This window comes from Ancylobacter amanitiformis (assembly GCF_030814815.1).
Lineage (GTDB): Bacteria > Pseudomonadota > Alphaproteobacteria > Rhizobiales > Xanthobacteraceae > Ancylobacter > Ancylobacter amanitiformis.
Map to the genome: position 1 here is coordinate 1 of NZ_JAUSVR010000012.1, position 55961 is coordinate 55961.

At 68.7% G+C, this 55961-nt stretch carries 48 protein-coding genes, 2 tRNA genes and 1 pseudogene (1 of these 51 running past the window's edge); 25 read left to right on the forward strand and 26 right to left on the reverse strand.

All coding sequences use genetic code 11. From position 1 onward, the window contains the following. Positions 1-314: 314 nt before the first annotated feature. The 9 genes from QOZ99_RS16210 to QOZ99_RS16250 all read left to right on the forward strand — a co-directional run bounded on the left by QOZ99_RS16210 (position 315) and on the right by QOZ99_RS16250 (position 9412). Complete coding sequence (locus QOZ99_RS16210) at positions 315-746, forward strand: GlcG/HbpS family heme-binding protein (RefSeq protein WP_306891041.1); 432 nt, start codon at positions 315-317, stop codon at positions 744-746. A gap of 52 nt (positions 747-798) precedes the next feature. Next, positions 799-1260 (forward strand): (2Fe-2S)-binding protein, encoded by a 462-nt coding sequence (locus tag QOZ99_RS16215; protein ID WP_306891042.1) that lies wholly within the window; start codon positions 799-801, stop codon positions 1258-1260. Between the two features lies 1 nt (position 1261). Further along, positions 1262-3517 (forward strand): xanthine dehydrogenase family protein molybdopterin-binding subunit, encoded by a 2256-nt coding sequence (locus QOZ99_RS16220; protein WP_306891043.1) that lies wholly within the window; start codon positions 1262-1264, stop codon positions 3515-3517. Positions 3518-3527: 10 nt separating this feature from the next. Further along, the gene (locus QOZ99_RS16225) at positions 3528-4160 is read left to right on the forward strand and encodes a hypothetical protein (protein WP_306891044.1); all 633 of its coding nucleotides are present in this window, start codon (positions 3528-3530) and stop codon (positions 4158-4160) included. Positions 4161-4352: 192 nt separating this feature from the next. Next, positions 4353-4766, forward strand: coding sequence for a GFA family protein (locus tag QOZ99_RS16230; RefSeq protein ID WP_306891045.1), 414 nt, complete (start codon positions 4353-4355; stop codon positions 4764-4766). Between the two features lie 80 nt (positions 4767-4846). After that, entirely contained in the window at positions 4847-5647 is an 801-nt protein-coding gene (locus QOZ99_RS16235) for a type 1 glutamine amidotransferase domain-containing protein (RefSeq protein ID WP_306891046.1), read from the forward strand. Between the two features lie 121 nt (positions 5648-5768). Next, on the forward strand, positions 5769-6065 hold the full coding sequence (locus QOZ99_RS16240) for a putative quinol monooxygenase (RefSeq protein WP_306891047.1): 297 nt from the start codon (positions 5769-5771) through the stop codon (positions 6063-6065). A gap of 349 nt (positions 6066-6414) precedes the next feature. Beyond that, positions 6415-7644 carry an MFS transporter gene (locus QOZ99_RS16245; RefSeq protein ID WP_306891048.1) on the forward strand — a complete coding sequence of 410 codons (1230 nt, stop codon included), beginning with the start codon at positions 6415-6417 and terminating at the stop codon, positions 7642-7644. A gap of 76 nt (positions 7645-7720) precedes the next feature. Further along, positions 7721-9412 (forward strand): FAD-dependent oxidoreductase, encoded by a 1692-nt coding sequence (locus QOZ99_RS16250; protein ID WP_306891049.1) that lies wholly within the window; start codon positions 7721-7723, stop codon positions 9410-9412. Here QOZ99_RS16250 and QOZ99_RS16255 read toward each other — a convergent pair. After that, complete coding sequence (locus tag QOZ99_RS16255; protein ID WP_306891051.1) at positions 9342-9605, reverse strand: amidase family protein; 264 nt, start codon at positions 9603-9605, stop codon at positions 9342-9344. The two genes, QOZ99_RS16250 and QOZ99_RS16255, sit on opposite strands and share 71 nt — an antisense overlap. A 69-nt stretch (positions 9606-9674) precedes the next feature. On the opposite strand from QOZ99_RS16255, the gene QOZ99_RS16260 reads away from it, so the two are divergent. After that, on the forward strand, positions 9675-9929 hold the full coding sequence (locus QOZ99_RS16260) for a hypothetical protein (RefSeq protein WP_306891052.1): 255 nt from the start codon (positions 9675-9677) through the stop codon (positions 9927-9929). A 610-nt stretch (positions 9930-10539) separates the two neighbouring features. Here the strand turns inward: QOZ99_RS16260 and QOZ99_RS16265 are convergent. Next, on the reverse strand, positions 10540-11661 hold the full coding sequence (locus tag QOZ99_RS16265) for a Fic family protein (RefSeq protein ID WP_306891053.1): 1122 nt from the start codon (positions 11659-11661) through the stop codon (positions 10540-10542). A gap of 207 nt (positions 11662-11868) precedes the next feature. Here QOZ99_RS16265 and QOZ99_RS16270 point away from each other — a divergent pair, with 207 nt between their 5' ends. From QOZ99_RS16270 to QOZ99_RS16325, 12 genes and pseudogenes are all read left to right on the forward strand, one after another. Next, positions 11869-12768, forward strand: coding sequence for an HNH endonuclease (locus QOZ99_RS16270; RefSeq protein ID WP_306891054.1), 900 nt, complete (start codon positions 11869-11871; stop codon positions 12766-12768). A 176-nt stretch (positions 12769-12944) separates the two neighbouring features. Further along, positions 12945-13920 (forward strand): annotated as a pseudogene (gene trbB, locus QOZ99_RS16275) (P-type conjugative transfer ATPase TrbB). After that, positions 13920-14249: a TrbC/VirB2 family type IV secretion system protein gene (locus QOZ99_RS16280; RefSeq protein ID WP_306891055.1), complete on the forward strand. Its 330-nt coding sequence runs from the start codon at positions 13920-13922 to the stop codon at positions 14247-14249. The pseudogene trbB and the gene QOZ99_RS16280 overlap by 1 nt, the downstream one beginning before the upstream one ends. After that, on the forward strand, positions 14249-14518 hold the full coding sequence (locus QOZ99_RS16285; protein WP_306891056.1) for a VirB3 family type IV secretion system protein: 270 nt from the start codon (positions 14249-14251) through the stop codon (positions 14516-14518). Before QOZ99_RS16280 ends, QOZ99_RS16285 begins: the two co-directional genes overlap by 1 nt. Positions 14519-14531: 13 nt before the next feature. Then, the gene (trbE, locus tag QOZ99_RS16290) at positions 14532-16985 is read left to right on the forward strand and encodes a conjugal transfer protein TrbE (protein WP_306891057.1); all 2454 of its coding nucleotides are present in this window, start codon (positions 14532-14534) and stop codon (positions 16983-16985) included. After that, positions 16982-17740: a P-type conjugative transfer protein TrbJ gene (trbJ, locus tag QOZ99_RS16295; RefSeq protein ID WP_306891058.1), complete on the forward strand. Its 759-nt coding sequence runs from the start codon at positions 16982-16984 to the stop codon at positions 17738-17740. The genes trbE and trbJ overlap by 4 nt, the downstream gene beginning before the upstream one ends. Positions 17741-17752: 12 nt before the next feature. Beyond that, entirely contained in the window at positions 17753-18022 is a 270-nt protein-coding gene (gene trbK-alt / locus QOZ99_RS16300) for a putative entry exclusion protein TrbK-alt (protein ID WP_306891059.1), read from the forward strand. A 1-nt stretch (position 18023) separates the two neighbouring features. Continuing rightward, a complete protein-coding gene (trbL, locus tag QOZ99_RS16305; protein ID WP_306891152.1) occupies positions 18024-19253 on the forward strand; it encodes a P-type conjugative transfer protein TrbL in 1230 nt (409 codons plus the stop codon). Further along, complete coding sequence (gene trbF, locus QOZ99_RS16310; RefSeq protein ID WP_306891060.1) at positions 19250-19939, forward strand: conjugal transfer protein TrbF; 690 nt, start codon at positions 19250-19252, stop codon at positions 19937-19939. The genes trbL and trbF overlap by 4 nt, the downstream gene beginning before the upstream one ends. Next, positions 19936-20919: a P-type conjugative transfer protein TrbG gene (trbG, locus tag QOZ99_RS16315; RefSeq protein ID WP_306891061.1), complete on the forward strand. Its 984-nt coding sequence runs from the start codon at positions 19936-19938 to the stop codon at positions 20917-20919. The genes trbF and trbG overlap by 4 nt, the downstream gene beginning before the upstream one ends. Beyond that, positions 20916-22097, forward strand: a complete 1182-nt coding sequence (locus QOZ99_RS16320) for a TraB/TrbI/VirB10 family type IV secretion system protein (protein WP_306891062.1) — start codon at positions 20916-20918, stop codon at positions 22095-22097. The genes trbG and QOZ99_RS16320 overlap by 4 nt, the downstream gene beginning before the upstream one ends. A gap of 2 nt (positions 22098-22099) precedes the next feature. Next, entirely contained in the window at positions 22100-22372 is a 273-nt protein-coding gene (locus tag QOZ99_RS16325) for a DUF2274 domain-containing protein (protein WP_306891063.1), read from the forward strand. Here the strand turns inward: QOZ99_RS16325 and QOZ99_RS16330 are convergent. Beyond that, entirely contained in the window at positions 22332-23249 is a 918-nt protein-coding gene (locus QOZ99_RS16330; RefSeq protein WP_306891064.1) for a LysR family transcriptional regulator, read from the reverse strand. The two genes, QOZ99_RS16325 and QOZ99_RS16330, sit on opposite strands and share 41 nt — an antisense overlap. A 283-nt stretch (positions 23250-23532) precedes the next feature. Beyond that, positions 23533-23607 (reverse strand) — tRNA-Gly (locus tag QOZ99_RS16335). Between the two features lie 550 nt (positions 23608-24157). Between QOZ99_RS16335 and QOZ99_RS16340 the strand changes: the two genes are divergently transcribed. Continuing rightward, positions 24158-25594, forward strand: coding sequence for a glycosyltransferase family 61 protein (locus tag QOZ99_RS16340; protein ID WP_306891065.1), 1437 nt, complete (start codon positions 24158-24160; stop codon positions 25592-25594). 95 nt (positions 25595-25689) lie between these two features. On the opposite strand, the gene QOZ99_RS16345 is transcribed toward QOZ99_RS16340, so the two are convergent. From QOZ99_RS16345 to QOZ99_RS16355, 3 genes are all read right to left on the reverse strand, one after another. Next, positions 25690-25775: transfer RNA gene (locus tag QOZ99_RS16345), tRNA-Leu, on the reverse strand. 115 nt (positions 25776-25890) lie between these two features. Continuing rightward, a complete protein-coding gene (locus QOZ99_RS16350) occupies positions 25891-26355 on the reverse strand; it encodes a hypothetical protein (RefSeq protein WP_306891066.1) in 465 nt (154 codons plus the stop codon). Positions 26356-26416: 61 nt separating this feature from the next. Further along, positions 26417-26728, reverse strand: coding sequence for a hypothetical protein (locus QOZ99_RS16355; protein ID WP_183191647.1), 312 nt, complete (start codon positions 26726-26728; stop codon positions 26417-26419). Positions 26729-26958: 230 nt separating this feature from the next. Here QOZ99_RS16355 and QOZ99_RS16360 point away from each other — a divergent pair, with 230 nt between their 5' ends. Then, positions 26959-27288: a hypothetical protein gene (locus tag QOZ99_RS16360; protein WP_306891067.1), complete on the forward strand. Its 330-nt coding sequence runs from the start codon at positions 26959-26961 to the stop codon at positions 27286-27288. 132 nt (positions 27289-27420) lie between these two features. On the opposite strand, the gene QOZ99_RS16365 is transcribed toward QOZ99_RS16360, so the two are convergent. From QOZ99_RS16365 to QOZ99_RS16390, 6 genes are all read right to left on the reverse strand, one after another. Next, positions 27421-28362 (reverse strand): ABC transporter ATP-binding protein, encoded by a 942-nt coding sequence (locus QOZ99_RS16365; protein WP_306891068.1) that lies wholly within the window; start codon positions 28360-28362, stop codon positions 27421-27423. A gap of 183 nt (positions 28363-28545) precedes the next feature. Further along, on the reverse strand, positions 28546-30108 hold the full coding sequence (locus tag QOZ99_RS16370; RefSeq protein WP_306891069.1) for a TolC family protein: 1563 nt from the start codon (positions 30106-30108) through the stop codon (positions 28546-28548). 20 nt (positions 30109-30128) lie between these two features. Continuing rightward, positions 30129-32045, reverse strand: a complete 1917-nt coding sequence (locus tag QOZ99_RS16375; protein ID WP_306891070.1) for an FUSC family protein — start codon at positions 32043-32045, stop codon at positions 30129-30131. Continuing rightward, positions 32029-33093, reverse strand: a complete 1065-nt coding sequence (gene mdtN, locus QOZ99_RS16380) for a multidrug transporter subunit MdtN (protein WP_306891071.1) — start codon at positions 33091-33093, stop codon at positions 32029-32031. Before mdtN ends, QOZ99_RS16375 begins: the two co-directional genes overlap by 17 nt. A 3-nt stretch (positions 33094-33096) precedes the next feature. After that, entirely contained in the window at positions 33097-33369 is a 273-nt protein-coding gene (locus QOZ99_RS16385; protein WP_306891072.1) for a YtcA family lipoprotein, read from the reverse strand. Between the two features lie 324 nt (positions 33370-33693). Next, complete coding sequence (locus tag QOZ99_RS16390) at positions 33694-34809, reverse strand: linear amide C-N hydrolase (RefSeq protein WP_306891073.1); 1116 nt, start codon at positions 34807-34809, stop codon at positions 33694-33696. Positions 34810-35602: 793 nt separating this feature from the next. On the opposite strand from QOZ99_RS16390, the gene QOZ99_RS16395 reads away from it, so the two are divergent. Beyond that, positions 35603-36283 (forward strand): hypothetical protein, encoded by a 681-nt coding sequence (locus QOZ99_RS16395; RefSeq protein ID WP_370876874.1) that lies wholly within the window; start codon positions 35603-35605, stop codon positions 36281-36283. 4 nt (positions 36284-36287) lie between these two features. On the opposite strand, the gene QOZ99_RS16400 is transcribed toward QOZ99_RS16395, so the two are convergent. The 13 genes from QOZ99_RS16400 to ubiB all read right to left on the reverse strand — a co-directional run. After that, positions 36288-38255 carry a c-type cytochrome gene (locus QOZ99_RS16400; RefSeq protein WP_306891075.1) on the reverse strand — a complete coding sequence of 656 codons (1968 nt, stop codon included), beginning with the start codon at positions 38253-38255 and terminating at the stop codon, positions 36288-36290. A gap of 148 nt (positions 38256-38403) precedes the next feature. Next, positions 38404-38910: a DUF1993 domain-containing protein gene (locus QOZ99_RS16405; protein ID WP_306891076.1), complete on the reverse strand. Its 507-nt coding sequence runs from the start codon at positions 38908-38910 to the stop codon at positions 38404-38406. Between the two features lie 142 nt (positions 38911-39052). Continuing rightward, positions 39053-39373, reverse strand: coding sequence for a thioredoxin (gene trxA, locus QOZ99_RS16410; RefSeq protein WP_183191641.1), 321 nt, complete (start codon positions 39371-39373; stop codon positions 39053-39055). A 96-nt stretch (positions 39374-39469) separates the two neighbouring features. Beyond that, positions 39470-42919 (reverse strand): double-strand break repair helicase AddA, encoded by a 3450-nt coding sequence (gene addA / locus QOZ99_RS16415; RefSeq protein ID WP_306891077.1) that lies wholly within the window; start codon positions 42917-42919, stop codon positions 39470-39472. Beyond that, positions 42916-45990, reverse strand: coding sequence for a double-strand break repair protein AddB (addB, locus tag QOZ99_RS16420; RefSeq protein ID WP_306891078.1), 3075 nt, complete (start codon positions 45988-45990; stop codon positions 42916-42918). The genes addA and addB overlap by 4 nt, the downstream gene beginning before the upstream one ends. 40 nt (positions 45991-46030) lie before the next feature. Beyond that, a complete protein-coding gene (locus QOZ99_RS16425; protein ID WP_306891079.1) occupies positions 46031-46750 on the reverse strand; it encodes a nucleotidyltransferase family protein in 720 nt (239 codons plus the stop codon). 56 nt (positions 46751-46806) lie between these two features. Continuing rightward, entirely contained in the window at positions 46807-48447 is a 1641-nt protein-coding gene (gene tsaE, locus QOZ99_RS16430) for a tRNA (adenosine(37)-N6)-threonylcarbamoyltransferase complex ATPase subunit type 1 TsaE (protein ID WP_306891080.1), read from the reverse strand. A gap of 3 nt (positions 48448-48450) precedes the next feature. After that, the gene (locus tag QOZ99_RS16435) at positions 48451-51018 is read right to left on the reverse strand and encodes an ATP-binding protein (RefSeq protein ID WP_370876873.1); all 2568 of its coding nucleotides are present in this window, start codon (positions 51016-51018) and stop codon (positions 48451-48453) included. Between the two features lie 210 nt (positions 51019-51228). Next, complete coding sequence (cysK, locus tag QOZ99_RS16440; RefSeq protein WP_306891082.1) at positions 51229-52224, reverse strand: cysteine synthase A; 996 nt, start codon at positions 52222-52224, stop codon at positions 51229-51231. A 120-nt stretch (positions 52225-52344) separates the two neighbouring features. Further along, positions 52345-52788, reverse strand: coding sequence for an RrF2 family transcriptional regulator (locus QOZ99_RS16445; RefSeq protein WP_306891083.1), 444 nt, complete (start codon positions 52786-52788; stop codon positions 52345-52347). A 9-nt stretch (positions 52789-52797) separates the two neighbouring features. Further along, complete coding sequence (dut, locus tag QOZ99_RS16450) at positions 52798-53286, reverse strand: dUTP diphosphatase (RefSeq protein ID WP_306891084.1); 489 nt, start codon at positions 53284-53286, stop codon at positions 52798-52800. Then, positions 53283-54518 (reverse strand): bifunctional phosphopantothenoylcysteine decarboxylase/phosphopantothenate--cysteine ligase CoaBC, encoded by a 1236-nt coding sequence (coaBC, locus tag QOZ99_RS16455; RefSeq protein WP_306891085.1) that lies wholly within the window; start codon positions 54516-54518, stop codon positions 53283-53285. The genes dut and coaBC overlap by 4 nt, the downstream gene beginning before the upstream one ends. A gap of 145 nt (positions 54519-54663) precedes the next feature. Beyond that, on the reverse strand, positions 54664-55961 hold the 3' portion of the coding sequence (gene ubiB, locus QOZ99_RS16460) for a 2-polyprenylphenol 6-hydroxylase (protein ID WP_306891086.1). It continues 271 nt past the right edge of the window; only the last 1298 of its 1569 coding nucleotides appear in the window; its start codon lies off the right edge, out of view; the stop codon is at positions 54664-54666.

Genomic DNA, 55961 nt, shown 5'->3' on the forward strand with positions numbered 1-55961 from the left:
TTCGCCTGGAACACCCTCGTCGACCAACCCTGGCGCATCATGTCCATCGGACTGCGTCAGTGGGCACATGGGTTTTGATCAATGCGCGTCGGTATCAGGCATCTTTTTACTTCGTTTAACGACCAATGTGCTGCCTCTGATGATACGTAGGCTCTGAACCAGAATGGCGAGAATGGAGGTTCGGGCACGCCGGCACCAAGTATCCGGCGGTGGAGTTGCTTGTTTTAAGGACGAGGTCCTTCGGGCGGTTATATCGAAGACGCGTACCTGGTCCGAGACGACTGGAATTTGGATCGAGAAAAGCGAGCAAGACAATGCCGCGTTCCTCCACCACTTTGTCGCTGTCAGATGCCAAACGGATGCTTGAAGCGGGCGAAGCCAAGGCCTCGAGCATTGGCATTGCCTACAATATCGCTGTCGTCGATGCCAGCGGCGCGCTTGTCGCGTTTACACGACAGGACGGCGCTCTGATCGGAAGCATCGATCTTGCCATCGGCAAAGCGATCACGGCGCGGCTTTTCGACAAGCGCACCTCGGACCTCGCGAAAATGGCGCAGCCAGGCGCGCCATTGTTCGGCATCGAACAGAGCAATGGTGGCAAGGTCGTAATCTTCGGCGGCGGCCTACCGGTGAAGGTCGACAACCAGATCATCGGTGCGGTGGGCACGAGCGCGGGCTCGGTCGAGCAAGACATCGCGGTCGCCGAGGCGGCTGCCGCAGCCATCAATCAGGGCGTGGACTCGTAGAAGGCCATGTTCGCGGCAACGACCGGTAACTCCACAGAGGGAAGGTGTTGGTATGGTCGAGCTAACCGTCAATGGAACCACGCACCAGGTAGACGTCGTGCCCGAGATGCCGTTGCTCTGGGTTTTGCGTGATGAGCTTGGCATCACGAGCCCCAAATACGGCTGTGGAATTGCTCAGTGCGGCGCCTGTACGGTGCAGATCGACGGAGCGGCTGTCCGTTCCTGCCAGGCCCGCATAGCCGATGTCGCCGGCAAGGCGATAACCACGATCGAAGGCATCGGCAACGGCAAGCTTCACCCTGTTCAGGAGGCCTGGATCGAACATCAGGTACCGCAGTGCGGTTACTGCCAGACGGGCCAGATCATCCAGGCGATCGCGCTGCTCGAATCCCATCCCACGCCGACCGACACGGACATCAACGAGGTCATGTCCGGCAATCTGTGCCGCTGCGGCACGTATGAACGCATCCGGGTCGCGATCCATACGGCTGCGGGAAAGATGGGAGGGAAGTGAGATGAGCTCCGTGCCAGTGCTTTCGCGCCGCGTCTTCGTTTTCGGCTCCACTGCCGTAGCGGGAGGCGTGGTTTTCGGGTCGTATGGTTGGGCCGCGGAGACGCCCGCCGCTCCCACCCCTAACCCGCTAACGGCAGGCCTCGGGCCGGATTCGGTTGCCTTCAATCCGTGGGTCGAGATCAGTCCGGACAGGATCACGCTCATTGCGCAGCATGCCGACATTGGACAGGGCGTCGGCTCCATACAGCCAGTGATGATCGCGGAGGAACTGGATCTGGAAATCGGCCAGTTCGAGGTCCGCTTTGCTGGGCCCAGCCCCGCCTACTTCAACACCGGATTCGCGCACGAGATCGCTCCCTTCATGGCGGCGGACCAGAGCCCCGAAGCCGAAAGGGGGCGCGCCGCCGCGCTGGAATGGCTGAGGCAATCCGGCCTGCAGATGACCGGGGGCTCCAGCGCGATCCCTGACACCTACGAAAAGCTGCGCCTCGCCGGCGCCGTTGCGCGGGAGACGCTGAAAGCGGCCGCGGCCAGGCGCAGCGGCATCGCGGTCGCCGATCTCCGCACCGAAGCCGGCCACGTGGTCCTGCCCGACGGAACCAGAATACCCTATGGCGCGCTCTCCGCCGAGGCGGCGAAGATACCGCCGGTCACCGATGTCAAGCTGCGCAACCCGGCAAACTGGCGGTTGATCGGCAAGCCGATGGAGCGGCTCGACATCCGCGCCAAGGTGACTGGCGAGCTGATTTTCGGCATCGACCGCAAGATGGAGGGGATGGTCTACGCGGCCGTCAAGCTCAATCCGAATAAGGGGCAGCCGATCACGTCATATGATGCAAGCAAAGCGCAGTCGATGCCGGGGGTCCAAAAAGTCCTCAAGATATCGAACGGCGTCGCCGTCATCGCGACCAACAGCTGGTACGCCATGCAGGCGGCCGAACGCATCGAATGCGTATGGGAACCATCTAAATACCCCGCCGACCAGGCCGGGCATTGGGACATCGTGCAATCTTCGTTCACCCCGGAATTCCTCGCCAAGCAGTGGCGCAACGACGGCGACATCGACGCCGGTCTGAACGGCGGAACACTCGTCGAGGCCGAGTACCGGGCGCCTTATGTCGGCCACCAGCCGCTGGAGCCCCTCAACGGCATCGGTATCGTGACCGACGACGGGATGGAGATCTGGGTCGGCCACCAGACACCGCAATCCGTGCAGGACATTGCCGCCAAGGCCATCGGCATGAAACCCGAACAGGTCACCTTCCACAATGAGTGGTCGGGTGGAAGTTTCGGACACCGCCTGGAATTCGAGAATGTCAGGGCACTTGCCGAGATCGCCAACCAGCTGCGCGGAACCCCGGTGAAGATCGTCTTCTCGCGCGAGCAGGACTTCCTGCAGGACATTCCGCGGCAAATCGCGATGGGCAGGTATCGGGGCAGCGTCAAGGACGGCAAGATCGTCGCCGCGGATGTTCAGGTGGCGGCAACGCCTCCCTTCAAGGAGCTTCTGGGCCGCATGGGCATGCCGCCGAAAGATCCCGATGGCCAATTGGCCGTGGGCATCTGGAATATGTACTACGACATCCCGAACTACCGGGCGGCCAGCTACGAGGTGCAGGGCGTGTCGCCCACCACCACCTGGCGTTCGGTCGGCGCTTCGGCAAACGGGTTCTTCACCGAGAGTTTCATCGACGAACTGATCCACGCCGCCGGGCTCGACCCGCTGCAGGCGCGCATCGACATGTGCAAGATTCCTGTCTACCGCACGCTCCTGAAAACGGTTGGCGAGATGGCCGGCTGGAAGGGGCCGCTTGGCAATGGAAAGGGCCGCGGCGTCGCCTTCGTCGAGGCCTTCGGCACGGGAGTTGCCGAAATCGTCGACGTGACCATGACGGATGCCGGCATCAGGATCGACAAGGTCTGGGTGGCCGCCGATGTCGGCAAGGTTGTCGATCCCGTCAATTTCGAGAACCAGGTTCAGGGCGGCGTCGTCTGGGGCCTTGGCCACGCCATGAACTGCGAACTCACCTATGCCAACGGGTCCGTTCAGCAGACCAACTACAACCACCATGAAGCGATGCGGATGTATCAGTGTCCGGTGATCGAAGTGCGTGGCCTGGAAAACGACTACGCGGTGCGGGGCATCGGCGAGCCGCCCGTGCCGCCGGCGGCGCCCGCACTCGCAAACGCCATCTTCGCTGCGACGGGCAAGCGCATCCGGGAGATGCCGTTCAACAAATTCATCGATTTCGTTTGAGGGGGAGGTCATGAGAACGACAACTCTGATCGCGCTCACTCTTGCCAGTTCATCAATCCTCGCTCTGACGGGCTTTGTCCTGGCCAAGGAAGACACGAAGGACGCGTTGCCGTTGGGCAGCGTCAGCCGGGCCGAGGGGCTGCAGGCCTGGAAGAGAATCGAGGCGGTGGTGACGCATCCACGCTGTGCCAATTGCCATGTCGACGCAAAGGCTGTGCCGATCTGGACGCCAGCCGGCGAAACGACGTCTCGCGCCCATGGCATGAATATTCATGGCGGACCGAGCCGGATCGGGACAGAAACGATGGTCTGTTCGACCTGTCACATGACGTCTACCCAGCCAAATCCCGCTGCGCCCGCGCCGCCGCATGCCGGAATTCCGTGGCAACTCGCGCCCGTCGATTTCCTTTGGTACGGGCAGACAGGCGCGGATATCTGCAGGCAGCTTAGAGACCCAGCCCGCAATGGCGGCCGCGATGCAGTCGGCTTGCTCGAACATCTCCGGCATGATGCGTCACTGGGTGGCTTCATCCCAAGGAGCTGGGAGCCCGGCGCCGGCCGGACGACTCCGCCGGGGACCTTCGAAGATCATGTCAAAGACATGGCGCTGTGGGGAGCTGCCGAGCAGCCCTGTCCGGGCTAAGGACGCATGTCGGTCGTGCTGTGTTGGCGATCAGCGCGGACGCTATGTCGATACGGAATCCATTGGAGACATCATCGTTGCTCCGCTGTTTCACATGGGGTCGGCAACTGACCTTTCACGGGTCGTTCTACGCTAGCGGACCGCCCACTGCACGCCGTCGAGGTCGCAACCTTATTGTCGAGGTACATAGCGATGATCAAGAAACATACCGGCCAATGCGCATGCGGCGCGGTGAAATTTGGGTTCGACATCGATCCGGACTTTGTTGCAGTCTGCCATTGCCTCGACTGCAAGAGGGCATCGGGCGGCGAAGCGGTGACACTTCTCGGCGTAGCTGAAGAAGATTTCACGCTCCTAAGCGGCCAGCCCAAAGCTTTTCACTACACTGCTCCTTCGGGAAAGGGGCTGGACCGGAATTTCTGTCCCGCATGCGGCGCACGCCTGTTCACCCGCAACGCGGAAAGCTATCCGGGCATGGTCTTCGTTACGATCGGCAGCCTCGACAATTCTGAAGGTATTAAGCCCGGGCTGGAAATGTTCACCAGTCGCCGGCTCGCCTGGGCCGTTCCGCTCGATGTGCCGCAATTCGACGCCATGCCGGGATGAAATCTGCCGCGTGGCCGATGCCATGGCCTCCGGACCGTTGGCCGGAGTCTTCAATCGACCGATCAACTCAGGAGGACCTCATGAGCAAGGGTAAAGTGCTTGTCGTCGGTTCGAATGCCACGCGGATCGAGATTCAGGGAGGCGGCACAGGACCAACCGGTCAATACCTCAACGAGACCGTCGTGCCTGCAATGGCCGTTGTCGATGAAGGCTACGACGTCGTGCTGGCCACGCCCGACGGCACCAAGCCGCATATCGACCCGGCATCGGACGTCGTGCAGCATTTTGATGGTGATGAAGCCGCCCTGCAGCGCGGGCGCGCCTTTTTCAATGACAATCCCGGAATGAAGAACGTCCGGACGCTGAGATCGGTGATCAACGACGGGCTCGACGGCTATGCGGGCGTCTTCGTCCCCGGCGGCCAGGCGCCGGTCGTGGATCTCATGCAAGACGCCGATCTCGGCGAGATCTTGCGCCACTTCCATGCGCACAAGAAACCCACCGCGTTCCTATGCCATGGGCCGATCGCTGCGCTCGCCGCGCTGCCGCATGCGAAAGAATATCGGGCCGCCTTGATCGCCGGCGACCTGCCCAGAGCGTCCGAACTTGCGAAGGATTGGCAATACGCCAGCTACAAGATGACGGTGTTCTCCGCCAGCGAGGAGAGGCCGATCGAGGAGCAGATCCTTCACGGCAAGCTGTATTTCAACATGCCCGATGCATTGCGCATGGCGGGCGGCGACGTCACCACCAACCCGGTCGACTTCGCCCCGCATGTCGTCGAGGATCGCGAGTTGATCACCGGCCAGAATCCGCGCTCCGACCACCCGATTGCGGTGAAGCTCATCGATGCGCTCAATCGCGCGGCGGCAGCCGCCTGAGTATTCAGCGGTGGCCATCGCAACGATGTCCAGGTTACCTCCAGAGTGTCGAGGCTTGAACGCGGCGGCCAGAGTCAAAACCTGCCGACAGCAGCGCCCTGTAAATGTAAGGACTTCGTCCATGTCATCACATGCCAAGATCACCGCAGTCCTGACCGCTCACCCCGGCAAGGCCGCTGACTTGCGAGCACTGCTTGTCGGAATGGCGCCGCTTTGCAGAGCCGAACCCGGCAACCTGCGCTGGGATGTCTGGCAGGATCGGGCACATGGCGAGCGCTACGTGCTCGACGAACTCTACCTGGACGGTGCCGCCGTCGAGGCGCATCGCAAGACGATGCATTATCAGAACTATTTGGCCAAGGTCCCCGAACTCGCCCAGCGATCGGCGTGGGTGTTGGAGGCGGTTGCGGTCAGGTGACAAGCCCGCGTCTCGCGTCCCCGGCTCCTGGTTGGGTGCGCGCATGCTTCTCGCGCCCTGGTTAGCTCCGTGGATAAGATAGGACGAAGAGGATGATAGCGGTCGTGCAAGCTTTCGATCGCGAGCGCATCGCGGAGCTGCCGACAGATGATGCGTTGGCGCTTGAAACGAAACTTACGACGGCGCACGCCCGAAATGACCGCAGAGAAGATGATCGTCTTCAAACGGTAGGACTGCTCGTCCCCGCGGGACCTCCCGACTAGGGAGTGGTCGGCTGACAGGACGTTTGGGCGGATCGCTGCGCGCCGATCGGGGCAATCCGCATAGCCACCCACGAATGGAGGCAGGGATGCTGGACAAGGCCTATCGCGGCCAATGCGCCGCCGTGAAAGTGCATTGCACGGACGAGGCGCAGAGGCGCAACCGTGGCCTCACACTGTTCGCCCTGGCGCTCGGCAGCTTCTGCATCGGGACATCCGAGTTTGCCAGCATGGGGATTCTCCAGCTGTTCTCGGCCAGCCTCGGCATCGATATCCCCACGGCGACGAATGCGATTGCGGCCTATGCCTTCGGCGTCGTGATCGGCGCTCCTCTCTTGACGTTGGTGGCGGCGCGGCTGAACCGGCGAACGCTTCTTCTGGGCCTGATGGGCCTGTTCATCCTTGGCAACGCCCTGTCGGCGGTTGCCACCGATCTCGGCATGTTCGCCCTGGCGCGCTTCGTCAGCGGCCTGCCGCAAGGGGCCTATTTCGGCGCAGGCGCCGTTGTGGCGTCCTACATCGTCGGCCCCGGTCATGCGGGAAAGGCGTTCGCGCTGGTCATGACCGGGCTGACGGTCGCGACGATCATCGGCTCGCCGCTGGCGACCTTCCTCGGCCAGACCGTGGGATGGCGTAACACCTATTTCACCGTCGCCGGGGTCGCCGTGCTGGCCTTCCTTGCCTTGTGGATCTGGGTGCCTCGAACCGAAGCGCTGCACGGCGGGCCCGTGGTGCAGGAGCTTGCCTCGCTGCGCAAGCCGGCCGTTTGGGTCACGATGCTCGTCGCGGCGTTCGGCGTTGCCAGCATCTTCGCCGTGTACACCTTCATCGGCCCCTTCGTCACCGATGTGGCAACGCTCAATCAAGCCTGGATTCCGCTCGCGCTCGCGCTGTTCGGCCTTGGCATGACCGCGGGTAACCTGATCGGCGGAAGGCTGGCGGACATCTATCCCGCGCGAGGATTGGTCGTGGGCTTCGGCAGCGCTCTGATCGTGCTTGCGGTGCTGGCTGCTGGAGGCGGCCAAGTGTGGATACTGATGCCTGCGCTGTTCGGCGTTGGCGCGACGATGATGGTCGCGATCCCCACAATTCAGGTGCGCCTGACGGGTTTCGCTCCAGAGGCGCCCACGCTGATGGGCGCCATGAACCTCGCGGCGCTCAACGTTGCCAATGCCATCGGCGCCTGGGCGGGCAGTGTGACGATTGCGGCCGGCTACGGCCTGCTGTCCGCCGTATGGGCGGGCTTCGGGCTGACGCTCTTGGGTCTTCTCGTCTTCGCGCTCACCTTGCCGAAGGCGCCTCGGCTCGCGCCGGCATGATTGCGGTCAAGCTCCTCATCTGGTCGGATGGTGGCGCGTACGAGAGGTGGCATAGGCCCGATACGGAGGTCCCCCCATGGCAATCGGCGACGCTCGGCGAGAGCAGATTTTTCCGACACTGTCCGCCCTTCAGATCGCGACGGCGCGTCGCTTCGCGAGCGGTGCACCGCGCCGCTTCGGCCCTCGTGACATCGTCTATGAGATCGGCGCCCGCAACGCCCCCTCCTGGCTGATCCTCAAGGGCTCGGCTGACGCGATCCGGCGCAGCGCAGCCGGCCAGTCGTCGGTGGTCACCACCTATGGTCCCGGCCAGTTCACCGGCGAGACCAATCAGCTCTCGGGTCGCCCGTCCCTCATGTCGGTCGTGGCGGGGGACACTGGCGCGGTCGCGATACCCTTTGATGCGCCGCATCTCCGTGCGCTTGTCATCGGATCGGCGGATGTCGGCGAAGCAATCATGCGCGCCTTCATCCTCCGGCGCGTCATGCTGATCGAGGAGGGGCAGACCGGCGGCGCAGGGTCGATCCTGGTTGGACGCTGGGATGATCCGGATATTATCCGGTTGTCGGGATTTCTCACCCGCAACGGCTACCCCCACACCGTCATTGCCGCATGCGAGGCAGAGGGGCGCGAACTGGTCGAACGGCTCGGCGTCGATCCCGAAGATCTGCCGCTGATGATCTGCCCGAACGGCACAGTGCTCAGAAGCCCGAGCAACGCGGATGCCGCGTCCTGTCTCGGCATCACACCGGATCTCGACGCGGACAAGGTCTATGACGTGGCGGTCATCGGGGCCGGCCCGGCTGGGCTTGCCACTGCCGTCTATGGCGCATCCGAAGGCTTGTCCGTCCTGGTGCTGGACAGCCGCGCCTTTGGCGGCCAGGCCGGCGCATCCGCCCGGATCGAAAACTATCTCGGCTTTCCGACGGGCATCTCCGGGCAGGCCCTCGCGGGCCGGGCCTTCAATCAGGCGGCGAAATTTGGCGCCGAGCTCGCCATTCCGCTGACCGTCGGATTGCTTCGCTGTCACGGCGAGGATGCGGAAGCCCCATTCAGCCTTGAGCTCAGCAACGGCGGCACGGCGCGTTCGCGCACCATCGTGATCGCTTCGGGAGCGCGCTACCGGCAGCCCGCCATCTCCAACATTGAAGAGCTGGAGGGGGCCGGCGTGTCCTACTGGGCATCCCCCGTCGAGGCACGACTTTGTGCCGGCCAGGAGGTTGTCCTGGTAGGTGGAGGAAACTCGGCGGGCCAAGCGGTCGCCTATCTCGCACCGCAGGTCAGGCATCTGCACCTGATGGTGCGCCGCCCCCTCGAGCAGACCATGTCCCGGTACCTGATCGATCGGATCGCGGCGTTGCCCAACGTCGAACTGCATGTGGGCAGCGAGATTGCCGATTTGCACGGCGACCGGGCGACAGGCCTGACCGGGGTGACGTTCCGGGACAGCCGGACTGGTGCGATTCGGGAGTGTACGTCGCGCCATCTCTTCCTGTTCATCGGTGCCGATCCCAATACGCACTGGCTCGACGGGTGTGTGGCGCTCGATGGAACGGGTTTCGTCCTTACAGGGGAGCGCGCTGGCGACGGCGACCGACTGCCGCTCGAAACCAGTTGCCCAGGCGTCTTTGCCGTCGGAGACGTTCGTGCCGGCTCGACCAAGCGGGTCGCCGCCGCGGTCGGCGAAGGTGCCGCCGTCATCGCACAGATTCATTCCGTCCTGACACGGAACGTCGGTCGCGCATTGAATTCAATGCGGCAAGCATGATGGAATGGCCGGTCAGGAGGTTGTCGGTCTCGATCGAGTAGGTAAATTTGGGCGCGTTCGTCTTTGCGAGGAGGATGCCGCCAGCTGCCTTCAGCCTGGCGACCGCGGTAGCGTCGACATCGCGAACGCGTCTCTTGAAGATCGAGCCGCTCGCCCTATGGCCCGAACCGCTGCGGCAAGGATTCCTGAACATCGTCGACAGCCCGTACGCCGACTGGAACCAGGGCCTTGGGATGATGTCTGGACCCTATTTCAGGACGCCATGGTGGACCGGCCGTTCGGCGACCTGGGCGCGCGGCGCCAAGAGCGATGGGCGGCGCTGGGCCCCACCTGGTCGGTAAATTTCGACAACACCTATGTCGCCACTCTCCTGGTGAAGCACTTCATCGCCGCCCTCCAAATCGCCTTCGAAAGCCACGCCGGGCGTGATCTCGGGATCGCGCCCAGCCACACCACGATCGACATCGCGATGAGCGATGACGCCGAAGAAACCGCGGTTGGATCGGGAGGCCGCTGATGGCCCAAGTACATCGGCTCGGGGACGATCCGCTCATAGGCGCGAGCAAACTCCAGCCGTAGGTAATTGAAGATCGCCCTGCCCCTCGTCGATCCTAACGCCGTTGGACGCCATGATCCGGCAGATCGCCCGCACGTCGCCTTGCAAGCGCGAGAAGTTGGCCTCCTGTTCGATAGGCGCGTAGCTCGGCTTTGCCGTCATTTCGGTCGTTCATCGCCCCTGAGAGTGAGATCGTCGCGCTTCGTCAGTCCGTAGATCGTCGACAGGTATGGGCAATCTCTACGCGATGATGAAGACCCAGGCGGAGGCGGCGCGGATGATCCGCGTCATGACCGATCGCTAATGTGATTTTCGAGCTGTTGAACTGCGAAACTTGGCGGGGCTCCGACAAGCGGCCATTCCCAAGTTCGCCTTTGGGTCAGTCTCGGCATCGGACATTCATCGGCGATATGTCCGCTTCTCGCTTAGAGCCCCCAATAGCGGACAGTCTGCCATCGGCCCCAAATCGGCCATTCATCGTCCCCGCAGCTAACGTCGGCTTCTGGCGCATCCTGCAGATTTGAGGATGCCTCGCCGAGGGCCCCGAACAGCTGCCCCGCGTTCCGCAAGCTCACGACTTTACAGCATGACCCTGCAGGTTCAGGTGGTACCGGGTGTATCGGCGCTCACCGGATCGCGCCAGGGCGCCTTTCTCGACCAGATCGTGCAGGTCGCGCGTGGCGGTGGGGCGTGAGATGCCGGTGATGGCGAGGTAGTTCTCCGCGCTCAGACCGCCCGTGAAGCCGCCAGGGCCCTCACGGAAGAGACGGGCGATCACCTTTTCCTGCCGTTCGTTCAGCTTGTCGCGGAAGCGATCGTAGAAATGCGCCTTGGCGATGTGGAAGGCGACGCGGCCGAGCGTCGTCTGCTGGGCCGCGATGATCGTTTGCGCGAAATAGACCAGCCAGTCCGTGACATCGAGCGTCCGCTGATGGATCTCGAGCTGGTCGTAATAGGCCTTGCGATGCTGCTCGATGGTATGGGCGAGCGCGATCAGCGTCGGTTGCCCGATGTTCTGCGCGAGGGATTTTTCCGAGAGGGTTCGCCCGATACGGCCATTTCCGTCCTCGAAGGGATGGATGCTCTCGAAATAAAGATGCCCGATCCCGGCCCGGGTAAGTGCCGGCAATGGCGTGTCCCCGTTCGGGGCCGAGCCATTGAACCAGGTGAGATAGGCGGCCATCTCGTCCGGAACCCGAGAGGATGGCGGCGCCTCGAAATGCACGGTGGGCCGATCCTGGCGGCCGGACACGATCTGCATCGCGTCTTCATGGCGACGGTAGCCGCCGATCGTTTCCAGATGCCGGCTGTCCGCCATCAGCATGCGGTGCCAGCGGAACAGCGTATCGGCGTCGAGGGGATCCGCCCAGCTCCGGTAGAGATCGACCATCATCTCCGCGATGCCCCGCTCCTTCGGCTTCACGTTGCGATTGTCGGTGTCGAGGCCGAGCTGACGGCGCAGGGAGGATTGCACGCTCAGGCGGTCCAACGTCTCCCCTTCGATCGCGCTGGTCTTGACGGCCTCGTCACTGAGGAGTTCGATCCGCAGCAGGTCCCGCTCGTCATCGCTCACATGCCGGACCGCACCGATCACCTCGCCGGTGAGCAGCAGGAACCGCCGCTCCAGCGGTTCGAGGGCAACCGGATCATAGGCAAAATGCGGCCAGCCGTGCTGCGTCCAGCTCCACACCATGAGCGATAGAATTCCTCTCTATAGCTCACATAATAGCGAATGTATGATTGATAGATAGCCGTCCTATCGCTCACGGCAGCGCGAAGGAGACTGAGAGCGTGATGCCGGGTCGATAACGTGACGCGCGCGACCAAGGGGTGAAAGGTCCACCTGCTGCCGAACGATACCCATTGTGCGCTACGATCGAATGGGGATCAGGGATGGCACATGGGATTCGGCGTCTTCATTCACCGCTCAGACTCGATTTATGACGACAGCCCGGCTGAGCGGTATCAGTTCCCGCGCCCATATCTGGGACGCGTCGAGGCCTGCGTCGGCGACTGGATCGTCTATTACGAACCCAGGAAAGTGGCGGAGACCCGCGGCTATTTCGCGATCGCCAGGGTCCAGCGCGTCGTTCCCGATCCCACCGCTCCAGGCATGTATCTCGCCCTCATCGAACCGGGCAGCTATATGGATTTTGCCAGCCCGGTGCCGTTCACCGATGCGGATGGCGTGGTCGAACGCGGTGTGCTGAACGCGGACGGGCGCATTTCAGGGCGTGCACAAGCCGCCGTGCGTCCACTCTCGCGGGACGATTTCAACCGGATCGTCACTCTCGGGCTGAATGACAGCGAGCCGCTGCTGCCCCGCGTCGACGAGGGTGCGTCCCTCGCAGGCTTTGAAGAAGAACAGGCGCCATTCGTGTTCGAGCAGCCCCGCGAGCGCGTCGACACTCTGTCCTCTCGCATCGTCCGCGACCGCATCTTCCGGCGCGTCGTGCTGCGCGCCTATGACGAGCGCTGCGCCATCAGCGGGCTCAAGCTGATCAATGGCGGCGGGCGCGCCGAGGTGGCGGCCGCGCATATCCGCCCGGTGGACGCGAACGGCCCCGACATCGTCAGCAATGGGCTGGCACTGTCGGGCACGGCCCACTGGATGTTCGATCGCGGGCTGATCAGCCTCTCGGATGATCTGGACATCCTCATTTCCCGGCAGACCAACGATCCCGACGGTGTGCGCGCCTTCATCAACAAAGACGGCCGCGCCATCGCGCCCCGCAGGCTGATCGAGCGGCCCCATCCCCATTTCCTGCGTTGGCACAGGGAGAATTGTTTCAAGCCGTGAAGCGGAGGCTCCCTATGAAGCTTCCGATCACTGAACAGCAGTTCCGCCGTTCGCCTGTCATTGCACGCCACGCTGCGATGCGGAGGGAATCGTGTTGAACCGGCCCAATATCCGGCTCTTTTAATCATCCCCGACCGGGATGAGATCGTCTGTTCCCCGGCATCGTCGGGGGGCAGATGGCGGCATCACAACATCATCAGGGTTTTGCCCGCGGCGCGCGGATGCTGCGCACGGCGCTGGGTCCGGCGATCGCCCGGCATCTGGAAGACCCGGCCATCGTCGAGGTGATGCTGAACCCGGACGGGCGGCTGTGGATCGACCGGCTCTCGGAGGGACTGTCCGACACGGGTGAGCGGCTCTCGCCCGCTGACGGCGAGCGCATTGTTCGGCTCGTCGCGCACCATGTCGGCGCCGAGGTTCACGCTGGCACCCCGCGCGTTTCAGCCGAACTGCCCGAGACGGGAGAACGGTTCGAGGGCTTGCTGCCGCCGGTCGTGGCGGCCCCGACTTTCGCCATCCGCAAGCCCGCCGTCGCGGTCTTCACGCTCGAGGACTATGTCCGCGCCGGGATCATGTCCGCCGCACAGGCAGGCGCTTTGCGCCAGGGTGTCGCCTCACGCGCCAACATCCTGGTGGCCGGCGGCACCTCGACGGGCAAGACGACGCTGACCAATGCGCTGCTCGCCGAGGTCGCGAAGACCTCCGATCGCGTCGTCCTCATCGAGGATACACGCGAGCTGCAATGCGCGGCGCCGAACCTCGTTGCCCTGCGCACCAAGGATGGAGCCGCTTCGCTCTCCGACCTTGTTCGCTCCGCGCTCCGCGCTGCGGCTGCGTCCCGACCGCATCCCCATTGGCGAGGTGCGCGGCGCGGAGGCGCTCGACCTGCTCAAGGCATGGGGCACCGGCCATCCCGGCGGCATCGGCACCATCCATGCCGGCAGCGCCATCGGCGCCCTGCGCCGGATGGAGCAGCTCATCCAGGAAGCCGTCGTCACCGTCCCGCGCCCGCTGATCGCCGAGACCATCAATCTCGTGGCCGTGCTCGCGGGGCGCGGCTCATCCCGCCGGCTCACCGAACTCGCCCAGGTCGAGGGCCTCGGCCCCGATGGCGATTACCGCGTCACCCCTATTCTCACCGGAGATCCCTGATGATCCGATCGGCTCGTTCTCATCGCCTCGCCGGCCTGCTCGCCGCGGCCACCAGCCTCAACCTCATCGCCGCGGTCCACGCGCAGGCGGCCGGTTCCTCCATGCCGTGGGAGGCGCCGCTCGAATCCATCCTTCAATCGATCGAGGGGCCGGTCGCCAAGATCATCGCCGTCATCGTCATCATCTCGACGGGCCTTGCGCTGGCCTTTGGCGACACGTCGGGTGGCTTCCGGCGCCTCATCCAGATCGTGTTCGGCCTGTCGATCGCCTTTGCCGCCTCGAGCTTCTTCCTGTCGTTCTTTTCCTTCGGCGGTGGGGCGCTGGTGTGATGGCGGAGCCGATTGAGGTCCCCAGCTTCAGCGTGCCGCTCCACCGGGCGCTGACCGAGCCGATCCTGCTCGGTGGTGCGCCGCGCGCTATCGCCATCGTCAATGGCACGCTCGCCGGCGCCGTGGGCCTCGGCCTGCGCCTCTGGCTGGTCGGCCTCGCCATCGGGGTGATTGGCCATGTTGTGGCGGTGTGGGCAGCGAAGCGCGACCCGCTTTTCGTCGAGGTGGTGCGTCGGCATCTGCGCATCCCGACGCACCTCTCGGTCTGAGCGGGGTGCCGTGATGATGAACCTCACTGAGTATCGCAGCCGCAACCGCCGCCTTGCCGATTTCCTGCCTTGGGCGGCCCTGGTCGCGCCCGGCATTGTGGTGAACAAGGACGGCTCGTTTCAGCGGACGGCGCGTTTTCGTGGGCCGGACCTCGACAGCGCCGTTCCCGCCGAGCTCGTCGCGGTCGCCGGGCGGCTAAACAACGCCTTCCGCCGCCTCGGCTCGGGATGGGCCATCTTTGTGGAGGCGCAGCGCCATGCCGCCGCAACCTACCCGGCGAGCGTCTTTCCCGATGCCGCTTCCGCTTTGGTGGACGCCGAGCGGCGGGCCGATTTCGAAGAGGCCCGCAGCCATTTCGAGTCGAGCTATTTTCTGACCTTCACCTTCCTCCCTCCGGCCGAGGACGCCACGCGCACCGAAGGCTGGCTCTATGAGGGCCGCGATCAGGCGGGGCTTGATCCCCATGAGACATTGCGCGGATTTGCCGATCGAACTGATCGGCTCCTCAACCTCATCGACGCCTTCATGCCGGAATGCCACTGGCTCGATGACGGCGAGACGCTGACCTACCTGCATGGCTGCGTCTCGACGCATCGGCACCGTGTCCGCGTGCCGGAGACGCCGATCTATCTCGACGCGCTTCTCGCCGATCAACCGCTCACCGGCGGGCTGGATCCGCGCCTCGGCGACCAGCATCTGCGGGTGCTGACCATCACCGGCTTTCCCACGGTGACGACGCCCGGCCTACTCGATGAGCTGAACCGGCTGGCCTTTCCCTATCGCTGGTCGACCCGGGCGATCCTGCTCGACAAGACGGATGCGGTCCGGCTGCTCACCAGGATCCGCCGCCAATGGTTCGCCAAGCGCAAATCCATCGCGGCGATCCTGAAGGAGGTGATGACCAACGAGCAATCCGTCCTCGTGGATTCCGATGCCGCGAACAAGGCTGAAGATGCCGACCTCGCGCTGCAGGAGCTCGGCGCGGATCACGCCGGCATCGCCTATGTCACCGCGACTGTGACGGTCTGGGATGCCGATCCGCGCATCGCCGACGAGAAGCTGCGACGGGTCGAGAAGGTCATCCAGGGCCGCGACTTCACGGTGATGACGGAGACCATCAACTCCGTCGATGCCTGGCTCGGCAGCTTGCCCGGCCAGACTTACGCCAATGTCCGCCAACCGCCGATCTCGACGCTCAATCTCGCCCACATGATCCCGCTCTCGGCGGTATGGGCCGGCGAGAGCCGCGACGTGCATTTTGATGCGCCGCCGCTGCTATTCGGCAAGACCGAGGGCTCGACCCCGTTCCGCTTCTGCCTCCATGTCGGCGATGTCGGCCACACCCTCGTCGTGGGCCCGACCGGAGCGGGCAAATCCGTGCTGCTGGCGCTGATGGCGCTGCAGTTCCGGCGCTACGCGGGCGCGCAGGTCGTCGCCTTCGACTTCGGCGGTTCGATCCGCGCTGCGGCGCTGGCTTGTGGAGCGGACTGGCACGATCTCGGTGGCGGGCTTAGCGAGGGGAGCGCGGAGAGCGTTTCGCTCCAGCCGCTGGCGCGCATTGATGCGGCTGCCGAGCGCGCCTGGGCCGCCGACTGGCTCAATGCCATCCTCACCCGCGAAGGCGTCCATATCACGCCGCAGGTGAAGGAGCACATCTGGACGGCATTGACGTCGCTCGCCTCGGCGCCGGTCGAGGAGCGCACGCTGACCGGCCTCTGTGTCCTCCTGCCGTCCAACGACCTGAAGCAGGCGCTACGTCCCTATTGTCTGGGTGGCGCCTGGGGCCGGCTGCTGGATGCGGAGAGCGAGCATCTGGGCGCGGCCAGCGTCCAGGCCTTCGAGACCGAGGGATTGATTGGCACGGAGGCCGCGCCGGCGGTTCTGGCCTATCTGTTCCACCGGATCGAGGGCCGGCTCGATGGATCACCGACCCTGATCATCATCGATGAAGGCTGGCTGGCGCTGGATGACGAGGCCTTCGCCGGCCAGTTGCGGGAATGGCTGAAGACGCTGCGCAAGAAGAACGCCTCCGTCATCTTCGCCACGCAGTCGCTCTCCGACATTGATGGCAGCGCCATTGCCCCGGCGATCATCGAGAGCTGCCCGACACGCCTTCTGCTCCCCAATGAGCGGGCCATCGAGCCGCAGATCACCGCCATCTATCGCCGCTTCGGCCTGAACGACCGGCAGATCGAGATCCTCGCGCGGGCGACCCCGAAGCGCGACTATTACTGCCAGTCGCGGCGCGGCAACCGGCTGTTCGAGCTCGGCCTGTCCGACGTGGCGCTGGCGTTGTGCGCTGCGTCCTCGAAGACGGACCAGCAGGCCATCGGCAGGATCTTCGCCGCTCATGGCCGCGACGGCTTCCTTGCGGCCTGGCTGCGTCATCGCGGCCTCGGCTGGGCCGCCGACCTCCTTCCCAACCTCACCATCGTCACACCCAGCACCGAGGAGGCCCGTCAATGAGGGTACGCCCTGCGCAAGCCTGCCGAGCGGCGTGTCTGGCTCTCGGACTCACTGCGTCCGTCGTCTCTACGCCTCTCATCACGCCGGCGGCGGCCTTGGACATCGTCCATGACCCCTGGAACTACACGCAGAACATATTGGCGGCGGCGCGCGCCCTGGAGCAGATCAACCATCAGATCACCTCGCTGCAGAACGAAGCGCAGATGCTGATCAACCAGGCGCGCAATCTCGCCAGCCTGCCGCACTCCTCGCTGCAGCAGATCCAGCAATCGGTGCAGCGCACCCAGCAGCTGCTGGGACAGGCGCAAAGCCTCGCCTTCGATGTCAGTGAGATCGATCAGGCCTTCCAGCAGCGCTATGGCAATATCCCCCTCTCGGTCTCTGATGCCGATCTCGTCGCCGGAGCGCGCTCGCGCTGGCAGACCACGGTCGGTGGGCTGCAGGATGCGCTGCGCGTGCAGGCCGGCGTCGTTGGCAATGTCGACGCCAACAAGGCCGAGATGGCGACGCTTGTCGGCCAAAGCCAGGGCGCCATGGGCGCGCTTCAGGCCACGCAGGCCGGCAACCAGCTGCTCGCTTTGCAGTCGCAGCAGCTCTCCGACCTGATCGCAGTGATGTCCGCCAATGGGCGCGCTGCGGCGCTGTCCGAGGCGGAACGCGCGACCGCCGCCGAGCAGGGCCGTGAGCAGCGCCGGCGCTTCCTCACCCCGGGCGCCGGCTATCAGGCCGGCAATGCCCGCATGTTCACCAATTGACGGGAGGCGAACATGGATGGAGCCATGCTGGCCCGGCTCGGTGCGGTGATCTTTGTGGCCATCGCCGGCACGGCGGCGGTGCTGGAAATGAGCCGGGAGGAGAAGGCGCCGGAGCCTTCATCCATTCGGACGGTAGGGGCCGAGCGCGATCCGCTGCGCGATGAGCAGCGCCGCTGCCAGCAGCTTGGAGAGGCGGCCACCCAAGACGCCGCGTGCCTGAAGGTCTGGGCGCAGACACGCGACCGGTTTCTCGGGCGTCCCGCGCCGAATGAAGGCCACTGAGATGGGCGGCACCGGCGTCATCGACACTTTCCTGGGGGTCTTCACCTCCTATATCGACAGCGGCTTCGGTCTGCTTGGCGGCGAGGTCGCCTTCATCGCCACCACCCTCATCGTCATCGACGTGACGCTGGCGGCGCTGTTCTGGTCGTGGGGTGCGGATGACGACATCATCGCGCGGCTGATCAAGAAGACCCTGTTCGTCGGCGTGTTCGCCTACATCATCGGCAATTGGAACAACCTCGCCCGCATCGTCTTCGAGAGCTTTGCCGGGCTGGGGCTGAAGGGTTCGGGCACGGCGTTTTCCGTCAGCGACCTCATGCGTCCCGGCAAAGTGGCGCAGACCGGGCTGGATGCCGGTCGTCCCTTGCTCGAGTCCATCTCCGATCTGATGGGCTGGGTCGCCTTTTTCGAGAACTTCATCCAGATCGCCTGCCTGCTCTTTGCCTGGGCGCTGGTGCTGCTCTCCTTCTTCATCCTCGCGGTCCAGCTCTTCGTCACCCTGATCGAGTTCAAGCTGACGACGCTCGCCGGCTTCGTGCTGATCCCCTTTGGCCTGTTCGGCAAGACCGCCTTCATGGCCGAACGGGTGCTGGGGAATGTGGTCTCTTCCGGCATCAAGGTCATGGTGCTCGCGGTCATCATCGGCATCGGCTCGACCCTGTTCGGCCAGTTCACCGCCGGCTTTGGCGGGCAGACGCCGACCATCGACGACGCCATGGCCATCGTGCTGGCTGCGCTGTCCTTGCTCGGTCTCGGCATTTTTGGCCCCGGCATTGCCGCCGGCCTTGTCTCCGGTGGTCCGCAACTGAGCGCGGGGGCCGCGGTCGGCACTGGCCTCGCCGCCGGTGGCGCTCTGATGGCCGCCGGCGGTGCCGCCAGCCTCGCCGTTCGCGGCGGCGGGGCGGCGCTCTCCGCGACGGCGGCCGCGGCCCGCGGAGGAGCGACGGCCTACAGCCTCGGTACGGCCGGGCAGTCCGGCATGGCGGGTGTCGCCTCGGGACTGGGTGGCGTCGCGCGGGCTGCGGGCTCCGCCGCCATCTCACCGCTCGCGAATGCCGTCGGCGGTACCGCCTCGGCTTCCTCGGCCGGCGAGATCCCCGATTGGGCCAAGCGCATGAAGCGCGGCCAATCGCTTCGCCATGGCGTCTCCGCCGCCGCCCATGCTGTGCGCTCCGGCGACAGCCACGCCGGTGGCTCTTCTGTTTCACTAGCTGAGAGCGACCGCTCATGAGCCTCTTCAAGCGACCCGCGACCCATTACGGCACCTCGCCCGAGCCCGTCACCCCGTATCAGAAGGCGGCCCAAGTTTGGGACGAACGCATCGGCTCGGCCCGTGTGCAGGCCAAGAACTGGCGGTTGATGGCCTTTGGCAGCCTGTTCCTCTCGGCCGGCTTCGCCTCGGCGCTGATCTGGCAGTCGACGCGGGGCAGCGTTGTGCCCTGGGTGGTCGAGGTCGATCGTCTCGGCCAGACGCAGGCCGTGGGTCCAGCCATCGGCGATTATCGCCCGACCGATCCGCAGATCGCCTGGCATCTCGCCCGCTTCATCGAGCAGGTGCGCAGCCTGCCGGCCGATCCCGTTATCGTGCGGCAGAACTGGCTCAGGGCCTATGAGTTCACCACCGATCGGGGTGCTGCCGCGCTCAACGACTATGCCCGCGCCAACGATCCCTTCACGCGGGTGGGCAAGCAGCAGATCGCCGTCGAGGTTTCCAGCGTGATCCGGGCCTCCCCGGACTCCTTCCGCGTCGCCTGGGTCGAGCGGCGCTACGAGAACGGCCAGCTCGCCGCCACCGAGCGCTGGAGCGCGATCCTGACCCTGGTGATCCAGCCGCCGCGCGATGCCGAGCGCCTGCGCACCAATCCCCTCGGCATCTATGTGAACGCCATCAGCTGGTCGCGGGAGATGAGCCAGTGAACACGTCTTTCTGTAAACCCGCATCTCAGGCTCTGCGCCGATCCGCCTTTGCGGTTCTCCTGCTCTCCGCAACCGCGCTTGGCGGCTGCGCCTCGGCGCCGAAGCCGCCGCAGATCAGCTATGACAGTGACATGCCGGCGCTGCCAGTAGTGCCCGCCGTCGTCACCGATGAGCGGCCGCGCCCGCTCCACACGCCTCCGGCCTGGACGCCGGCCAAGGGCGGCACGGACGCGAAAACACCCGTCGCCCGTGTGGAGAATGCCAATGCGGCGGCTCGCGTGGAGCCGCGCCGCGAGGGCTATTACAACGCCATCCAAATCTATCCCTGGAGCGAGGGCGCGCTCTATCAGGTCTATGCAGCGCCCGGCCAGATCACCAACATCGCACTGGAGCCGGGTGAGAGCCTGACCGGCAGCGGGCCGATCGCGGCGGGCGACACCGCCCGCTGGATCATCGGCGACACCGAGAGTGGCGAAGGGGCGAACCGGCGCGTGCATGTGCTGGTGAAGCCGACGCGGGCGGACATCTCCACCAACCTCGTCATCACCACCGACCGGCGCAGCTACATGATCGAGCTGCGGGCTGGCGAAAAGCCCTATATGCCGGCCGTCGCCTGGGCCTATCCGCAGGTTCCGAGAGGCCTGCGCCCCAGTGCTCCGCCGACACCGATTATCCCGGCCTTCACGGCGCGCAATCACCGCTATGCGCTCACCGGCGACACGCCACCCTGGCGGCCAATGGCCGTCTATGACGACGGGCGCAAGGTCTATGTCGAGTTCCCGCGCGGGGTCATTCAGGGCGAGATGCCGCCGCTCTTTGTCATCGGGGCGGATGGCGAAGCGCAGATCGTCAATAGCCGCATCCACCAGAACATCCTGATCGTCGACCGGCTGTTCGGTGCCGCCGAACTGCGCCTCGGTGGCGGCGAGCGCCCGCAGAAGGTGCGGATCGAGCGCACCGACGGGAGGCCGGCATCATGAGCAGCCCCGACAATCATGACATCGAGGCGGATCTCGGCGCTCCGACCACCGATCACGCCGCGGCCATGCGGCTGCGTCCAGAGCCGCCGCGCGTCACGCGTCTCTCGCGCAAGGTCCTCGCTGGCGCCGGGCTGGTCGTCAGCCTCGGCATCGGTGTCGCCCTGATCTATGCGCTGCAGGGGCGCGACAAAGGAACCGGCGGCGAGGAACTTTATTCCACCCAGAACCGCTCCACCGCCGATGGCCTTGCCGGCCTGCCGCGCGATTACACCGGCCCCATCCTTGGGCCGCCTCTGCCGGGCGATCTCGGTCGGCCGATCCTTGAGGCACAGAACCGCGGTCAGCCCGTCGTGCCGCCGACACTGACGGCGCCAAAGGTCGATCCCGAGCAGCAGCGGCGTCTTGCGGAACAGGAAGCCGCGCGGACCAGCCGCGTGTTCTTCCAGGCTGGGCAAGCTCGCGCGCCGGGGCCTTCGTCGGCGAGTGTTTCCGGCTTCAGCGGCGTTGGTGCAGCGGGACCGGGTGGCGCCCCCTCGACCCAGGACCGCCAGCTTGCCTTCCTCAATGCCGCCGTCGATCGACGCGTCGTGGCGTCCGATCGCGTCATGGCGCCGGCATCGCCTTATGTGCTGCAGGCGGGCGCCGTCATCCCGGCCGCGCTGATCACCGGCATCCGCTCCGATTTGCCCGGCCAGATCACCGCGCAGGTGACCGAGAACGTCTATGACAGCCCGACCGGCCGCATCCTGATCATCCCGCAGGGCACACGCCTGCTCGGCCAATACGACAATGGCGTCGGCTTCGGCCAGCGCCGGATCCTGCTGGTCTGGAACCGGCTGATCTTCCCCAATGGCCGCTCCATCGTGCTCGAGCGCCAGCCCGGCACGGATGCGCAGGGCTATGCCGGCCTCGAGGACGGCGTCGACATGCACGGGTGGGACCTCGCCAAGGCGGTTGGCCTCTCGACGCTGCTCTCCGTCAGCGCCGAGCTGGCCATGGATGACGAGGACGAACTGATCCAGGCGCTGCAGAGCGGGGCGCAGGACACCATCAACGATGCCGGCCAGGAGATCATCCGCCGGCAGTTGCGGGTCGCGCCCACCCTGACCATCCGGCCGGGATTCCCGGTGCGGGTCATGGTCACGCGCGATCTCGTGCTCGAACCCTACAGGTACTGACCATGGCGAAGCTGAAGCTCGGACCCATCTCGAACGACAAGCCGGTGAAGGTGGCGGTGTTATTGCCTGGCGCGCTGCACCGCGATCTTGTCGCCTATGCCGAGGTGCTCGCGCGGGAAACCGGGGAGCCGGCCACCGATCCAGTAAAGCTCATCGTGCCCATGCTGGAGCGTTTCATCGCCACGGATCGCGAGTTCGCCAAGGCGCGCCGCGAGGCTGGCGGCGCTGCGAGGATCAGCGCGCCGCTGCCCGCTCCCGGGCCATCTTCCGTGTGAGGCTGAGCAAGGTGCGCACCGCCGGGTTGTCGTTGCGAGGCGAGTAGATCACTGAGAACGGGATCGCCTCGCCGGCGAGAGGGCGGAACACCACCTCCGGCAGGCCGATGACCGTTTCCGACTCAAGCACCGGCACGATTCCGCATCCCGTCGCGACCAGACCGAGAAGGCTATAGCGCGCGACCTGCTGCGTGCTGATGCGCGGCGAGATGTCGAGTTCCCGAAACTTCCGCTCAAGAAAACCGCGCACCTCATTGCCGGAGCCTTCGGTGCGGACAAGAAAGGTCTCATCCACGAGATCTCGCCAGGACAGCACATCCCTTTGGACCAGAGGATGAAGCCGCGGCAGCGCGAACAGGAGTGGTTCGCTCCACGAGGAAATCGCATCACAGTCCGGCCAGCTTTGCCGGCCCAGCACGAATGCGGCGTCGAGATCAAAGCGCCGTATCGCGGCCGCGTGATTTTCGGCAGGCGCTTCGACAAAGTCGATATGAACGCCCGCATAACGGCTGTCGTAGGTCTGGAACAGGTCGCGCAGAAAGCCGGAGGACAGGTTCGAGAACAGGCCAATTTTCAGGTGGCCTTCCTCGGCCCGCCCGAGCGCAGCCGCTTCCACCGTTGCCTCGCGGATTTGATCGAGCGCTTGGCGCGTGCGGTTCAGAAAGCGCTGTCCTGCCAGAGTGAGGTTCACCCCGCTTGAATGCCGGATGAACAGCGAGACGCCAATCTCGTCCTCCAGGTCACGCACGCTCCGGCTGATGGACGATTCCTTGACCTCAAGCGCCACCCCCGCCTTTCGGAAGCTTCCGTGCTCGGCGGCCGCCACGAAATAGCGCAGGTGGCGCAGTTCGATCGAGGGTGACAACAGCGCAGCCATTCGGGCTCCGGCATGTTGAGTAGCTTCTGGATATTGATACTCAAAGTTGCGGCTACGTCGAGAGTTGCAGACGGGCTTTGCATCGCGGCCGTTCCGGGCGCCGCCACGCGCAGCGCATCGGTGCAGCGCCGCCGCTTAGAAAGCTGCCGAACGCACGCCATGGCATCCGGGAATTTTCTTCCGGGAGCATAGATTCTGCTCAGAATGTCGCGTTCGAGGGCGAATCTAAGCAGAAAACGCCCCGAAGGGCGTTTGCTAACTATCAGATTTTATTGGGAAAATTTGGAGCGGGCGATGGGATTCGAACCCACGACCCCAACCTTGGCAAGGTTGTGCTCTACCCCTGAGCTACACCCGCTCGCTCCGTCGTTCGCTGGCGGCGCTCTCGGCCGCGTCCCGAACGGGCCGTCTCTATGCCCCATGAGAGCGGCGATTGCAACGGGGGTTTGCGCGAATTCTCGAGGCCTGTGGATTACGCCGTAGCTTCCCGCGCCATCGGCGGCGGGCTCCGGGTTCCAGACCCTTGGTTCCAGACTCCCGGTCTCGGGCGCGGCCGGCAATGTCGGAGGTTTTCCCGTCGTCGCCGGGTGTGGGCAGGCCACGGCCCCCTTGCCGAATGGCCGCGATCGCAGGGTGCGGTCCAGCGCGCGGCCGCTCTCGGACGCGAAGCTTGCCGAGCGGTATCGGGTGGGTCGCGTGATGGGGGGCGTCCACGCCCGCGCCGGATGGCCGGCGCTCCGGGTGAGGCTATTGCGCAACATTGCGCCCGAGAGCGTCCGCGAAGTCCCGCGCTGGGCGCTTCCTCAAGGTTTATAACTAGTCACGACATGGTCGGTACGGTATGCAGCAACATTCATACACGTCCTCTTGTGCCCTGGGGGTCGGTGGTGTCGTCCGATATTCAGCCGATGCTGCGTTCCATTCTGGACGCCCCGTTCCTCGCCGGCACGGCCGGCGAGCTGTTCCAGCTGAAACTGAGGTCGATCGCGGCGGCCGACGCCCCGCTGGGAGCGGCGGGCGCGTTCGCGCAGGCCCTTGGCGGCGACGCATCGGCGCGGATGCAGGCTTTCGGTTCGCTCTACGCCCATGCCAAGAAAACCGGCGGCATCGTCGGTGAGGGGCACCCTGGCGGGCCGGGCTTCATCAAGACATCGCAGGTGCGTGGCACCCCGACGGAGCCGCCGGTGGAGGTGAACCATCGGCCGGTCGTCGCCATCCGGCTGGACGATGCCTGGGTCACCGGGCGCTCGGGCATCGTGCGCGTGGGCGATACACTGCTGGCCGACTATCATGACGAGGAACTGGCGGCGCGGCCGACCGACTACCGGTTCGACCCCGTGCTGTTCGAGCAGCCTTCGGGCGCGCCGGCCGCCGCGCTTCTCGGGCCGCAGGATGGCCCGCCTCTGGATGAGGCGATCGACCTTATCGGCGTCACCGCGTATAATTTCGGTCACTGGATTGTCGAATATGTCCTGCGGCTATTCGTGCTGCGCACGCAGGGCCTGGCGGATGGCGTGCCGATCCTGATCGATGCCGGCCTGCCGCAGAGCCAGCGCGACGCGATGGCGCTCTACAGCGAGGGGCGCCATCCCATCATCGAGGTCGGCGCGCTGCGCACGCGCTTCGTGCGGCGGCTCTGGGTCCCCACCAATCTGTGCTTCGTGCCGATCATGCCGCCGGCCGGCATGCCCATCACGGTGCACTACATCTCGCCCCAGCCGGCCTATACGGCGGGGCTGTGCCGGGCGATGGCCGAGGCGATCAGGCCGATCGAGGGCACCCCCAGGCGGATCTTCCTGGCGCGCAAGATGTCGCTGCACCGCAAGCTGATGAACGACGTCGAGGTCATGGATACCTGCCGTGCCGCCGGCTTCGAGGTATTCTATCCCGAGGACCATGATTTCCACTTCCAGGTCTCTCTGTGCCGCAATGCCGAGATGATCATCGGTCCGGACGGCTCGCAGATGCTGATGGCGATGCATGCGCGTCCCGGCACGCGGATGCTGATCCTCAATCATCCGTTCCTTGAGAACCTGCCGACCTTCACGCATCTGATGGAGGAAATCGGCGTGGAAGCACAGGTCTTGCCCGGCACCTGCGTGCGGATGGACGAGGCGTATCGCAAATTCTCCGACTATACGATTTCCCCCGACGACCTGCGGGCGGTGTTCGCCGAGTGGGGGGTGGTGCCGGCGACGACGACGGCGTCCCCGTCCGACACGCGCGAACGCGGCGGGCCCACGGCCCCCACGGCCCTCGGGCGGCGCGCCGCCGGCTACCGGGATGCTGCGGCGCTCATCCGCGGCGTCCTGCGGCGGCTCGCGGCGCGCACGCGCTCCGGCTAGGGGTGTCCGAAAAAGGTTGTTGCCACCGCTGCTCCGCAGCCGGAAGGCCCGTGCGGACGGCGCGCGACGTCCGATGCGGCAAATGGTGCGGCAAATGGTGCGGGTGGTCGGACTCGAACCGACACTCTGTCGCCAGAAACGGATTTTGAGTCCGTCGCGTCTACCATTCCGCCACACCCGCGAGGTCGGCCTATTCGCCGACGGAAAGTACTGGGACTATAATGTTCCCGGCGCGGCGAGCAAGCCGCGCCGTCGCGCCGCGCACAGGCGACGGTGTCCGAAGGCGCCGCGCGCCCTCAGGGGGCGGGCGTGCAGGTGCCGAACGCGGTCAGCACCCGGTCCGGCGATACGGTGGTGAGCGTCACATCGGGCCGCGTGCGCGAGAGCTGCATGATCCAGCCCACCAGGTCTTCCGTGCCGTGCAGCGTGATGTTGTCGCCGGCGCTGGCGGCGGCGTCGATCTGGCTGATATGCGGCAGCCCGCTATCGGAGACGCTGGCGATGATGCGCTTGCCATAATGCACCAGGAAGCGCGCCGGCAGGTCGATCGTGCCCAGTTCCTTGGCCGGCGCGCAGCCCTTCTCGCCGTCGCAGACGAACACCTTGGTGAAGGTGCAGTCGGCGGGCGAGGGCAGATCGGCGACGATCGTTTCCGGCGCAGGTTGCGCCGGGGCGGGCGCGGTGGCCGAGGTCGCGGTTTGCGCCTGGGCGATGCCGAAGCTCATGACGAGGCAGAGGGCGGCAGCAGCGGTCTTGATCATGGGACGACCTTGTCGCTTCCGGGGGAAGCCGGGAAAAGGGGCCGGTTTCGACATGCCGGGATCAGTAGACCGGCGTGCGGCAGGGCGGATAGGGCGGGGCGCCGCAATAGCCGGGGCCGTAGGCCGGGCCGGGCGGGGGATAGGCCCGCGGCGGCGGCGGATAATAGGCCGGCGGCGGCGGAGCGCTATAATAGTAATAGGGTTGCGGCCGGGTCGCGGCCGTCACCGCCGAACCGACCAGCGCACCGGCTACCAGCCCGCCGATCAGCGCGCCGGTATTGTTGGCCTGCGCCGGCGCGGCGCTCGCCAGCAGCGCGGGCACCAGCACGGAAAGGGCAAGGGTTGCCCGCAGCGTGGAGGCGAATCTGTGCATGTCGTCCTCGCTTCGATCACGGCGCGTGGTTGCGCGCCCGTGCGGGCGACACACCGAAGGTGCCGCCCGATGGGAAATCCAGTGGCAAAACTGAGGCCTGCTGGTTAACAGGCGATAAACGGCGCGCTCACCGCGCGTTCAACGCCGGTCGGGCACTCTCGTCGCCATGACCCCTGCCCGCCGCCGCGATCGCGGCCGATGCGACCGGGAGGGGCGAATGGGAGGTGCACATGAACAGACGCGGGTTCATTCTCAGTCTCGCGGGCCTGGCTGGCGCGAGCCTTGCCGGCGCGGGGCTGGTTTCCTCAGGTGCCGCGGCGACGCCGCTCGGCCGGCTCGATGCCGGCCTGCCGGAAGGCGGGCTCAGGGACATGCCAGCGGCAGCCCCGGACGGCACGCCGCTGGAGCCGGCGCAATGGGGACCTCCCCCGGGCCCGCCTCCGCGCGGTGGCTGGGGCCCGCCGCCGAGCTATCGTCGCGGCCGCCGCCGCCGGGTATGCGGCTGGCGCCGCGACAACTGGGGGCGGCCGGTCCGTCGCTGCTGGTATGTCTGGCGCTGAGCCCGTCCCGAACGCTCTCGATATAGCGCCATTCCGGGCGGCGTGAAGAGACGCGCCGCAACCGGTATCGGAGGTTTTGAAATACCCGTCCGGCGCGGCCTGCGGGCCGTGGCGGACCGATGCGATGGGCCGTCAGCCTCGGTGGTTGCCATCGATGGCGCCGATCGCCGCGGCGCTGCGCAGGAGGGCGTATTTCACCTGCGCGGCGCGCATGTCGCGATACCAGGTGACCAGCTCGCTCCAGGGATCGTTCACCTTGGACAGCGCTGAGAGGAAGGCGACGACCGTGCCGATCTCGGTCTGGCCGGTGACGACGAAATAGCCGCCCAGCGCGAGAATGGTGGCGACGCCGCCATGGGTCATCAGGTTCATCATGAGATTCATGATGTATTTCAGCCAGTAGATGCTCATGTTGGTGGCGAAGACCGCCTGGATCTTGCCGCGCTGGCTGCCATCGGGGTCGTGCGCCCCGCGCGCATTGACGATGCCGGTGCTCAGCCCGCGATAGAGTGTCACCCGCGTGCTGATGCGCCGGTTGATCGCCTCCTGCATGATCGGCACGAACACCATCTGCGGCACGAACACGCCGGCGATCACCAGCGCCATGACCGGCTGCAGGTAGAGCAGGTAGATCGTCACCACCACGAACACGCCGGCCTGCAGCACGGGCTCGCTGATGCTCTCGCCGACGAAGCTGCCCACCGGGTCGGCCTCGTCGAGCACGATGGAGAGCTGGATGCCCTCGGTGGCGACCGGCACCGCGCGCGGGCCGTCGGCGTCGGCGACGGCGAATACCGCCTCGCGCAGCCACAGCACCGCGTGCTCGCCGAGCCAGTTGCGGTACATGTTGAGCGCGAGCTTGAGCAGTCCCTCCGTCACCGTCACCGCGAGATAGGCGCCGACCAGCACGAGGATCGGCTGCAGCATGCCGCCCTTGATGGTGTCGTTGACGATGCGGCGCTGGATCTCGATCGGCGCGATCTCGATCACCAGCACGAAGGCCGACATGCCGATGAGGGCGAGCTGATGCCAGCCGCTGACGCGCCAGACGAACTGAAACAGGGTGCGCGGCACGGCACTCTCCGGCGGATGGCAGGTGGCAGGTGGCAGGTGGCAGGTATCCCCTGGGGCCACGTCAGGCAGTTCCGCCACAATGCGCCGCCGCCATGCGCCGGTCGATGACGACGATCAAGGCCGGCACGCGCGCTCACGCGGTCGTCCCGCGCGCGTTCGAACGCGCCGGCGATACGGCCGGCCTCAGGGAACCGCGTCGCGCGAGGTCATGGCACCGACGACGAAGGCGAGGTTCGCGGCGCTGACGAGAGCGGCGGCGTGGGCATCGGCCCGCGCCTGGCGTGCGTCGAGCAGCCCCGAATCGGCGGCCGTCGCCACCGTCACGGTGCCGACCCCGTTGCGATAGGCCTCCAGCGCGGCATCATAGGTGACGCTGGCCGCGCTCGTCAGCGCGGTGGCGGCACGGTAGGATTCCAGCGCCGTGCGCAGCGCGTTGTTGGCGGCGACGATCTCCGTCACCGCCGCGGTCTGGGTGCGGTGGAACGTGCCCTCCGCCGCGGCGGCGCGCGATTGCGCCTGCTTCAGTTCGGCCGCCCGCAGGCCGGCATCGTAGAGCGGGACGGTGGCGCCGATCAGCACGCCCGAGCCGGTCGCCTGCTGGCCGATGCCGGGAAGGCCGTTCGCGTTGAAACTGCCCTGGCCGGTGGCCACCGCGCCGGCGACGAACACTTTGGGAAGATAGGCGGCTTCCGCTGCCTTGATGCCCGAGCGGGTGGCCGCGAGCGCGGAATAGCTGGCGATCACGTCCGGCCGCTGCGACAGCGCGAGCGTGATCATCTGGTCGAGCGGCACTTTCACCGCGTCGGGCAGGCGACGTTCGCCGGCATCAGCGACATGAATGGCCAGAGTCGCGTTCACGCCCATGGAGGCGAGCAGCACCTGGTAGGTGTCGCGCTCCTGCCCCTCGGCCTGCACGCGGCGCAGTTCCGATTGCGCCACCTGCTGGCGGGCCTGGGCCACCTCCACCGTGGTGGCGAGCCCCCTGGCCAGCCGCTCCTCGGCGGCATCGCGGATGGCCATGCTGTTGCGCAGCGTCTGCCGGGCGATCCTGGTCCGGGTGACGGCGGCGCTGTAGAGGTAATAGGAGCGGGTGACGTCGAAGATCAGCTTCTGGTGCTCGCCATTGAACAGCACGTTGGCGGCGACCGCGCCGTGCTTGGCGGCATCGGCGACCGCGCTGCGCTGGCCGAAATCGAAGATCAGCCATTGCAGCGCGATGGAGGGCGACACGCCTTCGGCCGTGGTGTCGAAATAGCGCTGCGTGCCCACCGGGACCGGCAGCGGCGAACTCACCGACTGGTAGCCGCCGACCACGTTGGCGGTGATGAGCGGCAGGTAGGTCGCCTCCACCATGCCCACCGCCAGCGCCGCCTCGCGCGCCCGCTGCCAGGCGACGCGCGTCGCCGGGTTGTTGCGCTGGGCGATATCGATCAGCTCCGGCAGGCGGTAGCTGCGCCGGGGATCGACCTCCACCGCGTGCGGCAGCTCGGCGAGCCGGGGATTGGCCGGCACGCTGAAATCGGCGGCCGGCGCCCGGCCGTCGGTGGCGGTCGCCGCGCTTGCCGCGGGCTCCGTCGCCGGCGGCTGCGCGCTCCACAGCCCGTCTTCATGGCCGCTCGGCTTCCACGGCCGATCGGCGGCGGGCGCGGCCATGTTGGCGGCGTTCGGCGCGCAGCCGGCAATCAGACCGGCGGCGAGGATCGCGGCGGCAAGGCGCGCCGGCCATCGTGTGCCGCGCCCCCTCATTTCGCCAACCCGCCGCTCCATCATGCGCGTACCGCCATGAGACGCCGGAGGCGGGCGAGCCGCCGGCCGATGACGGCAGGGCTGTCCGTCTCGTTCTGCGCCGTTCCCTCCATCGTTTCCGCGGCCGAACCGTCTTCCGGCGCGTCGATCGCCCGGGCGATCGCGCCGAGCCGCGCGGCGAAGGGGGAAAGGTCATCCGCGCTCAGGTAGATGTCGCGGTTGAGGGCGGAAATCTCCGCCCGCGCCGCTTCCAGCGCTTCCGCGGTTGCCACCGAGGGCCGGATGCCGGTCGGCTCGAAAGCCACGAGTTCCAGCATGTCGCGGGCATGGGCGAGATGCTCGGCCGCCGCCGCCGCGTCACCGATCGCTCCGGCCCGTCGTCTTGGCGCGAGGCTCGCGAGACGGGCCAGCCCATTCAGCGCGGCCGCCAGATGCGCGCGCGCGGCGCTCTCGATCGACACGACCCAGACCTGCGTGAAGATGAGGTAGATGACCACATTGCCAAGCAGGATGCCGACGATGCGATCGCGCGCGCTGTCGAGGTCGAGGCTGGGGCCGAAGCCCTGCACCACGGTGAGCAGGAAGGCGAGGCCGATCTGCACGCCGCCATAGGCGATGCGCTCGGGGCCGGTGGAGACCCAGGCGGCCAGCAGGATGCCGGCGAAGATCAGCGCCATCAGCCCGCCGACCGATTCCAGATGCGGGACGACGAACAGGATCGAGGCCACCCCCAGCGTCGCGCCGATCAGGCAGCCGACAATGCGCAGGCCCAGCTTGTGCAGCGTCTCCCCGGTCGTGCCGAGCGCGGCGACATAGCAGGTGATGAGCGCGGTGTGGATGCCCTGCCAGTTGAGGCCGGTATACATGACGTAGCAGATGATGGCCGCCGCCGTCGTCTTCAGCGCAAAGCGCTGGTAGGCGGGATTGCCGAACGCGTCGGGCCTGAGAAAGGGCGGCTTGGGGGCCGGGGTGATCTCGCCTTCCGGCCCGCCGGCGATGATGGCGAGCGCCTCCCATGCCGCGTGCTCGGCGCGGCCGGCTCCGCTGGCTGGCAGAGGAGGCGCGGGCGGTGCCTCCCCGGCATCCAGTGCCGCGATGATGCGCTCGATATGGCCGACCAGTGCGGCGCGGCGGCTGGCGTCGAGATCGTCCGTCAGGCCGGCGGCGGCCAGCATCAGGCGGTAGCCGGCCCGGACATCGCGCGCCAGCTGGCCGGCGGCGGGGGAGGGCACCATGTGAAGGAGACGGATCAGCCCGGCGCGCTTCTCGGCCTCGCCATTGCCCTCGCCGAGCCGGGCGGCAAGGACGGGGTCGGCGGCCGGCGCGCCGCCGGCTATGGCGCGGGCGCTCGCCTCCAGCCGCTCGCGCAGGGTGGCGCGGGCGAGGCGCACGGGCGAGAGGCCCATGGCGATGTTGAACAGGGCCATCATCGCCATGGGCAGCGCGACCAGGTACCACGCATAGCGCAGGCCCAGCGTCGCCGCATCGGCGACTGGCACCACGTTCACCAGCGTCAGCGCATAGGCGATGATCAGCGCGATGACGCCGCCAATCTCCCCGAGCTGGGTCGCCGCGCCGATGAACAGGAAGACGAAGGACACCAGCGCGATGGTGATGAGCCGCAACGGCGGGGAATCGACCGTGAGGTTGACCAAGAGCACGACGAAGGCGACGACCAGCGAGACCAGCACGATGAGCGCGAGCGCGGTGCCGACATTCTGCGCCGCATCCGGCTTCATGAGGAAGATGACGAGGTAGCAGCTGATCGCCGCTTCCGGAATCTGGTAGAGCATGGCCACGCCCACCACCAGCGCGCAGAGCAGGGCGATGCGCCAGGTCAGCGCCGCGCGGCCGGGAAAGGGCGCGAGATCATGGCGCATCCGGGCCAGCAGCGAGGGCGCGGGCGCGGCGGCCCGGGCGTCAGCAGCGGTCGCCATGGTGCACGATCGCAACGGCGGATGCGCCGATCCGCGTCAGGTTCTCGGGGGGATCGATGAGCCGGATGCGCACCGGGAAGCGCTGGGCGATCCGCACCCAGTTCAGCGATTTCGGCAGATAGGGCAGGTTGCGCGGCAGGTTCACGAGGTCTTCCGAGATGACGCCCCAGCCGATGCCTTCCACCCGGCCGGCAATCGGCACCGCGCGGTTGGCGAGCGCGTAGACGCGGGCGCAGTCGCCGACCGCGATCGTCTCCAGTTCGGTCTCGCGGAAGGAGGCGGAGGCGTACCAGTGCTCGGTGTCGATCAGCGTGAACACCGATTGGCCCGGCGCGAGGATCTCGCCGGTGGAGATGGTGAGCCCGACGACGCGGCCGTCATGGGGAGAGCGCACCTGCGTGTGGGCGAGGCTGCGCTCGGCCAGCGCCAGCGCGGCACGGCGGGCCTCGACCAGCGCCTCCGCCCCGTCCAGCGTGCTGACGAGGCTGTCGGCGGCCTGCGCCTGTTTCGTCGCCTGGGTGAGGCTGACGCGCGCATCGTCCCGCGCCGTGCGGGCGTCGTCGACCTGCTGCGCGGTGACATAGCCCTTGGGCAGGAGCGGGGTGAGCCGCGCCAGCGTCTGCTCGGCCAGCGCGAGATTGGTGCGCGCCCGCGCGATCTGCTCGGCGGCGATGGCGGCGTTGGACTGCTCGGCGCTGATGGTGCGGCGCTGCGTGTCGCGCGCCGCCGTGGCGATGGCGAGGTCCGCCCGCGTCTGCTCGACAGCGAGCCGGTAGGGCTCCGGGTCGAGGGCGAAGAGCAGGTCGCCTTTCGCCACTTTCTGGTTCTCCACCACCGCGATGGAGACGATCTGGCCCGGCACGGTGGCGGCGATATTGACGATGTTGGCGGTGAGGACGGCGTCCTCCGACAGCGGGTTGAGCGCGGACTGGCGGAAATAGAGCCAGCCGGCGCCGATCGCCGCCACGATGATCAGCGCCCCGAGCGTGGAGCCGAGCAGGCTGCGGCGATGGGAATAGGCCGAGGGCGCCGGTTTTTCATCCGCCATGGCTCACCGCCCATACAGGGTGAGCGCCAGGGCAAAGCCGATGGCCGCCGCCAGGCACACGTAAACCAGAAGCCGCCAGGGCAGGAGATCATCAAGGTCGATGCGGATGAACAGCGCGCGCAGCACCACCGCGCCGATGACGCCGGCGGTCAGACAGATCAGCCAGAAGGGGAAATAGGCGCCGAACAGGGGAAGCGAGGGGCTCAGCGGCGCGGAGCACCCGCTCACGCCGAATGCCGCCGGCGCGAACAGGCCAATGATGCGCCGAAGCTCCATGCCGTGTTCCACCCCCGGTCCGCCCCGCGCCGACAAACATGATTACCAGCAGCCCCGCGCCAAACCAACCCGGGCGGGGGGCATCCATTCCGAGTTGTCCTCTGCCGCTTGCGTTCGCTCCTCCGGCTCTCCCGCATCGCCGGCCGAGCGCCGATCATCAGGCCGCCGCGCCGGCAAGGAGCCGGGCACTCGCCGCATCCATCCACGTCGCCTCCCGCGCGCGGCACAGGAGCGAGACGGCAGCAAGCCTGCCGGCGATGCCGCCGGGAAGGTTCACCCATGACGATTTGCCGGGCGAAATCTCCAGCCCTGTCGCGCTGTCCTTCAGGCCGCCGTCGCGTTGATCAGCGCCGCCGTCGCATCGGTGGCGGCGCCGTCGATGCGGTGGAAGGGCAGCACCCGTGGCTCGCCGGTTGCGGCGAGGGCGTTGAGATCGAAGCGGGTGTAGTTGAGGCTGCCATAGCCGCGCAGGAAGAACAGCTTGCGATCGAGATCGACAAGGCTGGTCCAGGAGGTGAATTCGGTGGCGTAGGCCTGCGCGCCCGGCTCCTCCAGCCCGGCGACCTCGAGATGCCCGCCGCCCTGCTCGGGATAGTCGATGGTGAGGCCGCGCGGCCGGTCGAAATTGTTGAGGATGTGGGCGAGCGCCAGCACGGCGAGATCCGGTGTCGCGGCCTTCTCGGCATATTGCGCGTAAAAGGCGGCGCGAACGAAGCGGCCCACCGACGTGTTCGACGATGGCAGCCCCGCCGTGGCGATGCCGGAATCCGGCTGCACCGCCGTGTAGCGGCCGAAGCTGGCGCTGGACCTGTCGACATTGCCGAGGAAGGTGTAATTGTCGAGATTGGTGAGGTGCCAGCCGAATTCCGGCCCGTTGGTCATCACCCCCACCGGGTTGTCGATGACGCTCATCTCGCCGCGGTTGAACTCGATGACCAGCGCGGCGCCCGAGGCGTCGTGCACCACATAGTGAAACGGCGATTCCACGCCGCCCAGAATGGACAGCGGCACCACCTGCACCGGCTGTTCGGCCAACGCGGCCTTGACCTCGCCCACGCTGGCGAACTGGCCGAGCACCCAGCTGCCGAGATCGGAGGCGGAGAGCACGGCGCGGGTCATCGCCAGCGACCGCTGCCCGCCCCCCGCCGCCGGATAGGACAGCAGGCTGAAGGTGAGGCCCTGGTCGTTCAGCCCTTCGAGCACTTTCAGGTCGCCGAGGCCGATCGGCGCCTGCGGCGTCGGCGTCCGGTACGGCATGGTCACGGCCAGCGCGGCATGGCGCGCGCGGTACTCGACCGCGGGATGACCCTCGACCTGCGAGGTGGTGGCGAGGCCGGCCGGCAGGAAGACCATCTGATAGGGCAGTTCGATCGTCAGTTCGAGGGTCCGCCCGAAATAGACCTTCCCGGCCGCGTCGCTGTAGATGAGGGATGTGCACATGCCGGACTGTTCCTCAAAAATGGTCGGGTTCGTTCATAGCGCTGCCGGGGGCAACGGCGAGACGGCGTGGGCGTGGGTGTGGGTGTGGGTGTGGGTGTGGGTGTGGGTGTGGCGACACGGTGTTGCGCCCTTTGCGGCACCTCCTTCACTGTCGCCGAGGCGACGCTTCCTCGCATGGCGAGGTTAGCCGGCCGGAGGGGGCGTGGAAAAGTCCCGCCCGGGCCGTGCGCGCCGATCTGCGCTGCGCCGGCACGCGGCGGGAGGAGAGCGGGTTCGACATTTTCATCCATGCCGATGCGGCGTGCGGGGCATCATCGCCCCGTTCCGCGCGGCGGATCTGGAACGGCGCCTCCATGCCCCCTGCCGGGAGCGGACGCCGGAAGGCGGCATCGGCGGCTATGGGATGCCTCACGCCGCCCACCGGCCGCACGGCCGGGTGGCAGTCCTCGGCGTGTTTTCGTGCCCGCCGACTGCTCCGCTCCGGTGATCCAGCGCCCGCTCATGCGTCATGGTGTCCGCCGCCACTTCGCCAGCCGGCCGGTCCAGCCATCCAGCGCCCGCGGGATTTCTTCATCCGGCATCCGGTGCTACGTCCGATGACGCGCAAGGACGCCGGCGCGTTCAATCATAATGGACCTGTGGGCGGGGAGCGCGATCGGCCCGCGCCCCTCGCCAACGACCCGTGGACGTGATCATGACATCGACCCCTCTGCCCGCGCCGTCGCCGATTGCCTCGCCGGCCCCCTCGCACCGGGTGGCGGTCACGTGCCGCAAGCCGCGCGCCTGTCTGGCGATGCCGGCCGCGTTGCTTCTCGCCGTTCTCACCGCCCCCGCGCCCGTGCGTGCCGAGGGCGCGCCGCCGTGGCCCGACAGCACCGCCGCGCGTCTGGCGGCGCTGGCGCTGATCGAGACGCTGAACGCCGACCTGCTCGCCAATGCCAGCGCAACGCTGACGCTCGACCGCTGGTGCGGCGCGCATCGGCTTGCCGAGCCGCCCACCATCGTTGCCGACCGGGTGACGGGGGCGGACAAGCCGGCGGATGGCGAGATCCGCGCCCGGCTCAAGGTTGGGCCGGAGGAGCCGGTGCGCTACCGGCGGGTGCGGCTGCGCTGCGGCGCGCATGTGCTGTCCGAGGCGGATAACTGGTACGTTCCCGCGCGGTTGACTGCCGAGATGAACCAGCAGTTGGAGACCACCGACACCTCGTTCGGCCGTGTGGTGCGCCCGCTCGATTTCCGCCGCACCACGCTGAAGGCGACCTTGCTGTGGCGCCCGCTGCCGGAGGGCTGGGAGACCGGCGCACCGCTGCCGATCGCGGGTGCGGACCCGCTGGCCATTCCCGATTTCGTGCTGGAGCACCGCGCGGTGCTGACCTTGCCCGACGGCACGCCATTCAGCGCGCTGACCGAGAGCTACACGCGCGCCGTGCTCGCCTTTCCGCCGCCGCCGGCGCTGGTGCCGCCGGCGCCGTGAGACTTCAGCGGGTGGTCTGCAAGGTCTGGATCACCTGCTGGCCGAAGGCCTGCACGAAGGCGTGCTGCTGCGCCTCCTCCAGCCCTGGGGCGCCCTTGACCACGCCGCAATAGGTGGCGATCAGCGCATTGGCGATGTCGGACAGGCGGGCCTTGGGATCCGTCTTCGCCAGCGCGCTCGCCCAGCCGGCACCCGTCGCGGCGGGCACCGGCAGGGCCGGCGTGCCGATGAGCGGGCCGGCCTGCGTGAGCAGCGCCGGCGGCACCAGCTTGCCGTCCGTGGCCGGGCAGGTGAGCGGGCCGGCGAGGCTGCGCGGCTCGCGCTGCACCAGCGAGGGGCCGGCCGGCACCGCCCAGATCACCGGGACCGGCGGGAAGGGCACGGCGGCGGCCGGCTCGGAGGCATCGGCCGCCGCCTGCAGGGTGAAGCGGCTGAGTTCGGCCAGCTTGTCATAGGTCTCGCCGCCGGAAGCTGCCACGACAGGGCAATAGGCGGAGGCGAGGGCGTCCACCACTTCGGCGGGCGCGGCGTCGGGCACCGCCGCCTCGTAGCTGTCGACCAGCGCCGAGACGTCGCGGTTGCCGCCGGCGATTTCGGCGGTCAGGGCGGCGACGACCTTCGGGTCCGGCCCGCGATTGCCCGGGGCACCGCCGACATGATCGCAATCGAAGGCGGCGGCGGCCTGGGTGCCGTAATCGGGCACTTTCACGCTCTCGCGCCAGGCGGCGACCATGCGCGCGGTGGCGTTGGGCGTGGCGGTGTTGCCCCAGCTGGTGCGCACGTAATTGACGAGATCGGCGAGCTGCGTGTCCGACAGGCGGCCGGCGAAGGAGGGCATGGCACCGTAGCGCCCGCCCGCCGGCAGACCCTGCAGCGCGACGGTGATGACATTATAGGGCTCGTCCGCGATCACCGCCGGGTTGCCGGCGAGCGGGGGGATCGAGCCTTCGATGCCGGCGCCCTGCGGCTGGTGGCAGGCGGCGCAATTGTCGACATAGAGCTTGGCCGCGCGGGCATGCACCGCCGGCGGCAGCGGCGAGCCCTTCTGCGGCGCCGGGGCGTCCGGCGGGGGCGGGCTGTCGAGCAGATAGGTCGCCATGGCCGCGAGGTCGGCGTCGGTGAGATAGCTCAGGCTGTCATGGATCACCTCGGCCATCGGGCCGAATACCGAGGTCTTCTGTGGTGCCGAGCCGGTCTTGAGGAACTGGACAAGCGTGTCCTTCTGCCACATCCGGGCCAGCGCGGCGGAGGCGATGTCGGGGGCGTAGAAGCCGTCGATCTCCGAGCCGGTAAAGGCGGCCTTGCCCTTGATCGCGCCCATGATGTTGCGCGGGCTGTGGCAGTCCGAGCAATGGCCGAGCGTCTCCACGAGATAGGCGCCGCGATTCCATTCCTCGCTGCGGCCCGGCGTCGGCACGAAGCTGGCCGGGCGGAAGAACAGTTCGCGCCACGCGAGCATGCCGAGGCGGATGTCGAAGGGAAAGGCGAGGCCGTTCTCGGGATTGGGCTGGTTCGCCGCCGGGATGCGCCGGACATAGGCCCATAGCGCCTTGAGGTCGTCCTCGACGATGCCGGTATAGGCGTCGAACGGCATGGCCGGGTAGAGATAGGCGCCGTCCTTGCGGATGCCGTCATGCAGTGCACGCCGGAAGTCGTCATAGGTCCACGACCCGATGCCGGTCTCGGGGTCCGAGGTGATGTTGACCGAGTAGAGCGTGCCGAACGGGGTGTTGAGCCCGAGCCCGCCCGCATAGGGCTTGCCGCCGGGGGCGGTGTGGCAGGGCATGCAGTCGGCGGCGCGGGCGAGATATTCGCCGCGTGCCACCAGCGCGTCATCCGGGGATGCGGGGGCCGGCAACGGCGCCGTCACCTGTGCCGGCGTCTGCGCCGAGGCGGCGGGTGCGTGAAGGCCCCCGAGCGCCGTTGCCAGCCCCAGCAGAATCCCGATGCGCGTTCTCGTCCGTACGGTCATGGCTCGCCCCCCAGCGTTACCGTCCCTGATGGAACGATTCCATGAAAGCACGATGGCCGCCACCCCGAAGACGGCTGACGGGGCGTTACACCCTTGCAATAGCCGTCTTCGAGGGCGCGCGCGGGGGGGCGGGGCGCGTCGAACGGGGTCAGTACGTGCCGAGGAAATCCGCCTTGCCCACCTGCACGCCCTTGTGGCGCAGGATGTCGTAGGCGGTGACGACGTGGAAGAAGAGGTTCGGCAGGGCGAAATTCAGCACATAGCTGGTGCCAACGAAGTGCCGCTCGCCGCCGCGCGAGGGCACCACGATGGCGCGCGTCTCGCTGCCGTCGAACGCGGCCGGATCGACACCGGCGAGATAGTCGAGCGTGCGGGCGATGCGCGCGTGCAGATCGGCGAAGCTGACCTCGTCATCGGCGAAGCTCGGCCCGGGCGTGCCGGTGAGGCGGGCGGCGGCAAACTTTGCGGTGTCGCTCGCCCGCTGGATCTGGCCGGTCAGCGGCAGCATGTCGGGCGCGAGACGCCCGCCGGTCAGTTCGGCGGGGTCGAGGCCGTGGGCGGCGGCAAATTCCCCGCCCTTGGTCAGGATGGCGTCGAGATTGCCGAGCGCCCGCTGGAACACGGGGATCGAGGTTTCATAGAGGGAAAGCGGCATGGATTCTCCTCGCGGGGCCGCGTAGGCGACCCGGGGGTGGCGGCAAAGTCGGGGGCGAGTTCGGAGAAAGGGCGTGGGGGCATGAAAAAACCCCGGAGCGGCAGGCCGTTCCGGGGTCTGGATCAGCGGGACGCGGGCGCGATCAGATCGCGCTGTTGATCCACTGCAGCATCTTGGCCTTCGGCGCGGCGCCGACCTGGCGGGAAGCCAGCTGGCCGTCCTTGAACAGCAGCAGCGTCGGGATCGACATGATGCCGTATTTGGAAGCCGTGGCGGGGTTCTCGTCGACGTTCAGCTTGACGATCTTCAGCTTTTCGCCGAGCTCGCCCGCCACCTCGTCGAGGACGGGAGCCACCATGCGGCAGGGACCGCACCACTCGGCCCAGAAATCCACCAGAACCGGGCCGGAAGACTTGATCACGTCGGACTCGAAGCTCTGGTCCGACACCTTTTCGACGCCCATTGGGACACCTCAAAATTCAGGGGCCCCCGAATCCCGGGAGCCCAAAGGAAGTTGACTGCAAAGTAGGTAGCTGCCCCCACCGGCGTCAAGGCGCCGTCACACTGACGTGACGCCGTCCACCGGCCGTTCCAGCGCGCGCGCCAGCTCGCCGGCGTCCAGCCGATGGACGCGCGGGCCGGCGGTATAGACAAGCAGGGCGTGTATCTCCCGGTCCGGGTACAGCCTGCCGACCAGCCGCGCGTAGAGCGCCACCTGCCGGATATGCGCGGCGGGCAGGTCTGCCCTGCTCGATGGCACGTGCCGGTCGGTCTTGAAGTCGGCCAGCGTGATGCGCGCCGGCTCCACCACCAGCCGGTCGATCCGCCCGTTCACCGCCGTGCCGTCCTCCAGCGCGCCGAGGATCGGCACCTCGGCGAGGCTGCCGGGCCCGAAGAGGGGCGCGAGTTCCGGCAGGGCCAGCGCGGCCAGTGCTTCCGCGAGCAGATCCTCGCGCTCGCTCGCCGGTCCGTCGAAGGCGCCCGCCAGCAGCCGGCGGCCGGGCTCGGCGCGGCTTTCGGGGGCGAGGGCTGCGAGGCCGGCCATCAGTCGATGGAGCAGTTCGCCACGCCGCCGGGCGAGCGCCGCCGCGCCCTCCGGCAGGGGATCCTGCAGGCCCTCGGTTGACGGGCGCAGCGCGCGGCGCGGGGCCGTGGTCGCGAGCGGCCGGCGCAGCGCGCGGGCGAGGGCGATTTCCGTCTCGGGGCTGGGCGCGTCCGGCGCGGGCGCCGCATCGCAGGACGTCTCCTCGTCCGGCACGGCGGTTGGCCCGCCAATGCGCCAGAGCTTCACCGTGCCGGCAAAGCCGGTCGCCGGCACGTCGATCGCGTCGGGCGCCAGCGCGCCGTGGACGAGATCGTACCAGCAATCGGCCGGGCGCTTGCGCGCGCCTTCCGCGCCGCACAGCACCAGCGCGGTCTCGGCGCGGGTGAGGGCGACATAGAGCAGGCGGCGATATTCGTCCTGCTGCGCGGTGTCGCCACGGGCGCGGGCCTGCGCCATGGCGGGCGTATCGGTCTTCTTGGAGGGCGCGTGCAGCAGTAGGTGGGCGCCGGGCCGGTCCGGCTGCCGGCTCTCCACCTTGAGCAGGCCGGCGCTGCGGCGGGTCATCGGGCCTGAAATCGTGTCGGCGAGGATGACATAGGGCGCTTCCAGCCCCTTGGCGCCGTGCACGGTCATCACCCGCACCTCGTCGCGCCCGGCTTCCATGTCGCGCTTGGCCTCGGCGCCGCCGCGTCGCAGGAAGGCGAGGAAGCCGGACAGCGAGGGCACCTCGATGTTCTCGTACGCGCGCGCCAGCGCCAGCATCTCGTCGAGCGCGTCCGCCGCTTCCGGGCCGAGCCGCGCCAGCATGGCGGCACGGCCGCGCTCGCGCCCGAGCACGCGGGCATAGAAATCGAACGGCCGCAGCCGTTGCGCCTCGCCGCGCAGCCGTGCCAGCCGCCCGGCCGCTTCGGCCCATTTGGGGCTTTCCCCGGCGCGGGCGATCAGCGCGTCCTCCAGCAGCCCCTCGCGGCGCGGCGCGAGCTTCATCAGGTCGTCGTCGTCGAAGCCGAAGAGCGGGCTCTTGAGCGCGCAGGCCAGCGCCAGTTCGTCGTCGCGTGCCAGTACGGCGTCGCCCAGCGCCATCAGGTCCATGACGGCGATATGCTCGGCCACCACCAGCCGATCGGCGCCGGCCACCGCCACGCCCGCCTGTTTCAATTCGCGGATGACCGCCTCGAACAGCGAATCGCGCCGGCGCACCAGAATGAGAAAGTCGCCGGGGCGCGCCGGCCGGGTGCCGTGCCGGCCGGTGACGGGGAAGCGCTGGGCGATGCGGGCGGCGATGTGCCCGGCAATGTTGCGCGCGAGCCGTGCCTTGGGGTCGTCGGTCGAGGGCGCGTCCACCGGGCGCTGCCAGGCGTCGACATCGACCCTTTCGCTCGGCACTTCCGGCTCCCACAGCTCCACCCGCGCCGGCAGGGCGCCGTGGATCGCCTCGTGCACTGGCGGCTCGGCCAGCGCGGAGAGGCCGGAATAGGCGCTCTCATCCGCGAACACGGTATCCACCGCGCCGAGAATGCCTGGCGCCGAGCGGAAGGAATGGCGCAGCCGGATATGGGCGAAGCGCGCGCCGGCCGCCGCCTCGAATTCCCGCCGCACCGTGTCGAAGCGGCGCGGATCGGCGCCCTGGAAGGAGAAGATCGACTGCTTCTCGTCGCCCACCACGAAAAGCGAGCGGGCGATGCCCTGCGGCGCGGGGCGCGCGCCCTCGCCGGAAAAGAACTCGGCGACCAGCGGGCGGATCACCTCCCACTGCTCCGGGCTGGTGTCCTGCGCCTCGTCGAGCAGCACGTGGTCGATGCCCTGATCGAGCTTGTAGTGCACCCAGGCCGAGGCGCCGGAGGCGAGCAGGCGGCGGGCGGCATCGATCAGGTCGGTGAAGTCGAGCACGCCGCGCACCGCCTTGGCGCGCTCGTAGCGCCGCGCCGCCTCGCGGCCCAGCGTGAGCACGGCGCGGCTGCGCTCATAGGCGCGGGCGGCGACGAGACGGCGGGCGAGCGGGGCGATGCGGTCGCGCTCCGTGAGCAGTTCCGCGAACTTGGCGCGCACCGCGGCGGCGCCGAACTGGCCGTCGCCATAGGGGTCGCCGTTTTCCTTCAGAAACACGTCGGCATAGGCGTCGGCCACCGCCTCGGCCGGGGCCCGGGCGGCGGCGGCGAGCGCATGGCCGCGCTTGGCCGCATTGCCGCCGGCGGCGATGAGCGCGGCGCCGAGGCCGACCCACGCCCCGCGGGGAATCAGCGCCTCCTCGACGATGCGGCGCTCCACCTCGGTGGCGGCGAGCGGTGCCTCCAGCCCGACGGCAGCGGCAAGCTCGGCGTCGCTCGCCTCCAGCGCCGCCGCATCGGCCACCAGCTGGGCGATCAGCTGGTCGATGCCGTCATCGGAGGTCTCGCCGATGATGAGCGCCAGCGCCTGCCCGAGCGGGCTGTCCGGGTGGCTGGCGCCTTCCAGCACCACGTCGGCGCGCAGGCGCGCCAGCAGTTCCAGCCGCGCCGCCTCCTCCAGCTCGCCGAAGCCGGCCGGTACCCCCGCCTCGAACGGGAAGGCGTGCAGCAGCGCGCCGCAAAAGGCATGGATGGTCTGGATCTTCAGCCCGCCCGGCGTCTCCAGCGCCTGTGCGAACAGGCGGCGCGCGCGGGCCCGCCGCTCGGGGCCCGGGCGGCCGCCATCGGTCTCGACGATCCGCACATCCAGCGCGGCGTCGTCGAGCGTCGCCCAGCCGCGCAGCGTGTCGAGCACGCGGTTGGCCATGTTGGCCGCCGCCGCCTTGGTATAGGTGAGGCACAGGATGCGCCCCGGCGGCACGCCGCGCATCAACAGGCGGATGACGCGGCGCGCCAGAACATGGGTCTTGCCCGAGCCGGCATTGGCCGAGACCCAGGCGGAGAGATCGGGATCGGACGCGCGGCTCTGCAGCGCGGTGGCGGCGGCGAGCGCGGCGGGGAGGGTGGGGTCGCTCATTCCTCGCCCTCGCCGCTGGTCGCCCATTCCTTCACCCGGGCGAGATGGTCAAAATCGCCGAAGCGCCCGCGGAACATCGGCCGCGCCAGCGAGGCATAGCCGCGCGACGGGTTCTCGAAGGCGGCGACGAGCTGGCCCAGCCGTTCCAGCGTCGCCATGGCGCTGCCGGCCGCGGTGTCGTTCTCGTCCACGGCGCTGGTCTCCTTCAGGCCGGCGGTGGCGAGCTTCACATAGATGAGCGCGGCCGCCTCTTCCGCCGGCACCTCGCGAAAACTGCCGGACGCGGCCATGGCGGCTTCCAGCGGCAGTTGCGGCGAATAGTGAACCTTGGTCTGCCTGGCGGTGGGCACCGCGCCGGTCTTGAAGTCGACAATGGCGAGCCCGCCGTCGCGCCGCTGCTCGATACGGTCGGCACGGCCGGTGAGCGTGAAGCGTCCGCCCGGCAGTTCAAGCCGGCCATAGACTTCCGCGAAGATGCGCCGTGTGCCGGGGCGGCGCGCCTGCTCCCAGGCGATGACGCGTGGCACCAGCCGCTCGAACCGCGCCCACCACAGCGCGTGCGCGGCCGGGAAGGCTTCCAGCGGGGCGAAGGCACGGCGGCCATGGGCGAGGAGGGCCGCCTCGGGGTCCGCCGGCAGGCCTTCGGGGAAGGCGAGGGCGAAGGTGCCGAGCGCCGCATGAATGGCGCTGCCGCGCTCCCCGGCGCCCGGCGCCTCGTCCAGTGCGTCGAGCGGGGCGAGCTTCAACACATGGCGGGCATAGATCGTGTAGGGGTCGCGCAGCCAGGTCTCGATTTCGGTGACGGACAGCCGTTTCGGCCGCAGGTCGAGCGGCGGGGCGGGCTCGGGCCGGGGCAGGCGGGGGGCCTTCGGCTCGGCGTCGATCCGCGCGGCGAGACGGCGCAGACGGTCGCCGCGCGCCAGCGCCGCCTCCCAGCGCGTCTTGCCGCTCACCGCCGCCAGCCTTTGCAGGAAGCGCGACGGCACGGTCGGCGCGCCGCCCAGCTTGCGCGCATGCGACAGGACCAGCTCGGGCGCGCCGCCGCCCTGCGCGAAATCATGGGCGGACAGGCCGATGCGCCGCTCCGGCGCCTCCAGCCCGAGCGCGGCGCGCATCGGCCGGCTGAGCCAGGGGTCGGTGCGCACCGCCGCCGGCCAGCCCTGCTCGACGAGGCCCGCCAGCACCACGCGGTCGACGCTGACGAGCCGCGCTTCCAGCGGGCCGAGGATGCGCAGCCGCGCGCCGGGCACCAGCGGCGGGCGCACCGGCCGGTCGCCCAGCAGCAGCACCAGCGCGCTGGCATAATCGCCCAGCGTCATGGCGGGCGCGTCGCGTGCCGCTTCCGCCAGATCGTCGAAGGCCTGCGCGAGGACCGCGAGCGCGGTCTCGTCCTGCGGCGCGCCGTCCTGCGGCACGCCGTCATCGCGCTCACTCCAGGCGCCCGCGATGGCCCGGCGATGGGCGTCGACCAGCGCGGCGAAGGCATGCACGCCCGTGCCGAGCGTCAGCAGCGGGCCGAGAGCGCCGGCGACGCGGGCGGCGAGATCCGCCGCGCGCGCGCGCGGCGCGTCGCCGATCCGTGCGCGCGGGTCGCTGGGGTGGTGCTGCGCGGGCGAGAAGGCCGCCACCGCCGCGACCAGCCCCGGCGCGCCCGGCGCCGGGCGCGGACCGCGCAGCACCATCATTTCCAGCGCCTCGACGGCAGGGGCGAGTTCCGCCCGCTCCAACCCGAAGCGGGCCAGCGCGTGGCGCAGCAGCGCGGCGAGCGGCAGCGGCGCCAATTCGTCCACGCAGGCATCGGCCACCAGCCGGGCGAAACGGCCCGGCGCGCTTTCGGACAAGGGTTCGCCGGCCGAATCGTCGATGGCGATATCGAAGCGCAGCAGCTCGGCGGCCACGCGCCGGGCGAGGTCGCGGTCGGGGGTGATGAGGGCGGCGGTGCGCGTCGGGTCTTCCAGCACCTCGCGCAGCGCTACCGCGATGGCGAGCGCCTCCTCGCGCGAATCCTCGGCCTCGATGAGAGCCACGCCGGCCAGCGCCGCATCGATGGCGGGCGCGCCGAGGCGCTCCTCCAGGCTGGCCCAGGCCTCGGTGGTGGCCACCGGGCGCAGCGCTTCCGAGAGCAGCCGCTCGCGCCCGTGCACCGCCGGCGGGGCGAGAACCGCCACCTGCGCGCGCGCGGCCCGCAGGTGGCGGGAGAGCAGCAGCGCGAGGCCGTATTGCGGATGGCTGGGGGCGGGGGCGGCCTCGTCGGTCAGCGCCTGCCAGGAGGCCTCGTCGAGATCGGTGTCGAGGCCGGGCAGCACCACGCAGCCGCGCGGCAGATGGGCCACCGCGGCGAGCAGCCGCGCGGTGGCCGGCAGGGAGCCGGTCGAGCCGGCCGCGATGACAGGGCCGGTCGCGCCGTCCTTCAGCAGCCGCTCGGCCTCGGCCGCGATCAGCCGGTCGCGGCGGATGCTGGCATCGACCTCGCCATGCTCGGCGAGGTGCGCGGGCCAGAAATCGCGGGCGATCTTCAGGAAGTCGAGCGCCATGTCCCAATAGGCGTCGTGCTCGCCCGGCACCAGCGCGTCGAGCCGCTCCCACGGCACTTCCTGCGCCGCCATCTCGTCGATGAGGTGGGCGAGCGCGTCGGCGAGGCCGATTTCGGCGCCCGGCCCGGCGGCGACAGCGACCCGCCCGTCGCCGTCCCGCAGCCGCGAGCGCCAGGCCTTGACCAGGCTGGCAAGGGCGAGCCGCCGCGTGGTCGGCTTCACCGCGCGCGGGGGGTCGGCAAAGCTCTCGGCGAAGGCGAGTGCGTCCTCGTCGACATCGCCGAGCGGCACGATGCGCGGCAGCAGCGCCACCCCGGCCGGCATACCCGCGACCTCGACGCGCGCGCGCAACGCCTCGGCCAGCAGGCGGCCGGCGCGCCGCGTCGGCAGGAAGATGGTGGTCGTGGCGAGCGCGAAGGGGTCCCCGCGCGGCGTGAAGCCCTCGATCAGCCCTCCGTCCAGCAGCGCGTCGGCGAGCACGGGCAGGAAGGGCGCGGAGGCGGGGATCGTGAACAGGCGCGGCGGGCGAGCGGTCATGGCAGCATGTTACACGGCGGGCGGGCGCGCGGTACCGGCTTCAGTCCTTGGAGCGGCGGATGGCGTCCTCGGCCTCGCCGATCGCCTCGGGCGTGCCGACATGCATCCACACCCCTTCCATCCGCATGCCATTGAGCCGCCCGGCCTCGGCGGCGCGGAAGAACAGCCGGTTCAGCGAAAAGGCGCCGTCCGGCGTGTCGCGGAAGACCTCCGCCGTCATCACCGCCGCGCCGGCGAAGACGAAGGGTGCCACCTGCGCCCCCGGGCGCGCCTCCAGCCGGCCATCGCCATCCATCAGGAAGTCGCCGCGCCCCTCATAACCCACCGAGCCGGCCGTGGGCGCGAGCAGCAGGCGCAGGTCCATCCGCGCCGGATCGAAGCCGGCGGCGAGCGCGGCGAGGTTCGGCCGGATGCCCTCGATCCAGAGCGTGTCGGCATTGATGGTGAAGAACGGCCCGGGCCCCAGCAGCGGCAGCGCCTTGCGGATGCCGCCGCCGGTTTCCAGCAATTGGTCGCGCTCGTCCGAGAGCACGATGCGCGGCCGCGCGCGGCCGGCGAGATGGCGCTCCAGCACCTCCGCCTGCCAGTGCAGGTTGACCACGGCGGTCTCGACCCCGGCGGCTTCCAGGCGGTCCAGCACATGGTCGATCAGCGGCCGGCCGGCCACCTCCACCATGGGCTTGGGCATGTGGTCGGTGAGGGGGCGCATGCGCTGGCCGAGGCCGGCAGCGAGCACCATCGCGGTTCGGATCGTCGTCATGATGCGGGGGCCGTCGCGATTGAGGAGGTCATGATGGAGCTGTCACGGCGCGCGCATCACGCCTCGCGAGGGTCGTTCGGCGCGTCGAGCGGGGCGGGCGCCGGCGCGGCGAGGGGCGTGGCGAGGGGCCGGTCGGGCGAGGGCACATGCGCCTCGAACCACGCTTTCAGCGGAGCGAGGTCGGTGAAGGCGAGGCAGCGCTGCAGATAGGTCCAGACGCGCGGAATATGGCGCAGGTAGCCCGGCTTGCCGTCGCGGTGGTTCAGCCGGGCGAAGGTGCCGAGGATCTTGGTCGCGCGCTGCGCGCCCATCACCGCGTAGGAGGCGGCGAAGGCGCGCATGTCGAAGGCCGGGTTGGCCTGCCGGCTGGCGCGGATATAGCGCCCGAGCAGCGCCAGTTCCATCTCCTCCGGCACGTCGACCCGGGCGTCCTGCGTCAGCGAGGCGACATCATAGGCCGCGGGGCCCATCACCGCGTCCTGGAAATCCAGCAGACCGATCCGCGCCAGCCCCTCGCGGCCCGGTAGCCACATCAGGTTCGGCGAGTGATAGTCGCGCAGCACCCAGACCGGCTTCTGCATCAGCGATGGCGCCAGCGCGTCCGCCCAGAGCTGCCGGAACGCGGCCCGGCCCTCGGGCGACAGGGCAGGCGCCTCCCGATGCGGCAGGTACCAGTCGATCAGCAGCTCGACCTCGATCAGCAGCGCGGCGATGTCGTAGCGCGGCAGCTGGTAGTCGATCTCGGGCGAGACGGCGAGCCGGTCCGGCAGATCGAGCCGGTGCAGCGCGGCCAGCACGTCGATCGCGACCTCGTAACGCTCCATCACCGGCGCCGGCGCCGGCGGCGCTCCCGCGAGCACGCCCTCGTCGCCCAGGTCCTCCATGATCAGCAGGCCGGAAGCGAGGTCGGCGGCATAGATGAGCGGTGCCGAGAGGCCACGGGCCTTGAGGCCGCGCGCCAGCGCCACGAACGGCTTCACGTCCTCGGCGAGATGGGCGATGGCGCTGTAGGGCCGGCCGTCGCGCACCGGCGGCCCGTCCGGCCGGCGTGGCGCGTTCATCAGCACGGCGTTGCGCTGCGTGCCGACCAACCGCTCATAGGTGCGGGAGGAAGCATCGCCCTGCAGGTGGCGCCGGTGCGCCGGGCCGAAGCCGGCGGAATCGATGAGCGCGCGGATCGTGCGCATGCGCAGCAGCGCGCCCGCAAGCCGGCCATGGCCGGTGAGGCGCACGTGCCGGCGGGTTTCCGGCGCCTCGGGCGGAATGGTGACGCCCACTTCCAGCCGGTTGGGCTGTTGCAGCACCTCGCCGGCCCGCTCCGGCCATTCCACCAGTGTCACCGCGCTGTCGGTCAGGTCGTACCAGCCGAGTTCCTCCAGCTCGGAGGAATCGCCCAGGCGATACAGGTCGGCATGGACCACGCTGTGGCGGGGCAGTTCGTAGCTTTGCAGCAGGGTGAAGGTCGGGCTCGGCACATCGAGGTCCGGGTCCTGCGCCAGTTCGCGGATGATGGCGCGGGCCAGGGTCGACTTGCCGGCGCCGAGATCGCCGGTGAGCGCGACCAGATCGCCGGGCTGCAGCATGGCGGCAAGGTCCATGGCCAGCCGGCCGGCGGCCAGCTCGTCGGGGAGCACGACGTCCCACCGCGTCACCTGCGGCATCGGGACGGCGGCTGTGCTGCGCGGTGCGTCGACCATCGGCTACTCCGCGGCTGCTCGGCCGGCGCCCGCTTCCAGCGGGAAAACGCAGGTGACGAGCGTTCCCCCGCTGGGCGGGGAGACAATGCTCACCTTACCCCCATGCAGCGCCATCAGCGAGCGAACGATGGAGAGGCCGAGCCCGACACCGCGATGACGCGAGCCGGTGGTGTGGCTCTCGAACCGGTCGAACACCCGCGCGCCGATCTCGGGCGCGATGCCGGGGCCGGTGTCGCGCACGCGGAACACCACGTCGCGCTCCCGCCGTTCGGCGGAAAGTGTCACGGTGGAACCCTCCGGCGCGAAACCGACGGCGTTGGACAGCAGATTGTACAATACCTGCCGCACGCGCCGCGAATCCGCCCGGAACGTGCCCGCCGCGCTGCCGGGCTCGATGGCGAGCCGGATGCCGCCTTCCGCGAGGCGGTCCCGCACGCCTTCGGCTGCGGCCTCCATGGCGGTGCGCACATCGACTTCGCCCAGTTCCAGCGTCATCGAGCCGGCGTCGATGGTGGCCAGGTCGAGAATGTCGTTGATGATGGCGAGCAGCGCCGCGCTGCTCTCGGTGATGTGGCCGACATAGGCGCGCTGGCGGGTGTTGAGCGGGCCGAGCGCGGCATCGTCGAGCAGCTGGGCGAAGCCGATGATGGTGGTCAGCGGCGAGCGCAGTTCGTAGGAAACGTGGCTGACGAAGGTGCTCTTGAGATGGTCGGCGGCCACCAGCGCCTGGTTGCGCTCGACCAGCGCGCGCTCGACGCGCACGCTGTCGGTGACGTCGCGCAGCGTGACGAGCGTGCCGCCATCCGGCAGCGGCTGGGTCGAGCCGTCCAGGATGATGCCGTCGGTGCGCTCCAGCCGGAACTCGGTCGGCATGCGCGCCTCGATGCCGGTAAGCGCGGCGCGCAGGCGCGACCACACCGCCGTGTCGGCGGCGAGCGGCCGGCAGGCCTCGGCCACCGCGTCGATATGCGGGTGGCCCTTCAGCAGCGCCGGATCGAGCCGCCACAGCTGCGCAAAGGCGGAATTCGACAGGCCGAGCCGTCCGTCGCTGCCGAACACGGCGACCGCCTCGGCCAGCGCGTCGAGCGTCTCGCTCTGGATGCGGGTGAGCGCGATGTAGCGGCTTTCCAGCGCCAGCCGCTCGGTTACTTCGTCGAACAGATAGGTGACGCCGCCTTCGGGGTTGGGCGCGCTGACGACGCGCAGCGTGCGCCCGCCGGGCAGGTGCCACCAATGTTCCTTCGGCTCCATGGCGCGATAGGCCGAATGCAGGTCCTCGCGCCACAGGCGGAAATCGGCCTGCTCGGGCAGGCGGCGGGTGGCGCGCAGCCGGTCGAGCACCGCCGTGTCGGTCGGCCGGTCGTCCAGGAAGGAGGGGTCGAGCTCGAACAGGTTCACATAGGCGGCGTTATGGAAGACAAGCCGCTGGTCGGCGCCGAAAATGGCGACGGCCGTGGCCAGCTGGTCCAGCGTGCGCCGATGCGCGCGCACCACATGGGCCAGTTCGCTGCGCACGCTCTCCGCCTCGGTGGCGTCGAGCGCGATGCCGGCGAGCCCGCCACCCGCGTCGACCTCCAGCACGTCGAGCACGCGGCGCGTGCCCGCCACCACGACCGGCAGGCGCTGGGCGAAGGCGCGGCCCTCGGCATGGGCCCGCGCCGCCAGCGTGCGGCCGGACTGGTCGAGCAGGCGCAGGTCGCGCGTCGCGGCCTCCTGCGCGTCGCGCGCTTCGACCGCGTGGAGATAGGCCGAATTGCTCCAGCGCAGCTGGCCCTCCTCGCCGGCCACCCAGACCGGGGCAGGCAGCGCGTCGAGCAGCGTGTGCAGGGCGGATGTCTGGGCATCGAGCGCGCGATAGGCGTCGTGCAGGCGTGCATGGTCGAGCCGCACGCCGGTAATGTCGCGCAGGCGCAGGATCACCGCCGAGCCGACCGGCCGGCCATCCGCCTCGACATGGCGGCCATCCTGCGCGACGAGGGTCAGTGCCAGCGGCATGCCGGTGGCGCGCAGCCGGTCGACGCCGGCGTCGATCTCGCGCGCCGAGCCGGGGCTGAGCCAGGTGCCGAAGGCGAGGATGCGGGTGGGCGAGACCACGCCGGTGAAGGCGGGGGTGTTGCCGATGATTTCAGGGGCGGCGGCGGGATCGCGCCAGACCACGACGATCTGCGGCTCGGCCATCAGCAGCGCGCGCGATTCCTCGATCCGCGCCTCGAGCCGCGAAATCTCGCCATAGGCGAAGGACTCGCGCTCCATCGCGCGGCGGCGGAAACCGACATGTACAACCGCCGTGGTGGTGGCGAAGGCGATCAGGCCCAGAACCAGGGCGAAGCCGATCAGCATGCCCGGCTCCTGGGCGGCGAAAGTGCCCAGCAGGTCGGCGACGGGATCCGCCTCGGCAGCCCGGACGGGCAGCGGCGAGGCGGCCATGAGCGCGCCCGCGAACAATGCGATCAAGCCCGGTCCGAGGAAGCGTCGCCCGTGCCGGGGGCGTACGTCCCGCGCCTCGGCTCGCGCCGCTGCGCCACGTTCCGTCTTGTCCCTGGCAGCGCTTGCGCCGGCCGGTTGCGCCATTCGCGCCCGTCTCCCCTTGCCGACACCCGTTCCTTTCGGCTCAACGCGTCCGAATCACCGAGACTTTACCCAAGCGGGAGGGGCACTAGAAGGGCGGCGATGCCGCGGACCCCGTCCGGGCGGGCGCACGGCCCGCCGACATGGGCCTTTCCCGCCCGAACGGGAGCGTTCCCGCCTTGCGTGGCGCGGCATCCCGCCGGGTGGGCGGGCTCAGAGCCCCTCGAACAGCGCGGTGGACAAATAGCGTTCCGCGAAGGAGGGGATGATGACGACGACCGTCTTGCCCTCGTTCTCCGGGCGCGCGCCCACTTCCAGCGCGGCGGCGATGGCGGCGCCGGAGGAAATGCCGACCGGGATACCCTCCAGCCGGGCGATGGCGCGGGCGGTCTCGAACGCGGTCTGGTTGCCCACGGTGATCACCTCGTCGATCACCGAGCGGTCCAGCACTTCCGGCACGAAGCCGGCGCCGATGCCCTGGATCTTGTGCGGGCCGGGCTGGCCGCCCGAGAGCACCGGGCTGTCCTCCGGCTCCACGGCCACCATGCGCAGGCCCGGTTTGCGCGGCTTCAGCGCCTGGCCGATGCCGGTGATGGTGCCGCCGGTGCCGACGCCTGAAATGACGATGTCGACCTCGCCCTGAGTGTCGTTCCAGATCTCCTCCGCCGTGGTGCGGCGGTGGATGGCCGGGTTGGCCGGGTTGCGGAACTGCTGCGGGATGATGGCGTCCGGCAGCTCGCGCGCCAGTTCCTCGGCCTTGGCGACCGCGCCGCGCATGCCCTGCGCCGCCGGGGTCAGCACCAGTTCGGCGCCGAGCAGGGCCAGCATCTTGCGGCGCTCCACCGACATCGATTCCGGCATGACGAGGATGAGCCGGTAGCCGTGCGCGGCGGCGACGAAAGCCAGCGCGATGCCGGTATTGCCGGAAGTCGGCTCGATCAGCACGGTGCCGGGCCGCAGCACGCCGGCCTCTTCCAGCGACTGGATCATCGAGACGCCGATGCGATCCTTGACGGAGCCGATCGGGTTGAAGAATTCGAGCTTGGCGAGAATGCGCGCCTTCACGCCACGCTCGGCCGGCAGCCGGTTGAGCTGCACCAGCGGCGTGTCGCCGATGGTCTCGGTGATCGAGCCATAGACGCGGCCCCGGCCCGGCTTGGCGGCGGAGACGGATGTGAGGGCGGGCGAGGTGGGAGCGGCTTCGGCCATGGGTGCCTCCGGCGGATGCGGGGTGCGCGGCTGACGCGCCCCCGTCATTGATGCGGCGAAATCGCCGACAGCGCTAGCTTATTCACGAAATAATGTCGAGGAAATTTATATTCAACAAACTTAAATGGTGAAATCAATGCCCTCGGCCATTCCCTTGCGCAGGGTGTTCTGGGCCGCCACGCGGCACAGATATTCCACGGTGACCGCCTCCAGCGCCGCCTCGAAGGAGCGCTCGGCCTCGGCGACGGCGGGCTGCACGATGTCGCGCACGATGGGCGGGGACGAATCGAGCGTCTCCTCGCTCTCCGCCTCGACCACCCGCACGATTTCCGCCACGGTGATGCGCCGGCGCTCGCGCGCCAGCTCATAGCCGCCGCGCGGGCCGCGCACGCCCTTCAGCACGCCGGCATGCACCAGCGCCTGCAGCACGGGTTCGAGATGGCGGGGCGGCAGCTCATGGCGCGCCGCCAGCGCCTTGGCAGCGACCGGCGTGCCGCGCGCGTTGAGCGCGACGTCGACGACGGCGGCAATGGCGAGCAGGCTCTTATCGGACAGACGCGGCATGATCCTTCGCTACCGTGATATTGTGCGGGCGTCGAGCCCTGTCGAGCCGAATCCACCGCTACCGCGTGTTGTTTCGCTCAAATCACCGGACCGGCACAGCTGAATGCGCGTCACCGGCGCCACCACGAGCTGGGCGATTCGCTGCCCGCGCTCCAGTACCACGGGCTCGGTGCCGAGATTGATGAGCAGCACCTTCACCTCGCCGCGGTAATCGGCGTCGACCGTGCCCGGCGCGTTGAGCACGGTGAGGCCCTGCTTGAGCGCGAGGCCGGAGCGCGGGCGCACCTGTCCCTCATAGCCGTCCGGCAGGGCGAGGCACAGGCCGGTCGGCACGGCGGCGCGGGCGAGCGGCGCCAGCGTCAGCGCCTCGCCCTCGGGCAGCGCGGCGAGCAGATCGAGCCCGGCGGCACCGGCGGTTGCATAGGTGGGCAAAGGCAGGCCCTCGGCATGCGGCAGCACGAGGACAGGCACATCCATGAAAGCGGGGGTCTCGGTCATGGCGCTCCCTCCAGCGGGCCGAGCGCGGCGGCGATGCGGGCGACGAGGCGCTCGGCGACGTCCGACTTGGACGCGGTCGGCCAGTCCTCGACGCCGGCTTCGGTGATGAGGTGCACCTGGTTCTGGTCGCCGCCCATCACCCCGCCGGCAATGCCGCTGCGCGGGGAGACGTCGTTGGCGACGATCCAGTCGCAGCCCTTGCGCGCCCGCTTGGCCTGCGCATAGCCGACGACGTTCTCCGTCTCCGCCGCGAAGCCGACCACGAGGCGCGGGCGCTGCGCGGGGTGGTGGGCGATGGTGGCGAGGATGTCCGGGTTCTCGGTGAGGGTGAGCGCGGGGATCGCCCCGCCATCCTTCTTCATCTTCTCGCCCGCTTCGCGCGCCGCGCGCCAGTCGGCCACGGCGGCGGCGAAGATGGCGGCATCGGCCGGCAGCGCGGCCTCGACCGCCGCCAGCATCTGCCGGGCGGTCTCCACCGGGCGCACCGTGACGCCGGAGGGATCGGGCAGGTTCACCGGGCCGCAGACCAGCGTGACCCGCGCACCCGCACGCGCGGCGGCGGCGGCAATGGCGTGGCCCTGCTTGCCGGAGGAGCGGTTGGCGATGTAGCGCACGGGATCGATCGGCTCGTGCGTCGGCCCTGACGTGACGAGCACATGGCGGCCGGCGAGCGGGCCGGGGACCGGCGGCGCCAGAAGCCGCGCGGCGGCCTCGGCGATCTCGGTGGGCTCGGCCATGCGGCCCGGCCCGGCCTCGCCGCGCTCGGCCATCTCGCCGACATTCGGGCCGATGAAGGCGATGCCGTCCTCCTTCAGCCGGGCAACATTGCGCCGGGTCGCGGCATGCGCCCACATGAAAGGGTTCATCGCCGGCGCCACCAGCACCGGCCGGTCGGTGGCCAGCAGCACGGCGCTGGCGAGGTCGTCGGCGAGGCCGTGCGCCATCTTCGCCATCAGGTCGGCGGTGGCGGGGGCTATGAGGATGAGATCCGCCTCCCGGGCCAGCCGGATATGGCCGACATCCTGCTCGGCATCGCGGTCGAACAGGTCGGTGAAGACGCGGCCATGGGCCAGCGCCCCGGCGGCGAGCGGGGTGACGAAATGCTGCGCCGCCGCCGTCATGACGACGCGCACCACGGCCCCGCGCTCCTTCAGCCGGCGGATGAGATCGAGGCTCTTATAGGCGGCGATGCCGCCGCCGATGATGAGAAGAACCGTCTTGCCGGCCAGCATGCACGCCCCTGACGCCTCTCGATGAGGTCTGCGGTTCATACAGCCAAATCCCCGCGCTGTCGTGCGCCCGCCACCGGTGTCCGGATACGGCCCGCCGGAGCCTGGCCGGAGTCACCGGTCTCGGATACGCTGGAAAACGCTGCCCTCAGAACAGCAGATGCCCGGCCAGCAGCGCGGCGATGACCCAGAGCGCGAGGGTCATCCAGCGGTTGCCGCGTCCCTCCGCCCGGCCGATGGCCTCCATCGTTTCCGGCGCCAGAGCGAGCCCGTTGCGGGTGGCGCTGTCGATCTGGGCGGCGATGCGCTGGCCCTGCGCGATCAGCTCCGGCAGGGCCTGCAGCGAACGGCCCAGCGCGCCGACGCCGTCCGCCACCTCCTCCAGCCGCGCGGCGGGGCCGAGATTGCGCTCGATCCAGGTGCGCACCACCGGCTCGGCGGTCTTCCACATGTCGAGATGCGGGTCGAGCGCACGGGCCACGCCCTCGACCACGACCATGGTCTTCTGCAGCAGCAGCAGCTCCGGCCGGGTCTTCATGTCGAACAGCGCCGTCACCTCGAACAGCAGGGTGAGCAGCTTGGCCATGGAAATCTGGTCGGCGGGGCGCGAGTGGATCGGCTCGCCGATGGCACGAATGGCCTGGGCGAAATCCTCGACCGAATGATGCGCGGGCACATAGCCGGCTTCGAAATGCACCTGCGCCACCCGCAGCCAGTTGCGGGTGATGAAGCCGTAGAGGATTTCGGCGAGGAAGCGCCGCTCCTTCTGCCCAAGCCGGCCCATGATGCCGCAATCCACCGCCACCAGCCGGCCCTGCGGATCGACGAACAGGTTGCCCGGGTGCATGTCGGCGTGGAAGAAGCCGTCGCGCAGCGCGTGCCGCAGGAAGGACTGCATGACGATGCGGCCCATGTCCGGCAGGTCGTGGCCGGCGGCCCGCAGCGCGTCGAGATCGTTCAGCTTGATGCCGTCGATCCACTCGGTGGTGAGCACCTCGCGCCCGGTGCGGTCCCAGTCGACCGTCGGGACACGGAAATCCTCCTCGCCCTGCGTGTTCTGCGCCAGTTCGGCGAGGGCGGCGGCTTCCAGCCGCAGATCCATCTCCATCGACATGGAGCGGGCGAGCGTGTCGACCACGGCGATCAGCCGCAGCCGCCGTCCTTCCGGCGAGGCGCGCTCGCCGAGGCGCGCGACGCGGTAGAAGGAGGAGAGGTCGATGCGGAAGCGCCGCTGCACGTCCGGGCGCAGCACCTTCACCGCGACGCGGCGCACCGTGCCGTCGGCCTCCGCGATCTCGCCCTGATGCACCTGCGCGATGGAGGCGGCGGCGAGCGCGGGCCCGAGCCGGGCATAGACTGCCAGCGCGGGCCGGTCGAAATTGCGCGCGATGATCGCCTCCGCCACCTCCTGCGGGAAGGGGGGCATGCGGTCCTGCAGAAGCTGGA

Excerpts from the sequence above, each read along its gene's own strand:
- QOZ99_RS16355 (WP_183191647.1), bottom strand. The coding sequence starts at position 26,728 with ATGCACAGATTCGCCTCCACGCTGCGGGCAACCCTTGCCCTTTCCGTG.
- QOZ99_RS16265 (WP_306891053.1), bottom strand. The coding sequence starts at position 11,661 with ATGGTGTGGAGCTGGACGCAGCACGGCTGGCCGCATTTTGCCTATGAT.
- cysK (WP_306891082.1), bottom strand. The coding sequence starts at position 52,224 with ATGGCCGAAGCCGCTCCCACCTCGCCCGCCCTCACATCCGTCTCCGCC.
- QOZ99_RS16395 (WP_370876874.1), top strand. The coding sequence starts at position 35,603 with ATGCCGGCCGCGTTGCTTCTCGCCGTTCTCACCGCCCCCGCGCCCGTG.
- QOZ99_RS16340 (WP_306891065.1), top strand. The coding sequence starts at position 24,158 with ATGCTGCGTTCCATTCTGGACGCCCCGTTCCTCGCCGGCACGGCCGGC.
- QOZ99_RS16225 (WP_306891044.1), top strand. The coding sequence starts at position 3,528 with ATGAGAACGACAACTCTGATCGCGCTCACTCTTGCCAGTTCATCAATC.
- trbF (WP_306891060.1), top strand. The coding sequence starts at position 19,250 with ATGAGCCTCTTCAAGCGACCCGCGACCCATTACGGCACCTCGCCCGAG.
- QOZ99_RS16370 (WP_306891069.1), bottom strand. The coding sequence starts at position 30,108 with ATGAGGGGGCGCGGCACACGATGGCCGGCGCGCCTTGCCGCCGCGATC.
- QOZ99_RS16350 (WP_306891066.1), bottom strand. The coding sequence starts at position 26,355 with ATGATCAAGACCGCTGCTGCCGCCCTCTGCCTCGTCATGAGCTTCGGC.
- QOZ99_RS16320 (WP_306891062.1), top strand. The coding sequence starts at position 20,916 with ATGAGCAGCCCCGACAATCATGACATCGAGGCGGATCTCGGCGCTCCG.
- QOZ99_RS16400 (WP_306891075.1), bottom strand. The coding sequence starts at position 38,255 with ATGACCGTACGGACGAGAACGCGCATCGGGATTCTGCTGGGGCTGGCA.
- QOZ99_RS16260 (WP_306891052.1), top strand. The coding sequence starts at position 9,675 with ATGGTGGACCGGCCGTTCGGCGACCTGGGCGCGCGGCGCCAAGAGCGA.
- QOZ99_RS16240 (WP_306891047.1), top strand. The coding sequence starts at position 5,769 with ATGTCATCACATGCCAAGATCACCGCAGTCCTGACCGCTCACCCCGGC.
- QOZ99_RS16390 (WP_306891073.1), bottom strand. The coding sequence starts at position 34,809 with ATGTGCACATCCCTCATCTACAGCGACGCGGCCGGGAAGGTCTATTTC.
- QOZ99_RS16250 (WP_306891049.1), top strand. The coding sequence starts at position 7,721 with ATGGCAATCGGCGACGCTCGGCGAGAGCAGATTTTTCCGACACTGTCC.
- QOZ99_RS16270 (WP_306891054.1), top strand. The coding sequence starts at position 11,869 with ATGGGATTCGGCGTCTTCATTCACCGCTCAGACTCGATTTATGACGAC.
- QOZ99_RS16245 (WP_306891048.1), top strand. The coding sequence starts at position 6,415 with ATGCTGGACAAGGCCTATCGCGGCCAATGCGCCGCCGTGAAAGTGCAT.
- QOZ99_RS16230 (WP_306891045.1), top strand. The coding sequence starts at position 4,353 with ATGATCAAGAAACATACCGGCCAATGCGCATGCGGCGCGGTGAAATTT.
- QOZ99_RS16330 (WP_306891064.1), bottom strand. The coding sequence starts at position 23,249 with ATGGCTGCGCTGTTGTCACCCTCGATCGAACTGCGCCACCTGCGCTAT.
- addB (WP_306891078.1), bottom strand. The coding sequence starts at position 45,990 with ATGACCGCTCGCCCGCCGCGCCTGTTCACGATCCCCGCCTCCGCGCCC.
- QOZ99_RS16215 (WP_306891042.1), top strand. The coding sequence starts at position 799 with ATGGTCGAGCTAACCGTCAATGGAACCACGCACCAGGTAGACGTCGTG.
- QOZ99_RS16220 (WP_306891043.1), top strand. The coding sequence starts at position 1,262 with ATGAGCTCCGTGCCAGTGCTTTCGCGCCGCGTCTTCGTTTTCGGCTCC.
- trbE (WP_306891057.1), top strand. The coding sequence starts at position 14,532 with ATGATGAACCTCACTGAGTATCGCAGCCGCAACCGCCGCCTTGCCGAT.
- QOZ99_RS16445 (WP_306891083.1), bottom strand. The coding sequence starts at position 52,788 with ATGCCGCGTCTGTCCGATAAGAGCCTGCTCGCCATTGCCGCCGTCGTC.
- QOZ99_RS16325 (WP_306891063.1), top strand. The coding sequence starts at position 22,100 with ATGGCGAAGCTGAAGCTCGGACCCATCTCGAACGACAAGCCGGTGAAG.
- QOZ99_RS16375 (WP_306891070.1), bottom strand. The coding sequence starts at position 32,045 with ATGGCGACCGCTGCTGACGCCCGGGCCGCCGCGCCCGCGCCCTCGCTG.
- QOZ99_RS16255 (WP_306891051.1), bottom strand. The coding sequence starts at position 9,605 with ATGTTCAGGAATCCTTGCCGCAGCGGTTCGGGCCATAGGGCGAGCGGC.
- QOZ99_RS16280 (WP_306891055.1), top strand. The coding sequence starts at position 13,920 with ATGATCCGATCGGCTCGTTCTCATCGCCTCGCCGGCCTGCTCGCCGCG.
- trbL (WP_306891152.1), top strand. The coding sequence starts at position 18,024 with ATGGGCGGCACCGGCGTCATCGACACTTTCCTGGGGGTCTTCACCTCC.
- QOZ99_RS16435 (WP_370876873.1), bottom strand. The coding sequence starts at position 51,018 with ATGGCGCAACCGGCCGGCGCAAGCGCTGCCAGGGACAAGACGGAACGT.
- trbJ (WP_306891058.1), top strand. The coding sequence starts at position 16,982 with ATGAGGGTACGCCCTGCGCAAGCCTGCCGAGCGGCGTGTCTGGCTCTC.
- QOZ99_RS16425 (WP_306891079.1), bottom strand. The coding sequence starts at position 46,750 with ATGACGACGATCCGAACCGCGATGGTGCTCGCTGCCGGCCTCGGCCAG.
- trxA (WP_183191641.1), bottom strand. The coding sequence starts at position 39,373 with ATGGGCGTCGAAAAGGTGTCGGACCAGAGCTTCGAGTCCGACGTGATC.
- QOZ99_RS16285 (WP_306891056.1), top strand. The coding sequence starts at position 14,249 with ATGGCGGAGCCGATTGAGGTCCCCAGCTTCAGCGTGCCGCTCCACCGG.
- QOZ99_RS16210 (WP_306891041.1), top strand. The coding sequence starts at position 315 with ATGCCGCGTTCCTCCACCACTTTGTCGCTGTCAGATGCCAAACGGATG.
- QOZ99_RS16385 (WP_306891072.1), bottom strand. The coding sequence starts at position 33,369 with ATGGAGCTTCGGCGCATCATTGGCCTGTTCGCGCCGGCGGCATTCGGC.
- QOZ99_RS16235 (WP_306891046.1), top strand. The coding sequence starts at position 4,847 with ATGAGCAAGGGTAAAGTGCTTGTCGTCGGTTCGAATGCCACGCGGATC.
- dut (WP_306891084.1), bottom strand. The coding sequence starts at position 53,286 with ATGACCGAGACCCCCGCTTTCATGGATGTGCCTGTCCTCGTGCTGCCG.
- addA (WP_306891077.1), bottom strand. The coding sequence starts at position 42,919 with ATGAGCGACCCCACCCTCCCCGCCGCGCTCGCCGCCGCCACCGCGCTG.
- coaBC (WP_306891085.1), bottom strand. The coding sequence starts at position 54,518 with ATGCTGGCCGGCAAGACGGTTCTTCTCATCATCGGCGGCGGCATCGCC.
- QOZ99_RS16360 (WP_306891067.1), top strand. The coding sequence starts at position 26,959 with ATGAACAGACGCGGGTTCATTCTCAGTCTCGCGGGCCTGGCTGGCGCG.
- trbK-alt (WP_306891059.1), top strand. The coding sequence starts at position 17,753 with ATGGATGGAGCCATGCTGGCCCGGCTCGGTGCGGTGATCTTTGTGGCC.
- mdtN (WP_306891071.1), bottom strand. The coding sequence starts at position 33,093 with ATGGCGGATGAAAAACCGGCGCCCTCGGCCTATTCCCATCGCCGCAGC.
- tsaE (WP_306891080.1), bottom strand. The coding sequence starts at position 48,447 with ATGGTCGACGCACCGCGCAGCACAGCCGCCGTCCCGATGCCGCAGGTG.
- QOZ99_RS16405 (WP_306891076.1), bottom strand. The coding sequence starts at position 38,910 with ATGCCGCTTTCCCTCTATGAAACCTCGATCCCCGTGTTCCAGCGGGCG.